Genomic DNA, 56,803 nt, shown 5'->3' with positions numbered 1-56,803 from the left:
TCGCCGTACCCGCTGGCAGCAATCGCCGTTCCTGCTCACCGCCAGCACACCGGTGAAAGAGGATCGCGATGAGGACGACGAGAAGAAAGAGTAACGCTCCGGCTGCGGTAAAGATAAAACGAAAAGGCCCGCTATGCGGACCTTTTTTATGCTGCCAATTTAGATTTGCGAGGCGGCTTCCGTCAGCCGATCAGCAGCGCTTCCAGCTCGTTCAGCGATTTGACCTGCCAGGTCGGATGGATATGTTGCGGCAGCGGTCGGGTGCCGTGATCGAGCCAGCAGGTTTTCAGACCGGCATTGATCCCGCCGAGAATATCTGACTCCGGGGTATCCCCCACCATCAGCACCCGCTGACGATCCGGGTTGCCCATCTGCTTCAGCGCATAATCAAAAATTTCTGCGGCCGGTTTCGGCACGCCCACCTGCTCTGAGATCACCAGCGCGGAAAAATAGTCACGAAAACCGGTACGTTCCAGCCGTATCTGCTGCAACGCGGTAAAACCGTTGGTGATGATGCCCATCTTCACCCGGCCATGCAGCCGGTTCATCAGGCTGACCGCGCCCGGCAGCGGGGTGCAGATCTCGCCCATCGCGCTGAGAAAACCGCTGTTCAGAACCTCCGGCGCTACGCTGAGCTTTTCGCTCCAGTGATTAAAACGCTGAGTCTGCAGCTGTAGCGCTGAAATGGTACCGTTCTGATAATCGACCCACAGCGGCTTGTTAACCGCCTGGTAGTCGGCGTAATCCTGATCGGTAAACTGCACGTCGTAGCCGGCGAACAGACGCTGCAAACCGGCATAGGCGTCGAAGTGAAAAAGGGTATCGTCTGCATCAAACAGGATGCAATCCCAGTTATCTGACATCAAAGCTCCTTAACACCGCTACAGCGTCAGCGCCATGATGATGGCATCTTCACGACCGCTGGCAGTGGGATAATAGTTTGGGCGACGACTGACCTGGTTAAATTCCAGCTGCTGGTAGAGCGCAATGGCGGGCAGATTTGAAGCCCGCACTTCCAGCCACAGCGTCAGCACGTCGCGTTTAATCAGTTCATCAATCAGATGCTGTAACAGCTGGCGGCCAAATCCCCGGCGCTGCCAGGCGGGATCGACCGCAATGTTGAACAGCGAGGCTTCATCCAGCACCACCTGAGTGATGGCGAAGGCGGCCATTTGACCGTCGACGTCGAGCCGCAAATTAAGAAAGCGTTCGCCCTGATTTCTGGCAAAGGTCTGTTCACTCCATGGAAAGGCGTGACTACGACACTCGATGGCGAAGGCCTGCGCCCGATCGTCAGGGGTGAGAAAAGAGATGGCTGTCATGGTTACACATCTGTTGCCAGAGCGCGCGTTTGGCGGCGCCGCTGCTGATCAGTTCATTGAAGGAAGCGCTGGTTAATGCCACGCCGTTAAAGGTTTGTTCACTCTCAACGCCGAGCAGCCATCCTGCGCAATGCAGCGTCTCCGGCAGCATTTGCAGCTGATCCGGCGTCACGGTCATCACCTGAGCCGGTTGCAGATTAAGCGTATGCAGCACGTCGCGCATCAGCGGTTCGTGCAGGCCGGGCGGTGTCTCAGCCACGATAATCAGCTGCGTCTCCGGTGCCAGCGTGACGGCAATTTCGCCCTGAAGCACGCGCGGGCGGCGCAGCTGATACTGCGTAATTCCCATTTGCTGTAAAAGCCAGTCGCGCCTGGACGTCATGGTGTTACCTGTTCTGCTGCCTGAATGCGACGCTATGCTAGCAAACCCATCGAACATGCGCCAACAAACCACTATAATCCCCGCTCAGATCTTACAGGAGCCCCACATGTCTGCTTTTACCCCGGCCAGCGAAGTCATTCTGCGCCACAGTGATGAATTTACCGCCCGCCATGTTTTATTTGCTGGCGATCTGCAGGATGACCTGCCCGCTCAGCTGGAAACCGCCTCTTCGCGGGTGCATACCCAGCAATATCATCACTGGCAAAACCTGAGCCACCGTATGGGCGAACAGGCGCGTTATGGACTGGTTGCGCAGGCGGAAGATGTGCAGGGCTGCGATACGCTGGTCTATTTCTGGACCAAGAACAAACCGGAAGTGCAGTTCCAGCTGCAAAACCTGCTGTCACTGCTGCCGGTGGGCTGCGATGTGTTCGTGGTGGGTGAAAACCGCAGCGGCGTGCGCAGTGCCGAAGGGATGCTGGAACAGTGGGTCACGCTGGAGAAGATCGACAGCGCACGTCGCTGTGGCCTCTATCACGGCCGCCTTGATCGGCAGCCGACCTTCGACGCCAGCGCCTTTGGTCATACCTATCAGCTGAACGATCTGACCGTGCATACCCTGCCGGGCGTGTTCAGCCGCGACGGCCTGGATAGCGGCAGTGCACTGCTGCTCTCGACCTTCACCGCACATACCAAAGGCAAGGTGCTGGATATCGGTTGTGGTGCCGGAGTGCTTGCCGCGTCGTTGCCGGCGCGTTCACCAAAAGTCCGTCTGTGGCTGTGCGACGTGCACGCCGCGGCAATTGAAGCGAGTAAAGCGACGCTGGCCGCCAACGGTCTGGAAGGCGAAGTGTTCGCCAGTAACGTCTTCTCGGACGTGACCGGCCGTTTCGACATGATTATCTCGAATCCGCCGTTCCATGAAGGCACCCAGACCAGTCTGGATGCGGCACAGACGCTGATCCGCGGCGCAGTGAAGCATCTCAATACCGGTGGCGAGCTGCGTATCGTGGCTAACGCCTTCCTGCCCTACCCGCAGGTGCTGGATGAAACCTTTGGCAGTCACGAAGTGCTGGCGCAAACCGGCCGCTTCAAAGTTTATCGTGCCGTTTACGGTCGCGGTGCCAAAGCGCGTTAAGACTTTTTCCGCTGTTTAACCGCGTCGCCGGGCTGAAAACGTTGCTTTTTACAGCGATCGTTTCAGCCCGACAAAATAGTTGTTGACGCATTGAGTAAAATCTCTAGAATGCGCCTCCGTGGTTGTAACATTCTCAAGGTGTTACGGGTATGCGAAGGTGGCGGAATTGGTAGACGCGCTAGCTTCAGGTGTTAGTGTCTTAACGGACGTGAGGGTTCAAGTCCCTCTCTTCGCACCAAAATCACAAGTTTCATATCGCGAGCACTGCGCGAAGGTGGCGGAATTGGTAGACGCGCTAGCTTCAGGTGTTAGTGTCTTAACGGACGTGAGGGTTCAAGTCCCTCTCTTCGCACCATTGCGGTGATATGAACAGACAACTCGATGCGAAGGTGGCGGAATTGGTAGACGCGCTAGCTTCAGGTGTTAGTGTCTTAACGGACGTGAGGGTTCAAGTCCCTCTCTTCGCACCAACGTTGTCATCTCCCTGCTTTAGTTCCCCTTTATGATCGTTTCTGTTACCGCAACCCGGTTACACGCTGTTCACTCCCTGCCTTTAATTCAGATGAAAATTCACTGACACTGCCGCCAGTCCGCCCGCTAATGCCAGACAGGATGGCAGCAGCAGATAATGACGTAAGCGCTGGTTAAACAGCATTACAATGGTCAGCAGCAGCGCCACGATCATCACCACCCGCCACTGGCTGAAGCTCGGTCCCCATAACGCGAACAATGGCATTGCGGCGCACGGCAGCAGAACGCCCCAGGCGCTATCCAGTTTCTTCCCCATCACCCAGCTAAATCCCCACAGGCCGCAGGCGGCAATAATGGCCATCCCCATGATCCGAACCTCAAATGATAAGCATTCCCATTATCATATGACAGTTTTGTGCCTTATGCAGCCTGTTTTTGACTGGCCCGGCCAGGAAGATGACAGACCAGTTGGAAAATGCTAGATTGCGGCCGATAACACTATTAATAACAGCAATAATTTGCTCACTGTCCGGTAAAGCGCTTTACCGGTTTGCGCTTTGATATTTCAGGGCCGTTACGAGTATTTATAATGAAATTACAATCTTATGAAGAACTGAAACACAGCAAATATCGGCTTTCGCTCATGCTTTTGTTGTTTCTTAACGTTGTTATTACACTATTCTGCTGGGCGCCGGTCAGAAAAAGCGAAATGACGTTACCGGTAATTTGCGTCGCTATTTTCAGTAGCGCAATATTATGTCTTTGTTTAATCCGTCCTAAACTAAAATTACCGTTATTAAATCCGGTGTCTTTTATACTGGGTGCTCTCTGGGCCTGGCACATTAACTATCGCTTTCATCAGGCATCTTATTTTGATGATGGCTTTCTGATTATCAGTTTGCTCAGCGTTTTTTTTATCAGCGCCATCGCTCTGAGCGATCATCTGCTGGCGTTTTGCCTGCATATCACCCCGCCGGTGGTCACCGTATTGCTGCTGGATAAGGGGGAACACCTGCCGCTGATCCTGCTGAACATCACCCTGCCGCTGATTGGTTTTTCGTTGCAGCATCTGATGCGTCGTCGCGCCGATAACTTTACCCTGCGCCTGATGCGCCAGCTGTATCAGGAGAAAGAAGCCTTCAGTGACCTCAGCATGCTCGATCCGCTCACCGGACTGTATAATCGCCGCGGGCTGAAAAACCGGCTCGACAATATTCTGGAAAACCATGCAGGCAGTCATTATGTCCTGCTGCTGGATATCGATCATTTCAAAGCCTATAACGACAATTACGGTCATGCGATGGGTGACCAGGCGCTGGCGCGGGTGTCGGTGGCCATTCGCGATGCGGTGCGTTCACGGGATGTGGTTACCCGTTATGGCGGCGAAGAATTTCTGGTGCTGATGACAAACGTCAACAGTTCCATTGCAATGAAACTGGCGGAGCGAATTCGTCAGTATGTGGTCGATTTAGAAATTCCCCACCGCTTTAATGAAAAAGTTTCGACCCATGTAACGATTAGCGCCGGCATTGCGCCTATTTATGATAATGAATTTGATCAGGCGGTAGCGAACGCTGACCGCGCATTATATGTGGCTAAAAATCAGGGAAGAAATACCATTCTCGCCTGGGAAGATTTACCTAAAGCGCATCATCCAACGTCCGGCGAACACGCGTAATACCCTTGCGTATTAAGCGGCTATTATTATGCCGTAACCGCGGTATAGCGGATTTTTATTCTATTAGTTCCTGTTCCTGACTTATTTACTCTCCCCGGCCAGCCGCCCTTTCCTGCTGATGTTTTGTACGGCTTGAAGAGTGAATCAATAACGATTATCATTTGCTTTCTTATCTACTCTTTCGCGAGTCGACATGGCAACCGTAACCGCTCAGGAAAATCGCTTTAGCTCCCAGTCGATGATCTTCCGGCAAAACGACCGTCCGCTGGCGGAAAGTTTGCAGCAACGGCTATTGCAGCAGCCTGACTATCTGCAGCAGTCGATTAAGCTCGATCAGCCTGCCGCGCCCGATTGCCTGACGCTCGCCGACTGGTCACAGCCCGCCGTGTTTACGCCGCTGATTCAGCGTTACAGCGACTATCTCTATCGCGATCATCCTGATGCCGTGCGGGAAGCAAAACCGGTGCTGTCACTGTGGGCGCAGTGGTATTTTGGTCTGCTGCTGCCGCCACTGATGATCGCCCTGCTGCAGGAGTCGCGCGCGCTCGACTGCTCGCCCGAGCATATCCGGGTGGAGTTTCAGCATGGACATCCCGCCGCGTTCTGGATTGCGGTGCAGGAGGATGAGGATGCGCACTACCTGAATGCACAGCAGCGCCTCGATCGGCTGATACAGCAGCATCTGATCCCGGTAGTGAACAGCATTACCCGCCACGGCGATATCAATGCCAGGCTGATCTGGAACAACATGGGCTTTTCGTTTCAGTGGTTCCTCGGCGAGCTAAAAAACACCCTCGGTGAGCTGCCGGTGGCACAACTGGAACAGGCGCTGTTCTTCAACCAGCAGCTGCTGGATGGCAGCGATAATCCGCTCTACCGCACTATGATCCCCCGCAACGGCGAACTGGTCCGTCGCAGCTGCTGCCAGCGTTACCGCATCCCCGATGTGGCGCAATGCGGCAACTGCACCTTAAGCAGCAGCTGATCGCGACGCATTCTGTCACTAAATCTCCGTTTATCTCGTTTACAGGCTGCGAGGCTTGTGGCAATTTTTACGCCTTCGATCAGCCTGGAGAGAAAGATGAGCCTGGAGTCAGTACGCCAGTTCTTTGCCGAACACGCCCCTGAAATTGAGATTATTGAGTTGGCCGAAAGCACCGCAACGGTTGATATGGCCGCCCGCGCCCACGGCGTTACGCCAGGCCAGATCGCCAAAACCCTGTCATTGAAGGTCAAAGATGAAGTGGTGCTGATTGTGACGCGTGGCGACGCCCGGCTGGATAATCGCAAGCTGAAAGCGGCGCTGGGAGCCAAAGCGCGGATGCTTAGCGTGGATGAAGTGATTAACTGGACCGGCCATCCGGTCGGCGGCGTCTGTCCTTTCGGGCTGGAAAATCCGCTGACCGTTTACTGCGACGTTTCGCTGCGCGGTTTTGACGAGGTGTTACCTGCGGCGGGCGCCATCCATAGCGCCGTGCGCATCAGTCCGCAACAGATGGCCGAGCTGACGGCTGCCCGCTGGGTCGACGTCTGCGAAGCGCGTTAATCGGGCTGCCGGGCCACCGCGCCGGAGATTTCGATGCCGCGCGTCTCGCGACCAAACGCCACTAACAGAGAGATCAGCACGGCTACCGTGCCCGCCACTATCGCCATGCCCAGTCCGTAATTGCCGCCGTGGGCTTCTGCAATACGCGATTGCAGCGTGGCGTTGACCGAAGCGATCAGATTCCCCAGCTGGTAGACAAAGCCCGGCAACACGGCGCGTGCGTTGGCCGGAACCAGCTCGGTCAGATAGGTCGGAACGACGCCCCACGCGCCCTGCACCATAAACTGCATCAGGAACGCACCGATGCCAATTGCCCATGAGCCGCTGGAAAAAGCCCACAGCGGCAAAATCGGCAGCGTCAGCAGTGATGCCAGAATAATCGCTTTTTTACGGCCGATACGCTCAGACAGTGACCCAAAGCAGATGCCGCCCAGCATCGCCGCAATGTTGTAACCGATGGCGATCAGGCTGACGGTATGGGCATCAAACTGGTGCTGCACTTTCAGGAAAGTGGGATAGAGATCCTGGGTGCCGTGACTGAAAAAGTTAAAGCAGGCCATCAGCAGCACCATATAGAGACAGATTTTCCAGTGCTGGCGAATGATCGGCATCAGCGCCGAACTGGTTTTATGCTGGCGCGCCGCCAGCCAGACCGGGGATTCAGGTACTTTAAAATAGATAAACGGTAGCAGCAGAATCGGTACTGCGCCAATCAGGAACATGCCCCGCCAGCCAACAGTGGCAAAGAACAGGCCAAAGACAATCGACGCCAGCAGATAACCGCACGGATAGCCCGCCTGGAAAATACCGGACATCAGCCCGCGGGAGCGATCCGGAATGGTTTCCATCGCCAGCGACGAGGCCACGCCCCAGATGCCGCCCATCGCCACGCCGTAGATCACCCGGAACGCCAGAAACGCGCCAAAGGTCGGTGACCAGGCGGAGAGCAGTTCAAACAGCGAAAACAGCACGATATTCAGCATCAGAATCGGCTTGCGGCCGTAGCGCTCCGCCAGGCGACCAAACAGCAGCGCCCCGATCGGCCGCACCGCCAGCGTCAACATAATCGCCAGCGAGACCTCCGAAACCGAGGAGTGAAAGTAGTGCGCCAGATCGCTGAGCACAAAAACCAGAATGAAGAAGTCGAAAGCATCCAGCGTCCAGCTGGCAAAACTGGCAAACGCCACGTTTCGCTGGGTCGGAGTCCAGTTAAGCATGTCACTATCCTGTCTGAGCGGCTTCGGCACAGCGGCCGGAAAGGGGTGGGCGCAACCCACAGCGTGGTTGCAATTTTGTTAACCACTTGTATATATCATGTCAGAAAGGTTAGCGTGCTACGTAATTGTCAGCCGCTGCTTCAGGCTGTAAATAAGCGTGTCAGAATGGCGATTCAGGAAGGGTACGGGGCGGATTGCGCCCCGGTATTCATGATTTCAGGCTTTCAGGCTTTCAGGCTTTCAGGCTTTCAGGCTTTCAGGCTTTCAGGCTTTAGGATTCGGGATTCAGGCGACTGAAAGCCTGGCCGATGATCGCTAACAGCCGGGCATTATCGACACGATGCAGCACGTGCACTAACGCGCCACAGTTCTCCGGGATGCCGGTAGTGACGCGCAGCGGCTGACGATAACGCCAGCTTTTCCCGCGCGTCGGCCCGGCCCGCAGTTCGATATCCACCCGGTAATCGATGCCGGATGCCACCCGCTGATTCATCAGCCAGGCGATCACCAGCGCATCATGGATCCAGCAGCCTGCCAGCTGGCGGGTCTGCATGGAATAGTCGATCCACGGCCGCAGAGTCTCGCGCACAAACTGCGTAAGCGGATGATCAACCGCGGTCAGCCGGGTTAAATCCTGCTGGGTCAGCAAGGTCTGGGTGGTGACATCCATCGGCACCAGCGTCAGCGTGGCACCACTGTGTAACACCTGATGCGCCGCTTCCGGGTCGAGTCCAAAATTGGTGTCTTTGATGTAATCATCCAGCGCGAATACGCCGCCCATGATCACAATCTCCGCCACCGCTTCCGCCATGGCCGGATAACGCTGCATCGCCAGCGCCACATTGGTCAGCGGACCAATCGCTACCAGCGTAATCTCGCCCGGATTGTCGCAAATCAGCTTACCGATGGCGTCGGCCGCCTCGCCCGCATCCGCCGGTAAATCCGCAGGCTGGCGCACATCCTGCCACAGCGTACTGAGTCCTGACTCTATCACCCGATTATCCAGTGCATCACGCCACGGGGCCGGATCTTCCTCAAGTGCCTGCTGAGCGCCCTGCACCACCGGAATGGCTAAGCCCAGCCGGGTTACCAGATCTTTGGCGACGCGCGTACCCAGCTCGCAGGGCGTGTTGCCCGCCACGGTGGTAATTAACTCCAGCGATAGCGCCGGAGACGCCAGGGCCAGCGCTATCGCCAGCCCGTCATCGGTATTAGCACCGGCGATACCGTTGCCCGGATCGCAATCAATAATTATTCGTTTCATGGTGTTATCTGGTTAACTCTGGCTTTGCGGTTTACAGCCGCAGGATTCGCCGATTTCAAGATAGTGGGGAAACTCTTTCAGCTGTGCTTCGTTCTGACCCGCTTTCAGCATCTGAATAGCGCAACGCGCCATCTCACGCAGCGGCTGGCGCACGGTAGTTAACGTCGGAACATGGAAAGCGGCGTGTTCGGTGCCATTGAAACAGACCAGTGCCACATCCTGCGGCACGCGAATCTGCTGTTCGGAGAAGGCGCGGAGCGCGCCAAGTGCCTGACCTTCATTGCTGGCAAACAGGGCGCGCGGCACACGACGCTGTGTAATCATGGTGCGGGCCGCCGCATAACCGCCCTCGCGGCTGTAACTGGCCGGGAAGATCAGCGACTCATCAACCGGCAGGCCACGCTCCTGCATCGCGTCACGCCAGCCCTGGATACGATCCTGGGCGTTAAGCATCTCTGTCGGACCGCTAATCATCCCTACCTGCTGATAACCGTGACTCAGCAGATGCGATGTGACCTGCCAGGCCGCCTGGCGCTCATTGACCCGCAGCATACTGACGCCCGGCTGCGGCTCGACCCGTTCCAGCATCACCAGCGGCGTACCGCTGGCTTTAATCATCTCAATGTAGGGATGGCGATCGACGCTGTTATAAAACAGTCCATCCACCTGCCGGTTCAGCAGCCCCTGAATCAGCTCCAGCTCGCGTTTACGGTCATCGCCGGCATCACCCAGCAACATCACGTGACCGTGGTTCAGCGACTCCTGCAGCAGCACATGCGCCATCGAGGCGACAAACGGATTGCTGATATTCGGCACCACCAGGCCAAAGGTTTTGGTATTGCCGGAGGCCAGGGCGCGCGCCGCAGCGTTTGGCCGGTAACCGGTCGCCTTAATCGCTGCCAGCACCCGCTGACGTGTCGCATCGGCAACCGGACGTGGCCCGTTATTAATCACATAACTGACCACCGCCACCGAGGTGCCTGCCGCTTTCGCGACCTCACTGCGGGTGACTTTTCCTGTTAACGACTTAGCCACATCACTTTCCTCCATAAACAAAGCAGGCCGCATTACACGGCCTGCTGTACTTTTTTGTTGGTCCGGCTATATCGCATCATCCGGCAGGTTGAGATCCCGCCCTCGCGTCTCCGGCGCCACAAAGGTCGTCAGGAACCCGACAGTGGCCATCGCCGAGAAGTAGACCGCAATCGGCCACCAGTGACCGCTGTAAGAGAGCATCGCTGCGGCGATCAGCGGTGCGGTGCCGCCAGAGAGAATGGAACCCAGCTCTTTGGCGACCGCCATTTTGGTGTAGCGGTGGTGGACGCCGAACATCTCCACGCCCCAGGCTGCCTGAACGCCAAAGATACCCAGCGACGCCAGCGCCATTCCCACCACGATTACCGGAATGACCAGCATCGGCTCGCGGCTATCCAGCAGCGTAAAGGCCGGCCAGGCGTAGACCATCAGCAACAGGCAGAACACGCGGTAAACCACCCGGCGGCCAAAGCGGTCCGACAGCCAGCCCGCGCAGGGGATAATGATAAAGCCTAGCAGCGACGCCAGAAAAACGGCGGTGGTCGGCACCGATTTATCCACCATCAGCACCTTCGCGACGTAACCGACAATAAACCCCTGCGCCAGATAAGAGGGGCCATTCTCGCCGATACGCAGACCCACCATGGTCCAGAAGGCGCGGGTACGCTGAAAGAAAGGACGCGAGTCGACCGCTGGCTGCGCCGCCAGCACGCCGGCACGTTCCGCTGCCATCTGCGCTTTTTTACGTTCAAATACCGGCGTTTCACGCAGGTGACGTCGAATCCATAAGGCGACCAGCGCAATCAGCGCACTGCTGAGGAACGGGATGCGCCAGCCCCATTCGAGCAGGCTCTGCTGATCCATCTGCACCACGATCAGCCAGACCAGCGAGGCCAGCAGCGTACCGCTGTTGGAACCAAGCGCGATCACGGAAGAGACCAGGCCGCGACGCTCCACTGGCGCATATTCGCCCAGCATCACCGTACCGCCCGACAGTTCAGCACCCGCGCCAAAACCCTGGGTAAAGCGCAGCAGCACCAGACAGGCCGGTGCCCAGACGCCAATCGAGGCATAGCTGGGGATTAAACCGATAAAGGTGGTGGAGGCGCCCATCAGGATGATGGTGGCGATCATCACCACCTTTCGCCCTTTGCGGTCGCCGAGCCAGCCGAAGAACAGTGCACCAATCGGGCGGGCAACAAAGCCGACCGACCAGGTGGCAAAACTGGAGAGCAGCGCCATCGCCGGGGTCGATTCCGGGAAGAAAACGTCACCAAAAATAATGCCGGCGGCAAGGCCATAGAGCGCGAAATCCGCGTACTCCATGGCGGTACCTAACCAGCATGAGAAAGTGGCGCGCCAGAAATCTTTGCGGCCGGAAGGCGTATTAAACCGCTCGTCGGCGGCTGAGGAGGAAGGCAGTGATGCCTGCTGCTTAACGGTGCTGTGTGCCGTCATAACCCTGTCCCTGAATGAGTATGCAGATCGATAAACGCCCGTCCGTGGGTCGGTTCCCTGGGTGTAAGCGGAACATCCCGGTGGCGACGTTCAGTTGACTAACCATGATGAAAGGTTAAAGGATTCCCTGGTGTTGGAATCTGGCCCCTCGCCCGCTTTCGCCGATCTTTTTTGACCGGTCGCTTTAACGAAGCGAATGTAACTTCACAATCAATGGCGCCTGCTGTGCATCGTGCACCGTGAGCAATCACTGGAGACATAGTGTATCTACGCGCGTAGATAAATCAATAGATCTTCAGCTAATTTGTTAGATAAACTTCATTATCACACTGCGTCATCAAAAGTTTTTATCGCAAATTCAGGCAGTTAACCGAGAGTCGTCGCGCATAAAAAATACATCAGGGCGTGCGAAGTAGAATTTTCTCTTAACATTAAGCTAAATCGGGAGCAGGCCCCTTTCATCGCGCTCCGTTATCGCACCGCGCTGTTACCGTGGCATGACAGCCGGGTTATTCTCCGAAAAAATATCCAGGGATTGGCAAATGCAGACAATGCTTTACCCTGTGGTGAAAGCGGTACAGGAGAGTTATGACGATTATTCTAATGCGGCACGGTAAGCCCAATCACCAGCCCGGCGGACGGCACAACGTGCAGGCGCTGGCGGACTGGTGCGAAGCCTACGATTTGTCACAGGTCAGCGACGGACCGCCGCCGCGTAGCCTGTCTATTGCGCGTCAGGCGACGGTGGTGGTGTGCAGCCCGCTTCCCCGCGCCCGCTCCTCACTGCGCCAGCTCGGGTTGCAGCCGCACGAGGTCGACGCGCTGTTTAGCGAGGTGGCAGTGCCGCTGCTACCGGGCAGTCAGCTCCAGCTACCGACGCTGATCTGGCTGGCGCTGCTGCGGCTGCTGTGGCTGTGCGGTTATGCCGGCCAGAGCGAGTCATTGCAGCACGCCCGCCATCGCGCTTCACTGGCGGCCGACCGGTTAATTGAGCACGCCCGCCACGGCACGGTGCTGCTGCTGGGTCACGGCATCATGAACAAGATGATCGCCCGTGAGCTGCGCAAACGCGGCTGGCAGGCGGAAAAGCACGCCAGCAGCCGCCACTGGAGCTCGGCGATCTATCATCGTCCGTTTATCTGATCGCGCGGATAGTAGCTCAGCACTTCACAGCCGGTGCCGACCCGCGGCGTGGCAATCACTTTGCGCTGAGCCAGATCGATCACGCTCAGGGTGCCATCGCCCTGATTAGCGATCAGCAACAACTGCTTGTCAGGGCTGAAGCAGCCATCCATCGGCATAGTGCCGACCGCGATATCGCCCAGCGGATTGAGCAGATCGTCAAACAGGGTGACAACCGGCTCACCCTCGCCAATCGCCACCAGCTGTTCCCCATCCGCGCTAAAACGCACCACCTGACAAGGCTGCTGATGACCCGGCAGCGCCAGACGCTGGCGAATCCGGTGGCTTTGCCGATCGATAACGTACAGCAGCGGCGCGTCGGCGGCGCTGGCCACCAGGTAAGGGTGTTTGGGTGAGGCGGCGATACCGGCAATCGGCCCCGGCAGCAGGATGGTATCGACGATCCGCCCTTCCGCTTCGCACAGATCGACGACCGTGATGGTGGCGTCCTCTTCGTTATCGGTAAACAGCTTGCGGCCGCTGGGTGACAACGTCAGACGATGCGCATTGTGCGAAGGGATCGGAATGACTTTTTCCAGCCGATCGGTGAGCGGATCGATCACCGCCACAGCGGCACTCTGCTCACAGCAGAGGTAGACTTTGCCGTCGCGCCCCAGCTGACCACTGTGCGGCGCCCGCAGCGGAGACAGATCGATAAAGCCGCTGATCTCCCGATGCTGCAAATCAATTATCGCCACTTTATGGCCCGGATGCGGATTGTTGCCATGAACGCCATCGCCATAAATCGGCACATAGGCTTTGCCCCACGCCGTCAGCATCAGCAGTTCATGCGGTCGCGGTGGAAAGGCGTTCAGCTCCCGCTCGACCGCAAACGTCTCCGGGTTAAGAAACAGGACGCGATTGCCCCGTTTATCTACCGCCAGTAAACCGTGATAATCACTCTGCATGCGCGCTCCTTTCTCAGTAAGATCCTCTTAAGCGTAGACAATCGTTAACGCGCGGCACGCTGGAAGCGATTGATGAGCCGGGCTAACGCGGCAGTTTAAGCGCAATCCGCTGCCGAAAAAGCCACCAGGCCGCAGCAGCGGCGATGACTCCGCCGCGCGATTCAGACTTTCCTTATACCGGCGAAAAAGAGTGATTAAATAAATAATACAGTCCGCTTAATCTATTATTTTCATCGGCTGCCCGGTTTATTTCCGTATTATCCGAAAGTCAAAAAAAGACATAGCTTATAGGTAAATAATGTTTTATTAAAAAGGTGCAGTGCAATTTAAACCGCCGTGAGGAAACTAGCGCGCGCTTTTACACTGCGCCACCATCAGGGAAACCCTTTAATAATTCCCGCACTGATTGAGATTGCCGCCAGGCTGCATCGCCCCGCCATCGCGTTAATTATGGGGCGCGCAGGTGCTGCAATATGACGGGAAAATAAAAACAACAGGTGCACCATGACTTTACATCGCCAACGACCTGCGCATAAGATCTGGCGCAACTGGAAAAGAATATCATTCAGTAGCCAGATGTTATGGAATAAAAAACGACACAGCGTCTTTAGCGCCCCGGAATATGATCCGGGGCAGGAAGAGAACGTCGTGTTGATATCGCAGCAGAAAAGCTTGCCGGAAATTCCGAAGATTGTCTGGATGTACTGGCATAACGATCAGCTGCCTACCTCAATGGCGCTGAATATCAGTAAAATCCGGCGGGATAACCCCGATCACCAGGTTTATCTGATTACTCAGCACACCCTGTCGCAGTGGCTGCCCGATCTTGACTTTATCTCTTCCGATCTGACGCTGGCGCATAAAAGTGAAATCATTCGTCTCGAACTGATTCACCGTTACGGCGGCATCGGCATTGATTGCAGTACCCTGTTATTTGAAGATCTCGCCTGGGTCCATCGCGTGCATCTGGAGCGGTCGATGGATTTAATCGGTTACTACCGCGAACAATCAACCCTGAATTTCCTCGCCCCGGTGATCGAAAGCTGGTTTGTCGCCGCTGCGCCGCAAAATCCGTTTATCCGCGAGTGGCTGAAACAGCTGGCACCGGTGAAAAACGTCGGCATTCAGAACTATTTTCAGGAACTGAAAAAGCGCGATGATTTCCCGATGATTGTGCAGAACATTGATAATCCATCGCGCCAGCTATTGTCACTGGCCCAACAGGTAGCGATGCGCGAATACCGACGGGCCAATCTCTACCTGCGGAAAGGGGAAGCTAACGCTTACTACTATCAGCGCCTGCACGCTGACAGCAGCAGCGCCTTCGCCCATTCCGTGCTGTTTCAGCAACGACCGCAAACGCCGCCGCCAATCATCAAGTTAACCGGAAACGAACGGCTGCATCTCGACTTCAATCTGCGGCTGGGTTTGTACAATCGCCGCAGCCTGATGGGTGAGATGATGCAGCAGACCGCCCCGACGCTGGCGCTGCCGCTAACCGTCAAAGCGCGCGCGTAACCAGTGGGCAAAGGTGGTGACCGCACGTGGCACCTGCGCCGCCCAGGGACGCACAATCCACAGGCGGGCGGCGAACGCCTCGACCGCCTGCCATTCAGGCAGAACCTGTTGCAGTGAACCGGCTGCCAGCGCCGCCCGGGCGCTGAAGTCCGGCAGCATCGCAATGCCTAATCCCTGCAGCGCCGCATCGCGGATCGACTCACTGTTATTGGTGGCAAAACAGCCCTGAATCCGCACCTGGATCCGCTCATTATCGCCGTCGGTCACAAAGCTCCAGCGTGGCGATTCCACCCCGCGTGGATAGTAAAGGCAGTTATGCCGGGCCAGATCCTGCGGCATCAGCGGCGTACCCTGCGCCGCCAGATAGGCCGGTGACGCCACCAGCAGCGTGCGCGTCTCACACAGCGGCAGCGCCACGTGGGTTTCCGGTAGCGTGTCGCTGTGGCGTATCGCCAGATCAAACCCTTCACTGCTGAGCGACACAATGCGGTCCGTTACGTCGAGCTGCAGGCGGACCTGCGGATAGTCACGCAGAAACTCACCAATGATCGGCACCAGCTGCTGACGGGCAAACGCCACCGGCGCGGTGATGCGCACCAGTCCCCGTACCGGACCGGCAGTATCACGCACGCTGAAAAAGCTCTGTTCGATACGGGCAAACGGCTCGCGCAACTCCTCCACCAGCTTTTCACCCGCCGAGGTCAGACGCACGCTGCGGGTAGTACGCTGTACCAGCAGCACGCCCGCCATCTGCTCCAGCTCTTTGATTTTTTGGCTCATCGCCGCTTTGCTGACGTCGAGCCGCTCTGCGGCACGGGTAAAACTGCCCTGCTCGGCCAGCACCGTCAGCCAGTGCAGGTGATCCCACAGCGCATCGGTCTTCATCTCTTTCATCTTGATTGTTCAATATAGTGAATAATAAGTTCAGGCTACGCGCTTTTTCCCGGCGGATAAAGTGGTCACTATAGTCACAACAGACTATCACTCTCACCGCGAGGAAAAGCCGATGCCACTGCTGCAATTTGATGTTATTCAGGGTCGTTCAGAATCCGAACTGCGTACGCTGCTGGATGCAGCACACCGGGCCGTGCTCACCGCGTTTCAGGTTCCTGAGCGCGATCGTTACCAGATTGTTCAGGAAAACAAGCGCCACCAGATGGTGTTTCAGGATACCGGGCTGGGATTCAGCCGCAGCGATAATCTGGTCATGGTGCGGGTCTACACCAGCCCGCGCAGCAGCGAACAGAAACAGCACTTCATGGCGGAGCTGGCGCGCGAGCTGCGCGAAAGTTGTGGCGTGCAGGGTAACGATTTAATGATCAGCTTTATCACCAATGACAAAGGCGACTGGAGCTTTGCTGATGGTGAGGCGCAATACCTGACCGGCAAACTCTGAAATTACAGTCCGCTTTGCTCTGCTGACGGTGCGCGCCAGCCGCCGTCAGGCCTGATAAACTCCCCGCCGATGCTCTCTGTCACCAATATGATCCTCACCGCACAAATCTGGCTGGATGTGTTGCAGCCGGGTTACAGCCAATATAGATTGTCGAAAAACCATCCCCCCGAAGGTGGCCGGCAGTCTGAAGCGCCGCGTACTCATATCAACAGAGGATTTGCCGTTGTCCGAATTAGCGTCACTTGGGCTGTTTCTGGCCGCTATTGCTATCTATTCCTGTAAAGCCGGGCGTAACAAATTTTGGTTCTTTGTGGTGTTAATCCTGCTGGTGTTGTTTGTGGTGCTGAATGCAACGCTTTACGCCAGCAACTACTTCACCGGCGACGGCATCAATGATGCCGTGCTCTATACCCTGACCAACAGCCTGACCGGTGCCGGTATCAGTAAATATGTGGTGCCGGGCATAGGGCTGATCATCGTGCTGTTTCTGCTGTTCTGCCTGCTGTCGTGGATACTGCGGCGGCGTGAGCGGCCACATCATATCGGCTGGTCGCTGCTGGCGGTGGCCTGCGCGCTGGGTTCAGTGCAGACCACACCTGCATTTCGTCAGGTGGCGTCCCTGATTGTGTCGCACACCCAGCTGGCCGATTCCGACTTCGATGCGTTCTACAAAGTGCCACGTAACCGCATTGCGCAGCCGCACCTCAACGTGGTCTATATCTACGGCGAAAGCCTGGAGCGCACCTATTTTGATCAGCACGCTTTTCCCGGCCTGGCACCGGAGCTCAGCCGCCTGAAAGAGCAAAGCATCGACTTCAGCCAGACTGAGCAGCTGCCGGGCACCGATTACACTATCGCTGGCATGGTCGCCTCAATGTGCGGCATTCCGCTGTTTGCGCCGTTTGACGGCAATGCCTCAGCCTCGCTCTCCAGCTTCTATCCGCAAAACGTCTGTCTGGGCGACATCCTGAAAAACTCCGGCTACGACAACTGGTTTATTCAGGGCGCTGATCTGCGCTTCGCCGGCAAAGATGTGTTCCTGAAATCACACGGCTTTGATCCGGCCAACCTTTACGGCGCACAGGAGCTGAAAAGCCGCGTTGCCGATCCGACCTATCGCAACAACTGGGGTTATTACGACGATACGGTGATGGATGAGGTGTTTGAAAAATATCAGGAACTGTCAAAAGCTAACAAACCGTTTGCGCTGTTCACCCTGACGGTCGATACCCATCATCCCGATGGCTTTATCTCCCGCAGCTGTGAGCGCAAGAGCTACAGCTTTGATGGCAAACCAAACCAGTCATTTAGCGCGGTGGCCTGTTCGCAGGAGCACGTCGCACGCCTGATTGACCGGATTAAAGCCTCACCGTGGTTTAAACAGACGGTGATTGTGGTGACCTCCGATCATCTGGCGATGAATAACACCGCCCACCAGTACCTGATTAAGCAGCCACGCCACGATCTTTTTATGGTGATCCGCGGCGATAAACCGCAGGCAGAAGTGATTGATGCGCGCCGCAGCACGCTGGATAACGGCGCGACGCTGCTGGATATTCTCGGCGGTGACAACGCGATTGGTCTGGGCCGCAGCAGCCTGAGCAGCGTTTCGCTATCGACGCAGTTTGAAGATATGAAAAGTAAGGTGATGAGCTGGAAGCCGGATATTATCCAGCTGTGGAATTTCCCGAAGATGATGGACAGCTTTACCGTCGATCAGGTGAAAAATACCTTTAGCTTCTCGGGTACCACCTTCCGGTTACCGATTCTGTTCCGCATCAGTGATAAGCATGTTGAGCCGATGCCGGAAGGGGAATATTCGGCACCGCTGCGCTATCAGCTGGCCGATTTCACCTCGACCGATAAGTTTCTGTGGGTCGATCGCTGTTTCAAAATGGCGCGACTCTGGCAGCCGTCGCTGGCGCTGTCCGGCGATCTCTGTGTGGCAATGGGCCAGCTCGGCGCAACGCCTGCGGTAACGCATATCGATCAGCCACAGTGGAAAGGTAAAGTGAAATTCCCGACCACACCGACCAGCGATGCGGCTTATCAGCGCAATCTGGCGCAGATCCGCATCGAAGATAACGACATTCGCTACAGCGCCGACAGCTTCCGGCTCGACGTGCCTGGCGCACCGCAGAGCATCAAGCGTTTTAGCGGCATTTCCCGACCGGAAAGCTGGGGTCGCTGGTCTAACGCTAATCTCGCGCCGGAAGTGAAGATAGAGTACGTCGATCCGCTACCGCCGAAGTTTGACCTGGTGATTACCGCTCGCGCTTATGGAGCTAACGTCCACCGCCAGATCCCGGTGCGGGTTGGCGATCAGCAGCAACTGCTGTCGCTGGGTGAAACCTTCTCTACCCATACGCTGCATTTTGACAACCCGACCGCCACGCACCAACTGACCATTGCGCCGCCGGAACCGCAGCTGAGTAATATCGGCAATATCACCGGTCAGGACCCACGCAAACTGGGCATTGGCATGGTGGAAATCAAGATCGTGCCTCAGCCGTAACGCCTGCTTTTCTCTTCTCCTCTGCGGATTCACGCAGAGGAGATCTTCCCGCATCAGACGCCGAAGGTTGCGAGACCGCTCGCAATCCACTGCACGTTACTTGTTGAACTAATTGATATTTTTCGGAAAGGCGCGCAAAGTACAACCGGCTTAGTGGTACCCTTTGTGTGATCTGTCATCCTCTCGCTATCGCCGTATTGCCGGGAGAGAGGCAGACATGACAAGCACCATGATGAAGACCCACCAGGCCTTTAAAGCCCTGCAGCGGGCAGGGATCGATGAGCAGCAAGCGGAGGCGATGGTGGAGATCTTTACGGATATGCAGCAGGGAAAACCGGACCAGCCAGACGATAAGCAACTCAGCCGGGTTGAACAAAAAGTCGACCGGGTCGATGAGCGCGTCGGCCACGTTGAGCAAAAAGTCGATCAGGTCGAACAAAAAGTTGAACTGATCGATGAGCACGTTGGCAATGTTGAACGCAAAGTCGATCAGGTCGACCGAAAAGTTGAACAGACAGATGAGCGCGTTAGCAATGTTGAACGCAAAGTTGATCAGGTCGACCGAAAAGTTGAACAGATAGATGAGCGCGTTGGCAATGTTGAACGCAAAGTCGATCAGGTTGACCGAAAAGTCGAACAAATCGATGAGCGGGTTGGCAATGTTGAACGCAAAGTCGATCAGGTTGACCGAAAAGTTGAACAGATAGATGAGCGACTCGGCAATGTTGAACGCAAAGTCGATCAGGTTGAACGAAAAGTCGACCTGATGGATGAGCGACTCGGCAATGTTGAACGAAAAGTCGACCTGATGGATGAGCGACTCGGCAATGTTGAACGAAAAGTCGACCAGATCGATGAGCGTCTGGGGCACGTTGAAAGAAAAGTCGATAAGCTGGGTATCCGGCTTAACCAGGTTGAAATCAAAGTCGATAAGCTGGAGGCTGGCCTGATCAGCTTAACCCGAACGGTCGAGAATCTCAGAGATGAAGTAATGACCGTGAAAAACGACATGCGCTGGATTAAGCGACTGTTAATGGTGATGACCACCACCCTGCTGGTGGCGGCCGTGAAAACCCTGTTTATCTGAATAAGCAGCGACCGGTCAGGGCAGCTTGCGCAATGTTTCCAGCTTTTCGCGCTGCTGGCCATCGGCAGTAAAGTTGTCGCTGGCCAGCCAGCGCTGCAGGCCCTTTTTCACCTGCGGCCATTCGCCATCAATGATCGACAGCCAGCTGGTATCGCGACTGCGGCCTTTGTAAACAATCGCCTGGCGGAAATCGCCTTCGTAGCGGAAACCAAGACGTTCTGCCGCCCGACGTGATGGCGCATTGCAGCTATCACACTTCCACTCATAGCGGCGATAACCCAGCGTCTCAAAGGCGTAACGCATCAGCAGGAAATGGGCTTCCGTCGCCATGCGGGTCCGCTTCAGATGAGGTGAAAACGCCACATGTCCGACTTCGATCACGCCATGTTCCGGCTGAATCCGCATCAACGCCAGGCTGCCTGCCGCCTGCCCGCTGACAAGATCGATTACCGCAAAGTGCAGCGGGTCACGGCTGGCCTCCAGCTGCGCCGCATGCTCCTGCCACACCTGCCGGTTATCAAACGGCCCGACAAACATATAGGTCCAGTCGCGGCCATCTTCCGCCGCGGCGTAGGCATCGAACAGCGCTTCGCCATGGCGCGCCACGCTGAACGGCTCAAGCCGGCAAACTTCGCCAGTGAAAACCTGCGGCTGCGGAAAAGGACGGGGTTGCCAGTCCGGTAAATCGACCCCGACCGGCTGACCATACTGATTAGTGTGTTGTGACATATCGCCTCCAGGCTTCAGATGATGCCTGCAGATTGCCACTATCATGGTGGGTTAAAAAGTACCACAATGTTTGAAAATGATAGATCCACGGGAGCGCGCCATGAAGCCGGAGAGCCATCCTTTACTGCTGGCACCGTTAACGCCAGCCGCCGGAACCACGCTGCAGCAGCAGCTTTACCAGCGGATTAAACAGGGCATTTTGCAGGGCCAGCTGGCTGCCGGGGCGATGTTACCTGCCACCCGGCAACTGGCCGCTGAGCTACAGGTCTCACGTAATACGGTGCTTAACGTCTGGACTCAGCTGCAGGCGGAGGGCTATCTGATGAGCGATCGACAGGGTAGCCGCGTCAGCCTGCTGGCGTTACCGACAGCCCGGCCAGATGACAACGGGTTAGCTCACTGGCCGCTGGCAAAACGGCTTGATGCCCTTCAGCTCAGCCAGCGTTTCGATACCGGAACGCTGCCGCTGCGCCCCGGCATTCCGGCGCTGAATCATTTTCCGTTAGCCGCCTGGCGTCGGGCGCTTAATCATGTGCTGAACCACACGCCACCGCGCCAGTTGGGTTATGGCGACCCGCTGGGTGATCCTGAACTGCGTGCCGCACTGGCGCAGCAGTTGCGTATCACGCGCGGTGTTCGGTGTGATGCCGGACAGATTGTGATTACCGAAGGAGCGCAACAGGCGCTGATGCTGTGCGTCGCTCTGCTGAGCGATCCGGGTGACCACGGCTGGGTTGAAGATCCAGGCTATCGTGGGGCCAAAGCGGCCATGCAAGCCGGCGATCTGCGCGTGGTTCCGATTCCCATCGATCAGCAGGGCCTGGCTCCGCAGCCGCAACACTGGCAACAGTCCCCACCGCGCCTGATCTACACCACGCCAACCCATCAGTATCCGACTGGCGCGGTGATGAGCGCAGCCCGGCGGCTGGCGCTGATTTCGGCGGCGCGGCAGCAGCAGGCGTGGATTATCGAAGATGATTATGATGGCGACTTCCGGCACCACGGCGAGCCGATTGCCGCCATGCAGGGGATGACCGATAACGCGCCGGTGATCTATCTCGGCTCCTTCAGCAAGACGCTGTTCCCTGCCCTGCGTATCGGCTTTATGGTGCTGCCCGCGCCGCTGGTCAGTAATCTGCGACCGGCGCTGCATCAGCTGCTACGTGGCGGTAATCCGCTGGAGCAGCAGGCGCTGGCACGCTTTATTCTCAGCGGCGATTACAGCCGGCATTTGAGTAAAATGCGCCGCCTCTATCGCCAGCGTCAGGCCCTGTTGCGCAGTGAACTGCAGCAGGCCGCGGGCCAGCCGATACCCTTACTGGGTGGCGACAGCGGAATGCATCTGGTCTTGCCAATCGAGGCGCATCAGAATGACGTGGCGATAGCCAACAGGCTGATTCAGGCTGGCTACGCGCCTGCGGCACTCTCGACCTTTTATCTGACTGAACCGGCACAGCGCGGCCTGGTGATTGGCTATGGCAACAGCAGCAGCACGCAGATCACCGCGGCGGTACGACAGTTGCGCCGGGTGCTGGGCTGGCCGGGTTAACGTCTGCCGCGTGGCTCACTGTCGCTGGCCGGAGCAGCAATCGATTCCCGCAGTATCAGCCGGGCATCAAAGCGCGGCATTGGACCGGCCGCTTCGCCACGAATTTCGGCAATCAGCCGGCGTGCCGCTTCACGCCCCATCTCGTATACCGGTTGCGCCACTACCGTCAGCGGCGGCGTCACAATTTCGCTCCATGGAAAGTTGTCATACATCACGAAGGAGAGATCCGCCGGGATGCGCAGCCCGCGCTGCGTCACTTCACGCAGCAGCCACATCGCTACTACGCTGTCAGAGGCCACCAGCGCACTGGGTGGCTGCGGGCGCTGCCACAGCTCAGCCACGATGCGGGCGATCTGCGCTTCATCCAGCGCATTCACTTTTACCAGCGACGGATCAAATTCCACTCCCGCCGCGGCAAACGCCTGCATCATGCCACCGACGCGCTGGGCAACCGGCGTCAGGCCAAAATCAGCTGGCGCACGGTAGTCACCGGTCAGCGCCATGCTGGTGACATAGGCGATATGACGATGGCCGGCCTGCAGTAACCGGCTGGTGGCGTCAGCCGCCACTTTGGTGAATTCACAGCAGATCGCTTCGACATCAAGGCCGGTAACTGCACGATCGAACAGTTTCAGCGCCCGGCCCTCTTCCAGCACCTGCATCAGATGGCTGTTTTGATCGCGCTCTGAACAACTGGGGGCCACGATAATGCCGTCGACCCGCTTCTCCAGCATCACCCGTACCGCATCCTGTTCAGCCTGCAGCTTTTCGTCGCTGTTGCTGAGCAGCAGATGGTAACCGGCGGTACGCGCCACATCCGCCATGCCGCGCAGGGCGAGGCCGAAGTGGGGATTTTCAATATCCCCGACAATCACACCGATGGTGTTAGAGCGCCCGGTATTCATGCTGCGCGCCAGCTCATTCGGACGGTAGCCCAGTGCGGCAGCGGCGCTGTTTACCCGGGCCTGCACCTCATCACTGACCGCGCCATAGCCCCCGAGCGCACGCGCCGCCTGGGCCTTGGAAACCTTTGCCGCGCGCGCCACATCCGCCACGGTGGGTGCTTTAGAACGTAATTTCTGGCTGGTCATAATTATTTTGAATCACAGGTTGATGACAGGAAGATTGACGCCGAAAAAAGGCTGTGCTTAAACTCATTGTAACCCCTTGAGACCGGTCTCACAACGCCCACGTCCACAAGGTGTCACCTGCGTTGAGACCGGTCTCAAAAATAATCACCGGCTCAACAGTCTCTGATGTTTAAACCTGCAAAAACGGATGAGCTATGAAATCGCAAACCAAACCGGGCAAACGGCCTGGCATGCTGTTCGGCACTGTGTTCAGTAAGATGTTCAGCACCCTGCTCGCACTCTGTGCACTTTCGTTCTCTACGCTGGCTGCCAGCGATGACAATCCCTACGGCCTGATCGAACCGGGCCAGCTACGCGTCGCCAGCGTCGGCGATTCCAGACCTTATACCTTCACCGATGCCAGCGGTCAGTTCACCGGCTTTGACGTCGAATTCTTTAAAAATGTCGCCCATCGCATGGGAATCGATAAGGTCGATTTTGTCGGTCAGGACTTCTCCGCCATCATGCCGGCGGTCGCCAACGGTCAGTATGATGCGGCGGTCGCGGCGATCGGCATCACCCCGGCACGTGAAAAAACCGTCGATTTCTCTACTGGCTATCTGGCGGGCTTTCTCACCGTGCTGACCCGCAGCGACAGCGGCGTGAAGAATGTCGCCAGTCTGGCAAAACGGCGGCTTGGCGTCGTTCAGGGCACGCTGCAGGAGAACTACGCGGTGGAACACTTCACCCAGACCGACATCGTGCGCTTCCCGGATAACAACAGCGCGGTCTCGGCGCTCAATAATGGCACGCTCGACGCCATCTTCCTCGACTATGAGGCCGCCAAAAGCTACGCCGAACGCTTCAAGCTGGTCTCTGCTGCCGATATCCCCTCTTTTGATGCCCCGGCCGGTATCGCCATCGCCAAAGGCAAACCCGCCTTTAAGGCCGCACTGGACAGCGCCATTAAAGCGGCGATGCAGGACGGCACCTGGCAGCGGCTCTATCAGAAGTGGTTCCCCGGCTCGCCAATGCCCAAACAGTATCTGCCTGGCGGTCAGTAAAGTGGCGGACGTTCGCGTCCTGAGTTAACCGGGGAATGCCCCGCACTGCATGGAGACGGCGATGGACTTGCTCACGATTCTTTCCCGCACCTTCTTTGATTTTTCCTCAATGAGGGAAGTGCTGCCGCAGATGCTGACCACCGGGCTGGTGAATACGGTGATTATCTCGCTGGCGGCCACCCTGCTTGGCACACTGTTTGGCCTGCTGCTGGCGCTGATGGGCATTTCGCCCTCGCGCTGGCTGCGCCTGCCCGCCCGGCTGTATACCGATCTGTTTCGCGGTCTGCCGTCGATTCTGACCATCCTGCTGATTGGTCAGGGCCTGGCGCGATTCAGCTATCAGCTGTTCGGTCCGACGCCTTACCCGCTGGGGATCTTCGCCCTCAGCCTGATTGCCAGCGCCTACATGGGCGAGATTTTCCGCGCCGGCATTCAGAGCGTCGAACGCGGCCAGATGGAAGCCTGTCGCGCGCTGGGGATGAGCTATGGCCGGGCGATGCGGCTGGTGGTGATCCCGCAGGGGATCCGCCGGGTGCTGCCCGCCATCGTCAATCAGTTCATCGCCATCATTAAAGACTCGTCGCTGGTCTATCTGCTGGGGCTGATGACCCAGCAGCGCGAGCTGTTTCGCGTCGGTCAGGATGCGGCGGTGCTGACCGGCAATCTGTCGCCGCTGATGCTGGCCGGGCTGTTCTATCTGATCATCACCGTGCCGCTGACGCACATGGTCAACTACGTGGATGTGCGTTACCGCACCGGCCGCCGTCGCCTGACCGCGCCGCAAAGTGGTTTAAAAGAGGTGGAGGAAGTCAGACGGCCCAACGGCGCGCTGGCCACTCACCCGCTGACCGGAGGCAACCATGAATAACCGCACAACCAGCGCCAGCTGGCACGGAGCCAGCCTGGAGCTGCGCGATCTGACCCTCGCCTATGGCCCGATTGAGGTGCTGCGTAACGTCTCGCTGCGGGTCGCGCCCGGCAGCACCACCTGCATTATCGGGCCATCCGGCTCGGGCAAATCGACCCTGCTGCGCGGTATTAACCGGCTGCATGAACCGAAATCGGGCGATGTGCTGCTGGCCGACCGATCGGTACTGCGCGACAAACCGGACGCACTGCGGCTGCGGATTGGCATGGTGTTTCAGCACTTCAACCTGTTTCCCGATCACAGCGCGCTGGAGAACGTGGCGCTGGCCCCGTGGCGCGTCAAAGGCTTGCCCAAAGCGCAGGCGATGGCGATTGCCCATCAGCGGCTGGAAGAGGTTGGTCTGGGTCCGCGCGCCGATCACCGGCCACGCGATCTCTCCGGCGGCCAGCAGCAGCGGGTGGCGATTGCCCGCGCGCTGGCGATGGATCCGGAGGTGATGCTGTTTGATGAGGCGACCTCGGCGCTCGATCCCGAACTGGTGAAAGGCGTGCTGACGCTGATGGCCGATCTCTGTCGTCGCGGCATGACGATGGTGGTGGTAACGCATGAAATGGGCTTTGCGCGCAAAGTGGCGGATCAGGTGGTGTTTATGGACGAAGGCGAGATTGTCGAAGCCGGGCCGCCAGCCGCTATTTTCGATGCGCCGCAGTCACCGCGCCTGCAACGTTTTCTCTCTGAAGTGCTGTAACTGAGTAAGGAACCTGATAATGGCGGTAAAAACTGAAATGAAAGTGGTGGTGCTGGGCGGTGGCGTGCTGGGCGTATCGACGGCGCTCGAGCTGGCGAAACGCGGGGCAGCGGTAACCTTAGTGACCGAAGCCGCGCTCTGCTCCGGCGCCTCAGGACGCTCGCTGTCGTGGCTCAACTCAGCGGGCGAGCGGTCGAAACCTTATCATGCGCTACGCATGGCCGGCATCGATCGCTATCGCACCCTGTTTGCCCGGCATCCGACACTCGACTGGCTGCGGTTTGACGGCGGGATCTGCTGGTCGGATAACGATGTTGCCGCGACGGAGGCGCGCCACGACTATGAAAAAGCCCACGGCTACGATTCACAGCTGATCACGGCTGAAAACGTGGCGCAGGCGGATGCCGCAGTCGATCCCGATGCGCTGGCGGCCCAGGCAATATTTAATCCCGGTGAAGGCTGGGTCAGCCTGCCGCATCTGGTGGATTATCTGGTCAATCAGTTCCGCGCGCTGGGCGGCGAAGTGGTAGAACACGCCGGTAAAGCCAGCGTGATCACCGATCGGGGCCGGGCCTGCGGCATTCGTAGCGATAAAGGCGAGCTGCGCGCCGATGCGGTGCTGGTTGCCTGCGGTCCCTGGACGCCGGATGTGGTGGCACCGCTCGGTGTGACTATCCCCAACGGCTCGCCGGTTTCGATGCTGGTGATCACCGAACCGTCCGCCCAGCCGCTGAAAGCGGTGCTGAACACCCCGCGCGCCGCGGTTCGTCCCAATCCTGGCAACCGTTTTGCGCTCGATCACGACTGGTATGAAGCTGATATCCAGCCGCTGGCCGACGGGGAATACCGGATTGATGAGCAGGTGGTGGCGCAGCTGGCGCAGGAAGCCAGCCGGTTATTGCGTGGCGATCGGCCGCTCAAAGCTGAGAGCTGGAAGATTGGCCTCAAGCCGATTCCAGGTGATGGCGATCCGGTGCTGGGTGAACTGCAAAAGGTGCCGGGCTGTTACGTGGCGTTCAGCCACTCCGGTGCCACGCTGGCGCTGATTGTCGGGGAATTACTGGCGGACGAGATGATCAGCGGCGAAAAACATCCGATGCTGGCAAGCTTTGGTGCGGAGCGTTTCAGCTAAAAAAAAGCCGGTCGTGCTGACCGGCTGATTTTTTAACCGCTTATTTTAACCGCGGAAGAAGATATCGCCCGATTTCCCCATGACGATTTTGCCGGTGTCATTGGTAATCAGGATGTAATTGGCGTTGATATAGGCCCAGTGGGTATTCTCCTGCGGCGCAGGCAGATTACGTTTTTGCCACTCGGTAATGGTGTAGGTTTTATCAGTGTACTTCTCTGGCACCGTGTCGCCGACTTTATACTGTTTGTAGTCGATGATGATGGTGTTGAGATCGTAGTTCGGCTGTCCGCCAGTCGACGGCGCTGGCGTGGTCGGCGTAATGCCATCATTCGATTGTGAGCTGGATGGCGCCTCAGTCTGTGCGGCACCGGCATCCGGCTGAGCGTTAACCGCGCCAGGCTGCGACTGGGCATCAGGATTAGCAGGCTGAATCTGTGGCGGCGGCGGAACGGTATCCGTTGCTTCACCGGCGGCCTGCACAGCAGGGATCAGGCTCAGCGAGCCAACCAGTAATCCCATTGAGAAAAGTACACGTTGAGTCCTGCGCATAATGATTTCCACGTTAAATTGATTTTAGTGACGGTAGACAGGCTAAAGACAATCTTTATAGCGATACAGTTCCCCTCGCGTCAAAGCTAAGTGTAAGGAAAGACGACGCTATTCGTTTCACCACGCACCGGTTACTGTCCAACCACTCTATCCTTAGTTGCCAGATCGACCAACAACGCAATGCCTAAATAGTTGCTCCAGTTAAAGGCGTTTTGCAGCACCACAATCGCGTTGCCACGGGCTTTATCGTAGCCGATAAAGCTGGCATAGCCGCCAATGTAACCGACCTGGTAGGTTATTTGCTCTCCCGCGACCCGATCGGTGACCCAGGCGATATTCTGTGCCTGGCTTCCCTGTTGATACCACGCCCGATTCACCGCGGCAAAGGCCTGATCCAGCGACCGATCGCCGGTGGCGCTCAGATGCGCACGCAGATAAGCGATCAAATCGCGTGCATTGCTGTAAAGACTGGCTGCCGCCACCATGTTGCCGTGGAAATGCCAGTCCGGCGTCAGCGCGCCACGGGCGATAAATTTGGGCTGATCGCCGGCGTGACCGAGTGCGCGCAGCGGATACCCGGCCAGCGTTTCGGGCCGGAAGCTGCTGTGCGTCATCTGCAACGGCGTAAAAATCAGCGTTGAGGCCAGCGACTGGATATCCTGATGAAAGCGTTCACGCAGAATATAACCGAGCAGCGCATAGCCGAGATTGGAGTAATGCGGCACGCGCACCGCTGGCGCAGAGAAATCGGCGAGATAATCGAGCAGCGCATCGCTGTCGAGATTGCTATAGAAGTTTTCGCCATTGCCCAGATAGCGGATGAACTGATGCAGCATCGGCAAGTCCATATCCTGACGCGGCAGACCAGCGGTGTGGGTGACCAGTTGCAGCAGCGTAATGCGTTTTGCGTCCTCGCTCAGCCGCACCCCAGGCAGCAGATCGGCCAGCGTGTCGTGCCAGTGCAGCTGGCCCTGATTCACCAGCTGGATAATCACCTCTGCCGTCACCCCTTTACTCAGCGAACCGAGCGCAAACAGCGTGTCGGGCGTAATCGGATAACGGTGCTGCCGATCGGTCACCCCATAAGCGTAAAATTGTGCCGGACCACCACGATGAACGATCGCAATGCTGATGCCGGGAACCTGCTTTTGCTGCATGTAGTGACGCACAATGTCGTCAACATTTTCATGGAAGGTGGCGTGAGTCAGGTAAACGCGGTCGCCGACCGGGGCCGACGTCTGCGACAGAGTGCCACAACCCGCGAGGATCAGGATGATGGCAGGCCACAGCAGGGCTATTATTCTGAATCGGCCTGAGGCAAGGCGGTGGAGATCCCGCCAGGTGCGAAGCGTGCTCGCCCGACCGGAGAAAAAGTCTGTTCTCATTTTTTATTATAATAATCAGTTAATTAAGTTTGATCGTGATGTAACAGACCCGCTGTCGCGCAAAAATGTATCACAAAGCGACAGTCGGCTATAGCGCGCTAAACCGACTAAAAGTGGTGTAACCGGCGGATTGAGGGTCGCCGTGCCGGCAACTGAAACCACCTGCCCGGCCTGAGGTAAGCTGTGTTGCAGCGCGCAAGGGTGTACACTGCTGCGGCTTTATGGCTTGAACGCCGTGCTCACATTTTTGAAATGCCCGGGAGGCAACCGCATGAAAGAAGGCCCACTGTCCGAGAAAGAGCTGCAATGGCTGGAAGATATGCTGGAAAAATATGGCAGCGAAGCGTCGATTCTGGATGTCTCCGAGCTGGACGGTCTGCTGACCGCCGTGCTGTCCGGACCGACCACCGTCGAACCCAGCAAATGGCTGGTGGCGCTGTGGGGCGGCGAGAAGCAGATCCCAAAATGGAGCAACGAACGTGAAATGACGCGTTTTATGGAGCTCTGTTTTCAGCACATGAATGATGTGGCTGACCGGCTGTCTGAATTCCCTGAGCAGTTCGAACCGCTGTTTGGCATCCGTGAGATGGAAGGTCTGGAATTTACCGTGGTTGAAGAGTGGTGCTTCGGCTACATGCGCGGCGTATCGCTGACCGACTGGTCTGCCCTGCCGCAGGATCTGCAACCGGCGCTGGACGCCATCGCCTTACACGGCGTGGAAGAGAATCTCGAAAAACTGGATGCGATGACGCCGGACGAGATGGAAGCCAGCATTGAGGCGATCCGCCCTGCTGCGCTGGCGCTGCACGATCACTGGATCTCCCAGCCTGAAGCGGTGCCGGTGCCGCAGAAGCCGATCTCGGTAGAAAAGCTGCCAGGTCGTAACGATCCCTGCCCGTGCGGCAGCGGTAAAAAATATAAGCAGTGCTGTCTGCATTAATTCGTCACCTGGCCGGAGCGGGATCGCCGCCCGGCCTGCCACGCCAGACGATCCTGCCGCTGCGCTGACGATCGCTCCGATCCCACCGGGATCAACATCCCGCCACCGTCCTCGTGCCAGACTGCTCACGACTTGAACAGCCACGCGCTTATCGCTAAGGTAAGCGCGAATTTACCCGCCAGGAACGCATCATGATTACCATCGCGCTTATTGACGATCACCTGATCGTCCGCTCCGGGTTTGCCCAACTGCTGGGACTGGAACCCGATTTTCAGGTTGTGGCCGAGTTTGGATCGGGCCGTGAGGCGCTGGCGGGTTTACCGGGACGCGGCGTGCAGGTCTGTATCTGCGACATCTCGATGCCCGATCTCTCCGGTCTGGAACTGCTGAGCCAGCTTCCCGCCGGCTTAGCCACCATTATGCTGTCGGTACACGACAGTCCGGCGCTGGTGGAGCAGGCGCTTAACGCCGGCGCGCGCGGTTATCTCTCCAAACGCTGTCGCCCCGATGAGCTGATCGCTGCCGTGCGCACGGTCTCGGCCGGTGACTGTTACCTGACGCCGGAGATCGCCCTTAAGCTGGCCGCCGGACGTCAGGACCCGCTGACCCGACGCGAACGCCAGGTGGCCGAGAAGCTGTCGCAGGGGATGCCGGTGAAAACCATTGCGGCCGAGCTGGGCCTGTCGCCAAAAACCGTTCACGTCCACCGCGCCAACCTGATGGAAAAACTCGGCGTCAGCAACGACGTCGAGCTGGCGCGCCGCATGTTTGACGGCTGGCAATGACGCCGCTTCTGTCGCGGCTGATATCAGTGGCCGCCAGCGTCTGCATCTTTTCGGCGGCGTGGTTCTGCCTGTGGAGCATCAGCCTGCATCTGGTGCAACGGCCCGAGCTGGCGGTGCTGCTGTTTCCGTTTGGCCTGCGGCTGGGCCTGATGCTGCAATGTCCGCGCGGCTACTGGCCGGTGCTGCTGGCCAGCGAGTGGATGCTATTGATCTGGCTGTCGCACCAGGTCGCGCTGGCGCATCTGCCACTGCTGATGGTCGGCGGCGTGCTGACGCTGCTGCCGGTGGCGCTGATCTCCCGTTATCGCCACCAGCGCGACTGGCGCACGCTGCTGCGTCAGGGTGCCGCGCTGATCGCCGCCGCACTGCTGCAATCGCTGCCGTGGGCCGGTCAGCAGGAGATGCTGAACGCCCTGCTGCTGACGCTCACCGGCGGGCTGACGCTGGCCCCTACCTGCCTGGTCATCTGGCACTATCTCACCCGTACCCGCTGGCAGCCGCTGGGACCGGCGCTGATCTCCCAGCCGGTTAACTGGCGCGCCCGACATCTTATCTGGTATCTGCTGCTGTTTATCATCAGCCTGGGATTGCAGCTTGGCCTGCCGGCAGAGCTGGCGCGCTTTACGCCATTTTGTCTGGCGCTGCCGATTATTGCGCTGGCGTGGCACTACGGCTGGCAGGGTGCGCTGATCGCCACCCTGATGAACGCCATTGCCCTGATTGCCAGCCAGACCTGGCACGATCATCCGGTTGATCTGCTGCTATCGCTGCTGGCGCAAAGCCTGACCGGACTGCTGCTCGGTGCCGGTATCCAGCGGCTGCGTGAGCTTAATCAGTCGCTGCAGCATGAGCTGGCGCGCAACCGGCGGCTGGCTGAACGTCTGGTCGAGACCGAAGAGAGCGTGCGCCAGGAGGTAGCGCGTGAGCTGCACGATGACATTGGCCAGACCATCACCGCGATTCGTACCCAGGCGGGCATCGTCCAGCGGCTGGCGCCCGATAATGGCCGGGTGATCCAGAGCGGCGCGCACATCGAGCAGCTGTCGCTGGGAGTGTACGATTCGGTGCGGCGACTGCTGGGACGGTTACGGCCGCGTCAGTTAGACGATCTCTCGCTGGAGCAGGCGGTCCGCTCGCTGATGCGTGAGATGGAACTCGACGATCGCGGTATCGTCAGCCATCTCGACTGGCACATTGATGAGAACCTGCTCAGCGAAGGCCAGCGCGTCACGCTGTTTCGCGTCTGCCAGGAAGGCCTGAACAATATCGTGAAGCACGCCAGCGCCAGTGCGGTGATGCTCAAAGGCTGGCAGCAGGATGAACGAGTGATGCTGGTGATTGAAGATGATGGCTGCGGCCTGCCGTCCGGTTCCGGCCAGCAGGGTTTTGGTCTGGCCGGAATGCGCGAACGGGTGGCCGCGCTGGGCGGCACGCTGGCGATATCCTGTACCCACGGCACCCGCGTCAGCGTTCATTTGCCGCTGCGTACGGTGTGAGGAGTGAATGTGTTTAGCTTTCTGAAAACCCCGGCCAACGCTGCCCCGCTGCAGGATAAAGCGGAGATCGATCGCCGCTATCGCTACTGGCGACGGCATATCATGGTGACCATCTGGCTGGGCTATGCGCTGTTCTATTTCACCCGCAAAAGCTTCAACGCCGCCGCCCCGGAGATCCTCGCCAGCGGCGTGATGACCCGTACCGATATCGGCCTGCTGGCGACGCTGTTTTACATCACCTACGGCCTGTCGAAATTTTTCTCCGGCATCGTCAGCGACCGCTCCAACGCCCGCTACTTTATGGGGCTGGGACTGATTGCCACCGGGGTAGTGAACATCCTGTTCGGCTTCTCCACCTCGCTGTGGGCCTTTGCGTTGCTGTGGGCGGTTAACGCCTTCTTCCAGGGTTGGGGCGCGCCGGTCTGCGCCCGCCTGCTGACCGCCTGGTATTCGCGTAACGAACGTGGCGGCTGGTGGGCGCTGTGGAACACCGCGCACAACGTCGGTGGCGCACTGATTCCGATGATGATCGGGGCGGTGGCGCTGCATTACGGCTGGCGCAGCGGGATGATGGTGGCCGGCGGATTAGCGATTCTGGCCGGTCTGTTTCTCTGCTGGCGACTGCGCGATCGGCCTCAGACCGTTGGCCTGCCCGAGGTCGGCGACTGGCGGCAGGATGAGATGGAGATGGCGCAGCAGCAGGAAGGCGCGGGCCTGAGCCGCAAAGCGATCCTCACCCGCTACGTGCTGCTGAACCCCTACATCTGGCTGCTGGCGCTGTGTTATGTGCTGGTTTACGTGGTACGCGCGGCGATCAACGACTGGGGCAATCTCTACATCTCGGAGACGCTGGGCGTCGATCTGGTAACCGCCAATTCAGCGGTGACGATGTTTGAGCTGGGCGGATTTATCGGCGCGCTGGTGGCCGGCTGGGGATCGGATAAGCTGTTTAACGGCAACCGCGGCCCGATGAACCTGATTTTCGCCGCCGGGATTCTGCTGTCGGTGGGATCGCTGTGGCTGATGCCGTTCACCAGTTACGTGATGCAGACGGCGTGCTTTTTCACTACCGGCTTCTTTATCTCGGGTCCGCAGATGCTGATTGGCATGGCGGCGGCCGAGTGTTCTCACAAGGAGGCGGCGGGTGCGGCGACCGGCTTTGTCGGGCTGTTCGCCTATCTTGGCGCGTCGCTCTCCGGCTGGCCGCTGGCGTGGGTGATCGACAGCTGGCACTGGAGCGGCTTCTTTGCGGTGATTGCGATTGCGGCCGGTATCTCCGCACTGCTGCTGCTGCCATTCCTCAATGCGCAGGCGCCGCGTCCGGTCGACGAAGCGTGATGCGCCTCTCCTTTTTGCCGCATGTGGGGCAAAACTAAGAAATTTTCCTGGTTTCGCCTGGCGGCTGTCTCAGGCCAGGCGGGCGGCTGATTTTTACAATGCCAGCCATTCGCTGCCCGTTGCAGCTTTTCCAACCAGGAGAACCCCCATCCATGCTGGCCTTTCTTAATCAGGTGCGCAAACCGACCCTGGACCTGCCGCTCGACGAGCGGCGCAAGCTGTGGTTCAGACCCTTTATGCAGTCCTATCTGGTGGTGTTTATCGGCTACCTGACCATGTATCTGATCCGCAAGAACTTCAACATTGCGCAGAACGATATGATCACCACCTACGGGCTAAGCATGACGCAGCTGGGGATGATTGGTCTCGGCTTCTCGATCACCTACGGCGTCGGTAAAACGCTGGTCTCCTATTACGCCGACGGCAAAAACACCAAGCAGTTCCTGCCGTTTATGCTGATCCTGTCGGCCATCTGTATGCTCGGCTTCAGCGCCAGCATGGGCACCGGATCGGTCAGTCTGTTCCTGATGATTGCGTTTTATGCCTTGAGCGGTTTCTTCCAGAGTACCGGCGGCTCCTGTAGCTACTCGACCATCACTAAATGGACCCCGCGCCGCAAGCGTGGCACCTATCTGGGGATGTGGAATATTTCGCATAACCTCGGCGGTGCCGGTGCGGCAGGCGTGGCGCTGTTTGGTGCCAATTATCTGTTCGACGGCCACGTGATTGGGATGTTTATCTTCCCGTCGATTATTGCGCTGATTGTTGGCTTTATCGGTCTGCGTTTCGGCAGTGATTCGCCGGAGTCGTATGGGCTGGGCAAAGCCGAAGAGCTGTTTGGTGAAGAGCTGAGCGAAGAAGATAAAGAAGCCGAAGATGAGTCGATGACCAAATGGCAGATCTTCGTTGAGTACGTGCTGAAAAACAAAGTGATCTGGCTGCTGTGCTTCGCCAATATCTTCCTGTATGTGGTGCGCATCGGCATCGATCAGTGGTCAACCGTTTACGCGTTTCAGGAGCTGAAACTCTCTAAAGAGGTGGCGATTCAGGGCTTTACCCTGTTTGAAGTCGGCGCGCTGGTCGGCACGCTGCTGTGGGGCTGGTTATCCGATCTGGCCAACGGTCGTCGCGGGCTGGTGGCCTGTGTGGCGCTGGCGCTGATTATCGCCACGCTGGGGATCTATCAGCATGCCAGCAACCAGTATATTTATCTGGCTTCGCTGTTCGCGCTCGGTTTTCTGGTATTTGGTCCGCAGCTGTTAATCGGCGTCGCCGCGGTCGGCTTTGTGCCGAAAAAAGCCATCGGCGCAGCGGATGGCATCAAAGGTACCTTCGCCTATCTGATTGGCGACAGCTTCGCCAAACTCGGCCTGGGCATGATCGCCGACGGCACGCCGATATTCGGCCTGACCGGCTGGGCCGGCACCTTTGCCGCGCTGGATGCCGCCGCTATCGCCTGTATCACTCTGATGGCGATGGTGGCAGTGATGGAAGAGCGCAAAATCCGCCGCGAGAAACGGCTGCAGCGGCTGAAGATGGCGTGATGTTAGGTAGCTGATAGGTGCCGCTGACGGTAAATCGCAACGGCCAGCGTGGCGGAGAGCAGTGCGCTCTGCTGCGCTGGCCGTTTTTTTAAGGTTATGTGGACGGATTGGTGGTTATCAGCATTTTTACTGCCGGTAGCATTCTGCATCCTCTGTCGACATATAATTATTTATCGTGGTGATGCCAGATAACGTGCCCCTGATTATTTGGCTTTTAAACTGCTTCCCGGCTCAGGAATGACAAGCGCTGGAGCATTTTAAAGCCGGGAGCTTAGTCGCGTCAGAAGACCTTAAGCAGCCCTGCATCGTCAAGCCTGACAGAAAACTCTGATGTCAGTAAATAAGATCCCTGCCTTTTCGAAGTTATATCGTAGGCGAAGGAATACCGATGACCCGGAATGACACGGATGCCAAAAAGCGGCAGGCATTTATTTTCAAGAACATAGACCGGGTTATCATCAAAGGTTTTATGCAGGAGGTAATTTGTTTCGTTATTAACCTGAACTGCAGTAATTTTCTCGTCCGGGTGCAACGTTGATACGATACAAACCTGATCGCCATGAGTAACAACCGTTGTCGACTCACGCGACACCATACGGTCACCCGGGCCAGGACAGCCAGTTATAAAAAACGTTGTCATCAGCAAGAGATATTTTTTCATAGTGCTTACCTTATTTCTCCACTGATCACGCGCTGATAAAGTGAAGGGATCTCCCTAAGATTATCCGTTCCTCTGTATTTTCCTATACGGCCGGGTCTCTGATAATACGACCATTTTTCCAGACCATAAACCAGTAAAAGCCAGTAGTCTGCCAGGATTGAAGCCTGCTGCTCAAGAGCGTAATCCGTTAGCTTAACCTTATCCAGTTTGTATGTGTACCCGGCCGCCCAGCTAAATGCTCCTCTAAACCTGACCCATTGACCATGCTGGTGCTGCCAGACGTGGCCTAATTCATGGATAAAAACATATTTGTCTTCTATCAGCACTGATGTTGAAGAAAAATCATCCTTGTACATTATTTTTCGATACCATAACTCACCGTTTGGCGTCATAGCGTAATTTGACTTCTGTAATCCGAAAGGCAGGTAGCTATCACAGTGAATCCACACCCGATTATACGTTATGCTGTTGCCATAAACCCGGCGCGCCATAGTAATCTCGCCTAATGTCATACGCCGCAGCGTTCCTTCTTTGCTCCCTGCACTCATTTTATTATCCCTGTGCATCACGTTTTAAATTACCCTCTGACAATACAGCCTGTGTCATTCTTACAATCACCTGACAACAGAAATTATTATATGAAAATGAAAGTACAATCAATAAGAAATGATATCAATAACCTAATGCGTAAGGAGAATCACTATCTGTGCAGAGATGAATTCATTTTGAATCACTGCTATTAGTTACCATTTTCAACTCATCATGATTATTACTGCCTGCATCATCATTTAATTAATTAATTTATTAACATCTTCCAGCAATCCATTTTTACTAATTATTATAAGAACAGAAGAAATAACGAGGTGCGATTTTTCAACAGACTACTACACCGGCCACAAGTACACTTAAAGATGTTAATGCACAAGGTAACTACCAGGGAAAATATTGTGGCGATGGTTGCAGTGATGGAAGAGCGCAAAATCCGCCGCGAGAAACGGCTGCAGCGGCTGAAGATGGCGTGATGTTAGGTAGCTGATAAGTGCCGCTGACGGTAAATCGCAACGGCCAGCGTGGCGGAGAGCAGTACGCTCTGCTGCGCTGGCCGTTTTTTTCATTAACCGTTTAATCAGAAGGTTAGTTAACAGGACTGGTGCCGGGCAGATGGCTGCATTTAACCGGCGCGCCGCTGGTTGCTTCACTATGTGAAGCAAAAAAACGATTCAATCTTTGCTCCACCTCACGCAATCCTCGCCCGTTCCGACATGCTGCGACTAAAGCTCATACGCTCATTCCAACAGCCACCCGATGTGGTCATCGTTATTACCTTCAGGAGAGCGTATGGATCATTCAGCCCGCCAGTACGGTATTGAGGTCGCGCCGACGACAGTTAAACGTTCGCCCAGACGCACCGCCAAAATTATGATGTCTGCCGGGATAGGTCACTTTATCGAGTGGTTTGACTTTGGCTTGTACGGCACCCTGGCGGCCATTATCGCCAGCAACTTTTTTGTCAGCGCCGATCCGGCGACCGCGCTGTTAAAGTCTTTCGCCGTGTTCGGTTCCGGCTTTCTTATGCGTCCATTGGGCGGGCTGTTCTTTGGCTCAATGGGCGATCGTCTGGGCCGACGCAAAGTGCTGGTCACGGTGATTGTGATTACCTCACTCTCAACCTTTGTGATGGGGATTTTGCCGACCTGGCACCAGGCAGGCATTATCGCCCCCATCCTGCTGGTAATAACCCGACTGGTGCAGGGCTTTGCGGCGGGCGGTGAAAGTTCCGGGGTTATTACTTATCTGGCCGAAAGCGCCGCACCGAACCGGCGGGCTACGCTCACCTGCTGGAGCGAAAACTTCAGCTTTATGGCCTTCGTTTGTGGCTCGGGGCTGGTACTGCTGCTGACCCATACGTTAGGCGACGCCGCAATGAACGACTGGGGATGGCGCATTCCCTTTCTGCTTGCCGCCCCGCTCGGCCTGGGTGGGCTGTATATGCGCCGCAATATGGAAGACTCGGCTGCGTTTCATAAGCTGCAGGCCAGCGGAAAGATCGAGAAATCGCCGCTGCGCAAAACGCTCAGCTCATCTGGCCGCGCCCTGCTTTTCTGCGTCGGCTTTGTGGTGGTTAAAGCGGTCAGCAGCTGGGTGCTGCAATCCTTTATGCCGGGCTACCTCTCCACCCATCTGCATTACAGCCGGACCGACTCTTATCTCATCACCACGCTGGGCTTGCTCAGTGTCGCTGTCTGTATGCCGCTTACCGGCTATCTTTCCGATCGCTGGGGCCGCCGTCCGTTAATGCTGATGGGATGTGGCGGCTTCATTCTGCTGACCTATCCCGCCATGTTGCTGATGACGCAAGGTTCGGTGATGACGTCGATAGCGGCCATGAGCCTGCTGGGCGTATTTGTCGCCATGTTTAACGGCGGCTGTGGCGCAGCGATGGTGGAGCTGTTTCCCACCGCCATTCGCTACGGCGGCATTGCCGTCGCCTACAACCTGACGGTAGCGGTATTTGGCGGCGTAACGCCTCTGGCCTCAGCCAGCCTGATTGCCTGGACCGGCGATCCGCTCTCTCCCGCCTGGTACGTAATGATCACTGCCCTCGTCTCTTTTATTGCGGTGTGGTTCGCCAAAGAGACCGCCGGCAAAATCCTTGATTAATCTGAACCGGAGTTAATATGCAAATCAGTCAGGTTGAATGCTTTCCGCTGAAAATTGCCGCTGACCAGATCTATCTGGGCGGCAACGCCACTGGCGATGAAGCGGATTATTATTATCGCCCTGAATACCGCTGCGTCTATTCCCGCAAGATGGAAACCTGCCTGGTAAAGATTACCACCCGCGACGGCCACGTCGGCTGGGGCGAGGCGCTGGCACCGGTGGTGCCGCAGGTGATTGCTGAACTGATCAACCAGCTGTTCAGGCCGTTAATTATCGGTCGATCGCCGTTCGATAGCGCCGTGCTGAATTCACGCATGTACGATGCGATGCGCGATCGCGGCCATATCACGGGCTACCATATTGATGCGCTGGCCGCCGTAGATATCGCTCTGTGGGATCTTAAAGGCCAGATCCTCAATTTGCCGGTGTATCAGCTGCTCGGGGGAGCCTACCGCGAGACCATTCCTTGCTATGTCTCCGGCTTGCCGGAACCGGATCTGGAATCCCGCGCTGTGCTGGCCAGACGCTGGCAGGAAAAGGGGTTCAGCGCCTTTAAACTGGCATTGGGTTATGGCGTCAGCGAAGACATCCACAATGTAAAAGTTATCCGTGAAGCGCTCGGCCCGGAAGCACAACTGTTCGTTGATGCCCACTGGAATTACAGCGTTACCGAAGCGAGTGAACTCGCACAGCGCCTGCACGCGCTTGGTGTTGGCTTCCTTGAAGCGCCGCTGCTGCCAGAAGATGTTGCCGGTCATCGTGAACTGCGCGCCAAAAGCCCGATAGCCATTGCGCTGGGTGAAACGGAACGCACCCGCTACCAGTTTAAGCCGCTGATTGAGCAACGCGCCGCAGACATCCTGCAACCTGATGTTGGCCGTACCGGTATCAGTGAACTGATGCATATCGCCGCGCTGGCGGAAACCTGGAACCTGCGTGTAGCCCCTCATCTGAGCGTGGGCCAGGGGCCGTGCATCGCCGCCTCAATCCATGCCGCTGCCGCAATACCTAACCTGTTCATGCTTGAGTACCAGCCTCCGGTTTTCAACGTCGCTAATCAGTTGCTTAAACAGCCGCTGGTATGTGAACAAGGCGCATATCAGTTGCCACGGGGAGCCGGACTGGGGATTGAAATCGATGAAGAGGGTCTACGTAAACATCTGACGGAGGCAACATGTTAAAAGGTAACGTGCCTATTCTGGCCACCGCGTTTACTGAACAAGGCGAGCTGGATCTTGCCTCGGTTGAACGCCTGGTCCACTTTCTGTTGCAGCAGGGCGTTGATGGGCTGGCGCTGTTTGGCAATGCCTCTGAAGGTTATGCCCTGACGCAGGATGAGAAGCAGGCGCTTTTTTACTGCGTCAAAAAACAGGTCGGCGATTTGCCGCTGGTGGCGGCGGCGGGCGGTGCCTCTTCAGCCGTCGCAATTGATGAGATCAACCGGGTACAGCGTTGGGGTGCCGATATCGCTATGGTTAATCCCCCCGCCGTGGTTAAACCCGGCCCGGAAGAACTCTACCGCTTCTGGCGGGATATCAGTCAGGCCTGCAGCATCGATATCATGATTCAGGATGCACCGCTGATGACCGGTGTGACCATGCCGGTAACGACGCTGGTTCGTGTTTGCGAAGATTTCCCGACCATCAAGTACATCAAAGTTGAGCAGCCACCGACGACGCTAAAAATCAGCGCACTGAAACAGGCATTAGGCGATCGGGTCGGCCTGTTTGGCGGCCTGAATGCCGGCTTTCTGTTTGAAGAACTCTGCCGGGGGATAACCGGCACGATGCCGGCCTGCGAATTCCCGGACGTGATTAATACCATTCTTCACTACTGGCATCAGGATCGAAAAGCAGCCCAGAGCCATTTTTACCGTTACCTGCCCTTTCTTCGCTACGGTGTCCAGCCCGGTATCGGCGTGGCTATTCATAAAACCGTGCTGCACCGGGCAGGGATTTTTAGCAGTGATTACGTCCGCGAACCGGCAAAAAGTCTGGATGAGATTACCCGTCTGGAGCTGAAGGAGCTGACCGATGCGCTGCCGCTGGCGGTACTGGAGAGGCAGGCATGAACTATATCGCGGTCGACTGGGGCACCAGTAATTTTCGGGCGCTGAGCGTACGAGATGGCAGGATGATCAAAACGGTCGAGGCGGACTGCGGGGTCGGTAAATGCCAGCGCGATGCTTTGCCGTTAATATTGCAGCAGCAACTGTTACGGCTCGGCGAGGCTTATGATGAACAGCTGCCAGTTATATTGTGCGGCATGATTGGCAGCAATATCGGCCTCGCTGACGCGGGATATCTCAGTTTACCGCTTAGCTTCAGCGCGCTTTTCGGTAAAGGCCAGCCGCTGCCGGGGATCATCCCAAACCCGGTGAGTCTGCGCCCGGGTATCTGTGACCGACGGGTGAATGAAATATGCCGTGGAGAAGAGATGCAACTGGCCGGCGGGTTGATGCTCTCTGCTGCGCAGAACTTTGCCGCTGTCGGCACCCACAGTAAGTGGCTCCGAGTCGATCGTCAGCAGCAGCAGGTGACCCGATTACAGACGCTGATGACCGGTGAGCTGTATGCGCTATTGCTTAACCACTCGGTGCTGGGCAAGGGGTTGCCTGAACAATGCTGGTCACATCAAGCCTTTCTAAGCGGTATTGAAACGGCGCAGAGAATTCAGCATCAGCAAACCGATTTGATTAGCGAGCTTTTCCGCTGTCGGGGGCGTTATATCCTTAAGGCCCTCGCGGCAGAGGCGGCAGCGGCATGGCTATCCGGGTTACTGATTGGCCATGAACTTTTATCCGGGGCGACTGACCCGGAGACGATCTGTTTTATCGGCAGTGAAAGCCTGTTAGCGCATTACCGGCTGGCCTGTGAGGCGCTAAATCAGCAGGCAGAATTTCTGCCTGCGGAAACCGCCCTGATAGCCGGACTGAATGAGGTGTTCCGCCATGGCTATTAACTCACAGGTTATCGCTATATTACGCGGCATTCGTCCGGAAGAGGTTAATCACCATATCCGCTGCCTGCTGGATAATGACATCAGCCAGATAGAAATCACCACTAACTCGCCTGACTGGCAATCCAGTATTCAGGCAGCGGTTAAGCACTTCGGTCCTCACCTGAACATTGGCGCAGGAACGGTGGTTAATCGCCGCCAGGTCGATGAAAGTCTGGCCGCCGGAGCCCGGTTTATTCTCACACCCAATCTTGATCCGCAGCTGATAGCCGAAGCGAAAAAGCAGGGATTAACGGTGTATGCCGGAGTGTTTAGCGCCAGTGAAATTTTCCTTGCTGCCGGACTGGGCGTGGAGGTGATGAAAATATTTCCGGCCTGCGCATTGCCGGTTAATTATCCGCAACTGATCAAAGGCCCGCTTTCTCAGCCGGTACGGTTTTCAGCGGTCGGCGGGATAACGGTCGATAATGCGGCTGACTATCTGGTTCACTATGACAGCGTCGGGATAGGTTCGTCGTTGTACAGGCCCGGGCAGTCGGTTGCCGAAACGGCGAAGCGCTGTAAATTATTGATTTAACATAGTCAGTGGTTCACCACTGATTTTTTTCGCGGCAGATATCAGGTACAAACTTAACATCCCAACGTCCATCTTTTCACTGTTAATATTGGATAAGGCGATGGCCGCTGGCATGCCGGGAATATTACATGCCAGTCGGTAATCATGCTGACCATAGGCTTTAGCGAACACCTGATGGCGGCGTGCCTGTTCAATATCATTTTTCAGCAGCCGATAATCATGAATACCGATTTGACTGATAATTTCCTCATCACTCATCGCTGATAATAATTTGATGCCAATCACCGAGTCATGCACCGGATAGGATTGATAATTCCCGATAGCACGGGCAATACTTTCTCCTCCGCGTGTATGGATGATGTAGACCACATTGGTGCCGCTCAGGACGCCGATAACAATAGAAATAGCCGGGTCGCCGCTCTCTTCCAGAATGCCGATTACCGCGTTATAAAACGCTGAGTTGTGGATAGCGTAGGCCGAGAGACGATGGATACCGATGCCGAGGCTGTATTTGCGCCGCGCATCGCGATGCACCATATCCAGCGCCAGCAGCGTTTTCATCAGGCGCGTTATTTTGGCCGAGTCGAGCGACAGTTCACGTCCCATTTCACGAATGCCCTGCGGCCGGCTCGCTGAAGCGAGCAGCTCCAGGCAGCGGAAAGCGTCATAGACGGTACTGTTCATAATGAGCTCCGGGTCCGGGCGTGATTCATGCCGTTATTCTCCTGCCTTTACTGATGCAAGCAACCCGCAATGGTCAGATCTGGAACCTGTTTCAAATGCTGAGAGGAATGGGTTTTTTAAAGCTGGTTCTGTGAGGAGCAGGTTAGCACCTGAATGACTGGTAAATCTGCCGCGGTTGAGAACATATGCAGCACGCTGAGTGACTGACGTGCGCCCATTGAATCTCCTCGTTTTTAAGAGCATGATCGCAATAATTTTTCACTGCTTACCCTCGATTATGACCTCAGGTAAAACGCTGCAAGCCGCTATTTCCGATGTTGCTGTATGGCGCAAAGGTGACCAATGCGCCCCGCACAAGCCTCTTTTGCTCCTCTACGTCTTATCTCAATACAGGAAAGGCTATTCCCGGCTATTTGATTACGGCAATGAGATTCACGAACCGTTAACCCGATTACTGATCGAGTTTGGCCCTAAAAGACGGGATTACTACCCGAATATGCCTTTCTGGCGCTTAAGGACTGATGGATTCTGGACGCTGGAAAACAGCGAGAGTTGCAAACCACGTAAAGGGAACATCCAGCCGACAAAACGAGAATTAATCGAGAATCAGGTTGCCGGTGGGTTTGATGAAGACAGCTTCCAGACTCTGCAAAAAAATCCAGCCCTAATCGATAAACTGGCACAGCAGATTCTGACCGAGCGATTTCCGGAAAGCCTGCAGATAAAGCTGGCCGAACTGCTGGGCTTCGATTTAATTACGCTGATGAGAGCACGCGACCCTCGCTTTCGTGACATGATTTTACGGGCTTACCATTCGCAATGTGCTATCTGTGGGTATGATTTAAGACTGGACGGAGCTTTGGTTGGGCTGGAGGCTGCGCATATACGCTGGAAGCAATATGGCGGACCTTGTGAAGTTAATAACGGGCTGGCGCTCTGCTCTGTACACCACTCTGCATTCGACAAAGGTGCCATCGGCATTGATGAAGATCTCAGGATTCAGATATCAGGTGGAATCAACCGTAGTCCGATGGTGGAGCAGCTTTTCTGGTCACTTGAGGGGCAAACACTTCATCTGCCTAAAGATAAAGGACTATGGCCTGCTGATCAGTTTATTGAGTGGCATCAGACGCAGGTGTTTAAGGCCTGAGTGTAATAAGGGATTCAGCATTTCGATTTAAAGCTGGATAACTATTTCAGGGTATCCTGTGCCATAAGCCTCACAGATTAAATGTACCCCATTAATCCCGATGATAAATCTGGTCAGACATTAAAGATTCGTTTTGATCAGGGAATGGGCTATTGGCGCATTAAATTTGCATCAAAGTGGTATAACGTTGACTTCAACGATAGCGTTTCTTTCCGGTCAGGCAATATGGCGCTGTCCTGCAAGGAGGGAAATGTGGTCAACAGTGAATAAAGCCGGGCAACTGATGTATTGGTGGAAGTGATCGCGTCCTGATATTTAACCGCTCCCGATGCAATGTCGGGAGCGGTTACTCATTCAGACGATTTTCTGTTTACCGGCAATGACCTGAATAAACTCCTGCACCTGCTTTTGTTTCCGCGCCGACAACTTGCATACCTGGCGCAGAGACTGCATCAATTCGCTCTCCTGCCGGGCGGTGATCACAATACAGCCTTGCATTACCTTTACGTCTACTGCTGTGCCAGTAGCAAAGCCAGCAGCTTCCAGCCATTGTCCTTTCATGGTGATGGCGGGTATCCGGCTGTAATCCGGATAGCGGCTTGCATAGCTAACAGTTAATTGACGGTTATTTGCTGGCGAGACTTCTGATTCAGACGGTTGTGCAATAGAATGGGCGTCAGTCATGATTACTATTCCCTAAAATAGTGATTGTGATTAGCGGTGCGGGTGTGTTGGCGCACATCCGCACCGCGCTAGATACCTGTATATATCATCAGGAAAGAGAAGAAAAGTCCAGCTAAAAACAGCCTTAAATAAGCTCTTTATAAAATCATTTGAATATAATGTGTAAGGTTTACCTGGCATAAATAATAAAAGGCGCACCAGCAAGGTGCACAATAAAATAAGTGACAGCACTTTTTATGCGAGGATTTCTTACCTGTACTGGCTGCACGTAACGCTACTAAATTTTATTATAGTGACCTGCCCCCAGTCTTAGATACAACGATTAGTTAGTAATGTCGGTTTGATTAACTTATAATTTCCTATTTCTCCAGCCCGCTGCAAATTCAGTTGGCGTCTGGTAATTCAGTGACGAATGTGGACGGCACTCGTTATAATACTGCCGCCAGTTATTAATCGTTTTCATGGCGTGAACAATATCGCTGAACCAGTGCTCCTTCAGGCATTCATCGCGAACGCGTCCGTTAAAACTCTCAATAATTCCGTTTTGGGTCGGCTTGCCCGGCTGGATAAGCCGCAGCTCCACGCCATGTTCAAAGGCCCATTGATCAAGTGCGCGGCGGGTAAATTGCGGTCCCTGGTCGGTTCTTATCGTCTCAGGATATCCACGAAACAGCGCAATGCTGTCCAGAATACGCGTGACCTGCGCGCCTGAAATCCCGAAGGCACGGTAATTGTCAGACACTCCTTTGTGAAATCATCCACGTAGGTCAGGCACTTGATCCTACGACCGGTGGCCAGTGCGTCCATGACAAAATCCATCGACCAGGTCAGATTGGGCGCATCCGGGCGGAGCAGCGGAAACCGTTCGGTCGCCTGCGTTTTACGCTTCGTCCGTTAACGTAGAAAAGGCGATATACCTGCTTGTGATTGACGTGAAAGCACTCCCAACGCAGTAACTGCCAGATGCGCCGATAGCCAAAGCGACGGCGTTCAAGCGCCAGCTCAGTAATACGCCCTGACAAATGAGCATCAACAGATGGACGCTGAGCAGTATAACGGCAGGTCGACAGAGACAAACCGGTAAGTCTGCAGGCACGACGTTGCGATAGACCGATCGCATCACACATCAACACCACAACGTCCCCCTTCGGGTCTGTCGTCAGTACTTTCGCCCGAGAGCTACCTGAAGCGCCTCCTTATCAAGCATGGTTTCGACAAGCAGCTTCGTGAGTCGGGCGTTCTCCTCTTCAAGCGACTTAAGCCGCGTCACCTTAGGGACTTCAATGCCGCCAGACTTCTTGCGCCAGGTGTAGAAGGTGGCGTTTGAAATAGCGTGCTTGCGGCAGAGTTCCCGGGCAGAAACCCCGGCTTCAGCCTCGCGGAGAATATTGATGATCTGTTGGTCGGAAAACGCTTCTTCATAGGGTTGTCCTCATATGGCTTATGAAGGGATTACTAACATCGGGGTGTACTAATCAACGGGGAGCAGGTCACTTCTGATGCTCATGCTTACATCTCCGTATGGAGTTTACTGCCAGGGTTATAGCCGATTTTTCAGGCAGTCCATACGTTAAGCGAACGCAGCTATAAGGCCATTAGTGATAAGACCTGAACAGAAACCAGAAAAAGATACATCAGAATGACAACTGACGTTGTTCCAGACTGGAATGTATCATTTTAATTCCAGCCTTTAAGGTTTTCCCACGGCATACTATCGACGCATCATATCTATCATTAATTCCTCCCTTAAAAACTCATTTATTAGCGTTAAGTTTCTTCTCAATGACTCTTACTATAATTTGATAACCTATGAGAGTCACCATTGTACAAATCACTAATAGTGCAATCCCCACAAAACCCTCGATATCGCGTTGATTAAATAGCCTTGCTAACCCTATCCAAAACTGCTGTTGTCCTTCTGTCGATGGATCTGACGGCCTTACCACAAGAAAAGTCATTACGAACAAGGACACTGCGATAAGGATTCTAAATCCCGTTGGGACACGTTTTGCTTCCATTTAAAACCACCTCAATTGTTCCAGACGAGATTAGCCCATTACTTAATTTCACTTGCGATGTAGAGAGCAATGCTTGTCGAATAGCTATGAAATCAGTTCTGTGTTGCAAAGTTATGCAGCCTAAAGACACACCAAGAGGCCCGCGAGGATGAAGTCTGAAATTCCCCCGCTCTACGTTATTAACCCACGTATGGTCATCTATCTTTCCATCATCACGATACAAAGCAAACCATTCATACTTGATAACTGGCGTTGAAGTAGGCCATGAGTAGAAATCGTGTAAGTCAGTTGCGATTATACCTTTCCAGCCGCCGGTTGGGCGTTTAACGATGTGATATAAACCATCAGGTATTGGCCCATTGTCAGGAAGTGCAATGCATCCTGCACGATTGCGATATTCCCTGTTCCCTGAGTACGCCATAAACGTCCCTATCCCATATATTAGTAAAGGTGAGTAATCTGCATCATTAACAGTAAATTTTCCTTTTAATGCCATATCTGGCTCCTTCTACGTTGATCACTCTAAAGATGAGGGTGATTTATCATAATGCCTGCTCATAAAAAGACAATGATCTTCCTCTGATATTCGACATAATCATCAGTTAGTAATATTTCGTTTACAGCCTGACTTTCCATTTCGCCACCGTGCTACAGACCCTGATGGTTCCTGATAATTCAGTGCTGAAGGTAGGTGAAACTCTTTATAATTCTGCTTTCAGTTGTTAATAATGTTCCTTGCGTAAATGATATCGCTAAGCCATTTCGGTCAGGGAAAAGAATACCAACGCATTAACCTTGCATCAAAGTGGTATAACGTTGACTTCAACGATAACGTTTGTTTCCAGTCAGGCAATAAGGCAGCTGGGCTGCAAGGAGGGTTTCGACGTGAAAAAATGGGAGATTAATCAGGCCGCCGGTCGCTATATCCGCTGACCTGCTCCCCGTTTATTACCACCATGAACCTATTTAGGAGCATAGCTGCGCCGCACATCGGGCTTAAATGCATGCGATCAAACTGTTTTGGGATGATTTAGAGACGTGGGCTGCGTCATAGCTTTCAAGTTGAAAACTTTACGTGTTTGAAGCTTGGACTAAACGGCGCTATGAAATAGTATTCCTTGATCTACCACTACTAACTACAGCGGCAATTTCTGGTGAGAATTGAGGTCATTTCTTACATGCAAAAGAGATAGGGGCTTGCACCTAACCGATTGAATAATAATATAATCATCTGATGACATGAAGACCAAATTCAAACAATGCTTCAACCCTATTTTTTATATGAAAATATAATAATAAACAACTCAGAATGCCCCCTTTTGTGCCCCGATTTATTTTAATCAATTTTCTAATGGCAGATGGTCTCCAGGATTGAAGAGTAGCCAACTAGCAGATTTCCCGACCGATGAGTGAGAACCTAACTGCGCTAACTCTTTCTGGACGAGATAGCAGCGCTTGCATGGGTTAGCTGAAAAGCCACCGTCCGGCTTTCGCTGATTCAACGAGCATATAAATCGTCAAGGGCTTCGGTTCAACGTCAGGAAGCTTTTGGGATTTAGGCCTTACGAAATTAGGCAGAAATCCTTTTTCATAAGGCCAGTATGCAAGGAAATCAAATTCACTGTTATCAACGTTAAATCGCTCGAAATAGTCATTCATTATTTCGTCACCAGTTTCTCTGGCCCAGGGAAACTTACCTGTCGATAGACTGGTCTCAAGCGTTAGCTCAGGCTTATTTTTTGAAAAAAGAGGTTTGGAATTATAATTCCTGTCATACCATTCCAACACAGCGCTTTCCATTGTGTCTTTTACCATAACTTGTCACCTCCCTTTGCAATCAGGTTATAGCTGTGGGTCGTTTTCCATGCGATTTGAGCCACGTCATTCATGATAAATACTATACCCAATATAGGTATCCAGCGCCCAGCGAAAGCACCCAGGTTATTGACGTAACTGAATCTCAATCTTTTTATGCTTTCGGTAGTGAGTGTTGGCCAGCGGTGTACTCTAATCTTTAACCAAACACGAAGGTTTGCACTCAAAATTGAAGTTCCCTTGGTTGTTCCGGCTGGTTTTGCACGCGTGGTTTGAGTCGGTTGGCCTAAAATTATCAGTGCTAAAGTGGCTACATCTTCCACACCAAGCTGTTTCTGAGCCTCATCCAGAATCACGAAGAAAAAAAGTTCCCCAGCAGTGAGATTGAACATTCCTTTGTAAAAATACGCCCCTCTCAGCTCTTCGACAGTATCCATTACGCATCTCCTTTATGGCTGCTGCAATACCATATCTACCAGATTGATATACGTCCACAATCAAATTTGAGATTGTGTAGTTACACTGACCTGCCCCGCACCACGTGTTCATTCTTCAGTGCTCTGAAGATGTACAAGCTCACTTTGCCTGCCAAATTAGTGTGATATTCTTTCCAGAAATGCTGTTATATCCACGACATAAGGCGATGATTGATGGAGCAGTCTCTCAATTTTGAAATGTTGCGCAGCCAGTGGCCGGAACTGGCAGAACTCGCGTGTATGGCGGAACGCTATGTTCACTCCGATCCGGAAAGCTGTCTGGTCAAGCTGCGCAACTACACCGAATTGATGGTGCGTTGGTTATACCGTCAGGAACGGCTGCCCGAAGGCATCAAAGCGAATCTGTACGATTTAATGAACGCCGATGTGTTTACCAGCATGATGCCGGAAGCCATCATCATGAAAATGGATGCACTGCGTATACACGGTAACCGCGCCGCGCACGGCGGACGTATCAAAGCTAAAGATACTTACTGGCTGTTAAAGGAAGCGTATTTACTGGGAGTTTGGCTGTATGTTCGTTATGCCCACGGTAATGTTGATAACTGCCCCAAATTTTCTCTTCCTCCATTAACGCAATCTTCAGGTCGTGCAGATGAAAAACGTCTGGAAGATGCAATCAGGGCTCAGGATGAAAGCCGTGAGCGCGAACTGGCGTTACAACGCGCACTACAGCAAGAGCAGGAAAAGGCTGAACACCTCACTCAGCGGCTGAATGAAGCCAGGGCGCGTAACCAGCATGTTGCTGATATCCTCTCTATTGATGAAGCGGAAACCCGCCGCCGCCTGATTGACTCCCGCCTGCTTGCTGCTGACTGGAATGTAGGGGAAGAGCTTAACAATACCGATCAGGTTACACAGGAACATCCAGTTAAAGAGCAGCCTACTGCGACCGGTGACGGTTATGCGGACTATGTCTTGTGGGATGAGTCGCACAAACCGCTGGCGGTGGTGGAAGCCAAAAAAACCAGCGTCAATGCCGAACAAGGACGAATTCAGGCCCGGTTGTATGCAGACTGGCTGGAAAAAGAATATGGTCAGCGCCCGGTCATCTTCTACACCAACGGCTACGATATCTGGCTGTGGGACGACCATAAAACTCATGGTTATCCTCCGCGTCGGGTATTTGGCTTCTACAGCAAGGAAAGCCTGCAATATCTTATTCAGCAGCGTGAAACCCGTCTGCCACTGAACAGTATGCCGCACGTAAAAGACAACGAAGGTAAGGCCGTTGCCGGACGTTTATATCAGCTTGAAACCATTGCACGTGTCAGTGAGCGGTTTACCAATAAGTACCGACAATCGTTAATTGTTCAGGCGACTGGTACAGGCAAAACCCGCGTGGCAATTGCGCTAAGCAAACTGATGATTGATGCCCGCTGGGTAAAACGCGTCCTGTTTCTTTGTGACCGCAAAGAGCTACGTAAACAGGCGGCAAATGCCTTTAATCAATTCACCAATGAGCCACTGTATGTGGTCGGGAAATCGAAGAAAGCAGACAGGCAGAATGCCAGAATCTACATCGCCACCTATCCCGGTATGATGAAAATCATGGACCATTTTGATGTTGGTTATTTCGATCTGATCATCGCCGATGAATCCCACCGCTCTATCTACAACGTCTACGGCGATCTATTTAAGTATTTTGATGCCCTCCAGATTGGCCTGACGGCCACGCCGATCGACATGGTGAGTAAAACCACTTTCGGCCTGTTTGGTTGTGAAGGACGTATCCCTACCGCCAACTACAGCCTGGAAGATGCCATCGCCGATAACAATCTGGTTCCCTATGAGGTTGTCACGCACACCACTGAATTCCTGCGCGAAGGCATCAAACGGGAGAAATTAAGCGACGCACAAATCCGTGAGCTGGAAGAACAGGGTATCGATCCCAATACGCTGGAATTTGATGGCAAGGCGCTGGATGATGCGATCTACAACAAAGACACCAACCGCTATATCCTGCGTAACCTGATGGAAAATGGCCGGAAAGATCGGGACGGCCAGCTGCCAGGTAAAACCATCATTTTCGCCCGTAACCACAAACACGCGCTGCTGTTGAATGAATTGTTCGACGACATGTACCCGCAGTTTGCCGGACGCTTCTGTCAGGTCATCGACAACTACGACCCCCGTGCTGAGCAACTGATTGACGATTTTAAAGGGCTGGATGAAAGTACTAACAAAGAGCTGACCATCGCTATCTCTGTTGACATGCTCGATACCGGTATCGATGTCCCGGAAATTGTGAATCTGGTCTTTGCCAAACCGGTCAAATCAAAAGTGAAGTTCTGGCAGATGATTGGCCGTGGTACACGCCTCTGTTCGGGGCTATACGGCAACGATGAAAATGGCAAACCGCTGGATAAACAGAAATTCCGCATCTTCGATCACTGGGGCAATTTTGAGTATCATGAGCTGCATACTGAAGAGGCCGAAGTCACAGCGACAAAATCGCTGGCGCAAAAACGCTTCGAAGCGTGGGTTATGCTAGGGGCCGCTGCACAACGTAAATTCGACAAACAGGCGGTGAATTTAGTTGCTCACCAGCTTCGCGAGCAAATCAACGCACTGGATGAAAAGTCGATTGCCGTACAGGAAAAATGGCAGCAAAAAGCGCAGTACAGTGATGAAAAGGTGCTGCGCCAGCTTTCTCCGAAAACACAGCAGGATCTACTATCTGTTCTGGCCCCGCTGATGCAGTGGCTGGACGTGCGCGGGCAAAGCGATGCCATACGCTTTGATATGGATATTCTGGCGGCGCAAACTGCCCGTTATACCAACCCGGAAGAGCTGGATGCACTCTGGCCGGTCATCATCGAGAAAGTGGAGCTTCTGCCGCCGCATCTGGCGCAGGTGCAACAGCAGGGGCAGCGAATTAATCAGCTTCGTGATTTAGGCTGGTGGAAGCAGGCCAGTCTGGAAGAACTGGAAGATATCCGCATTCACCTGCGCGGCATCATGCACCTGATGGAGAAAGATGCGACGCCGAAATTTGGCTCAATACAGGTGGATATTACCGAAGATGCAAACCTGATCCAGACGGAAACCCGTAAAACCAATATCCGCTCGATTGATTTCATACTCTATCGCCAGCAGGTTCAGGGAGCGCTGGAGCCGCTATTCCAGCAAAATCAGGTGCTGAAGAAAATCCGCAACGGCGAGCCGGTGACGCAAAGCGAGCTGGATGAGCTGGCGAAGCTAGTGCTGATCCAGAACCCCAACGTTGATATTCGGGCGCTGAAAGAGTTCTATCCGCAGGCAACTGCTAGCCTGGATAAACTTTTGCGTACCATCATCGGGATGGACAGCGACGCGGTGGAAGTGCGCTTTGCCCAGTTTGCCGCTGACAACAGCCTGACCAGCCAACAACTGCGCTTCCTGTCATTGCTGAAAAACCACATTCGCGATTACGGCACCATTGAAATGCGGCAGCTCTTTGAACAGCCTTTTACGCATATCCACAACGAAGGCGTTACCGGCGTGTTCCCTGATATAGAGCAGATCGCCCGCTTGCAAAAGATAGTCGAAGAGCTGGGTGTTGTGACCGACGCAGCGACGGTATAATACACGCATGACAAGCCCCGGCAGCGGGGCTTTTGTATTTAAAACAGGATATAAACGCTAACAATGATTACCGGTGACTTAAAAAGTAAAATCGACGGACTATGGGAAGATTTCTGGGTAGGCGGCATCACTAACCCGCTGACCGTAATCGAACAAATCACTTACCTGATGTACTCCCGGATGCTGGATACCCAGGAACAACGGGACGAGAAGCGTAAACAAATCGCGGGTATTGATTTTAAACCGCGTTTTACGCCAGAACAGCAGGAGTTCCGTTTCAGCCACTACAGCAACCTTGGCTCGGACGAAATGATGGAAGTAGTGCGCGACGGCGTATTCCAGCATTTCCGTCAGCTTGGGCAAGCTGAAGGTACGAAAGTGACACTGCTGGGCAACTTTATGAAAGATGCTCGCCTGGAGATTGTTAAACCGTCACTGCTGACCAAAGCCGTGGAGGTGATCAAAAACCTGCCGCTGGATCGTGGCGACACCAAAGGCGATCTCTACGAATACCTGTTAAGCAAGCTGACCACCGCCGGGATCAACGGTCAGTTCCGCACGCCACGCCACATTATCCGCACAATGGTTGAAATGATGGAGCCAAACCCGGCGCGCGGCGAAACGATCTGCGATCCGGCCTGTGGTACCGGTGGTTTTCTGGCGACCAGCTATGAATATTTGCTGGAGAAGTACAGTTCTCTGGAGTCCATTCATACCGAAATTGGCCCCAATGAACGCGGCGAATTGGAAGAGCAAAAAATCTTTACAGGCGATCTGCTGACGCCGTGGCGTGACCATGTGGATAACAACATGTTCCACGGTTACGACTTTGATACCACTATGCTGCGTATCGCCGCCATGAACCTGATTATGCACGGCGTAGAAGAGCCGGATATTCATTATCAGGACACAATGAGCCAGAGTTTCAGTACCAACTTCCCGCAGGCCAGTAAAAACGCCTTCAACCTGATCCTGGCAAACCCGCCGTTTACCGGTTCACTGGACGAGGAAGATATCGACGCCACGCTGTCGGCAATGGTGAAAACCAAAAAAACTGAGCTGCTGTTCCTGGCGCGTATTCTACAAATGCTGAAAGTGGGTGGACGCAGCGCCACTATCGTGCCGCAGGGCGTACTATTTGGCTCCAGTAAAGCGCACCAGTCACTGCGTCAGACGCTAGTGGAAGATAACCAACTGGAAGCGGTGATCAACCTGCCTTCCGGCGTGTTTAAACCTTACGCTGGCGTGGCGACGGCGATCCTGATCTTCACCAAAGGCGGCCAGACGGATGAGGTCTGGTTCTACGACCTGCGGAATGACGGTTACAGTCTGGATGATAAGCGTAACCCGATAAAAGACAACGATCTGCCGCATCTACTGGCAAGCTGGAAGCATTACCGTACATTGCGTGGGCTGCCGGTTGATAACTTTATGGGCGAGAAGTTCGCCTCGTTGCTGAAACAGCAGCAGCAGCAACCGGAAGGGATTGATGCTGGCGTTGATTTTAAAGACCGCACTCAGTCGGCGTTTGTAGTACCGAAAGCGGATATTGCGGCGCAGAAATACGACCTCTCTATCAATCGTTATAAAGAAGTGGTGTATCAGGCGGAGGAGTATGAAGATCCGAATGTGATACTGAAGCGGTTAAAAGATCTGGAAAAAGAGATTCTGGCGGATCTGGATGAGCTGGAGGGGATGCTGTGAGTTGGCCGATGGTAAAGTTAGGAGATGTTGTATCGATCATTCGAGGAATAACGTTTAAGCCAAATGATCAGGTTGAGCCATTGAGTGAAGGCTCAACCATTGTCATGAGGACAAAAAACGTACAAAGAAGCGGGTTAGATATTTCGAATTTAATTGCCATTCCCGATAGTTTTATCAAGCGGGATGAGCAATATTTACGCTCTGAAGATATGCTTATTTCCAGTGCGAATAGTTGGGATCTTGTTGGGAAAATTAGTTTTATTGAAAAATTACCGGCAAACTCTACTGCTGGTGGTTTTATATCAATAATTAGAGCAAAAAAAGAAAAAGTCATTCCAAAATATTTATACTATTGGCTGACACTTGAACACACTCAAGTAAAAATAAGAAATTGTGGACAAAAAACGACTAACATATCGAATTTAAATCTTGAAAGATTTAAAGAATTGCTTATACCTCTACCATCCTTAAATAATCAGAGACGTATAGTTGCTATCCTTGATAAAGCAGCTGGTATACGCCAAAAACGTGAACAAGCAATCAAACTAGCTGATGATTTTTTACATACTATGTTTCAAAAAACATTTAACAGTCAAAGTTTTTTATTAAATGGTTGGGAACAGAAAGAGTTAAAAGACATAGCACTTATCCAAACGGGACCATTTGGAACTCAGCTTCATAAGGAAGATTATATTGAAAATGGGATACCACTAATTAACCCCACAAATATTAAGAATGGCATTATTATTCCCAATTTTAAACTGTGCGTAGAACGTCATAAATATGACAAACTAAAAGAACATCATTTAAAAAAAGGTGACATTATAATGGGCCGAAGAGGGGAAATGGGGCGTTGCGCACTGATTAATGATAAAGAGGATGGATGGTTCTGTGGCACAGGCAGCCTTTTTATTAGATTAAATACGCCCAATGAAATACTTTCTTTTTATTTGAACGAATATTTATCTAGCGAGGCGATTAAGAATTTTTTAAAGAAAGAGTCTCGTGGAGTTACAATGGCCAATCTGAATAAAGATATAGTTGGAAAGATTAAAATAAACATTCCCTCAGCAAATGCACTAACTTCTTTTATGAAGGTAAAATTAAAAGTCGATAGCATTAAGAAAAAAATAAACCATAGTGATTTGGAGACATTATTGTCATCATTAAGTAAAAAATACTTTTAAAGTAAAAATCTATCATAATCAAGAAGTCGAAGGTTTCACTTATTCAGTGAAACCTTAATCTTTAAAATCTATTGCTATTCTTTATAAAATCATACAGACAGACCAGCCTACAAAAATTACTTGATAGAGTCTGGATGCTCATTGCTTCATCAATATGTTTTTTCAGTATTTTAAGTAGTTCATCCATGTCACGCTTGATTAAACCCGGTTCCATATAGGGCATCATTCTTAAAAAGAAATTGAAGTCGTAAGCGAGGTATAATTCATTGACTCCCACTCTGACTTCAGGAATGCTGTCAGAACGTCGTTTATCCCACCCTTGGGACTGAAAATTCTCAGGAGCAATGTCGAATCTTGACAAAACGCCGCCTGAAAGAGTTGTGTCATCTCTGATACATCCATCAGAATCTATCATTTCAGCCTTTTTTAAAAAATGAAAAACTGGAATACGTGCATTACCTTTACATATGTTTGGTAGCACGGAATTAACAACACGCTCCCAATCATAATACCCATTTTCAAAAACAACTTCTCGAATTAGATCCGCTCGTTCCAAACCAACTAATCCTTTTGCTGCCATCGATTCTGATCTTTTCACCATCGAAATGGCACCATACCCAACAACAAACTCCGTTGTACTGACCCCTTCTTCAATTTTCTCTGAATCTCTCACATATAATTTTCCTTTCGGATCATCAGTTAAGACTAACTCATAAAGTTCATCTTTTATCATTCGGAATAAATGAGCTGGAATTCTTTTTTTAGTTTCACTCAGAACCTCAAATATTTCTTTATAAGATGGTGCCTGAACATATTTTACTGGTATTTTTTTATGAATAACAGAGTCACTAATGTCAGCCTCTCCAAGTTCAGGTTTCCATTCAACAAACAATAATTTATTCTGTAAAAAATCCAAACTGGCATCAGGAAAACAACTCACTATATCTTCCAGGATTTCAGCTATATGTTCATCTGTTAAAGAGTAGCCTAAGAAAATAACAGGCCTCTCTATAAACATAGTTAGTAACTTAGATGATAGGTAAGGGTTTTTCTTTCTATATTTATCATAGTCACTTGATGTTAAAATCAATGAGTTAGGCTCAGTGCAGCAACCATGTATTTTATATATTTCGGCAATACCGTGGCTCCTGCCAGTAATCAATCCATCCTGACCTATAAAGGTTGTAAATTTCGGGAAAAGGCTTTCTAGAAAAATATCCCAGTTTGTGATGGCTTTGTTGAATAAATCAGATTTCGGGTAAGTCTCCCCCGTAGCGGGTTGTGTTTTCAGGCAATACGCACGCTTTCAGGTATACCTGCTTTCGT

52 protein-coding genes, 3 tRNA genes and 1 pseudogene (1 of these 56 cut by a window edge) are annotated in these 56,803 nt (G+C 54.3%); 33 read left to right on the top strand and 23 right to left on the bottom strand.

Annotation, left to right across the window (positions count from 1 at the left end; translation table 11 throughout):
- Positions 1-94, top strand: the 3' portion of a protein-coding gene (locus FHW04_RS07420) for a YtjB family periplasmic protein (RefSeq protein ID WP_046289178.1). 557 nt of this gene lie to the left of the window's left edge; the window shows 94 of its 651 coding nt (coding positions 558-651); the start codon falls outside the window, past its left edge; the stop codon is at positions 92-94.
- A gap of 88 nt (positions 95-182) precedes the next feature.
- On the opposite strand, the gene yjjG is transcribed toward FHW04_RS07420, so the two are convergent.
- From yjjG to FHW04_RS07405, 3 genes are read right to left on the bottom strand one after another with little or no spacing between them, the layout of a single operon-like run.
- Positions 183-863, bottom strand: coding sequence for a pyrimidine 5'-nucleotidase (yjjG, locus tag FHW04_RS07415; protein ID WP_069728463.1), 681 nt, complete (start codon positions 861-863; stop codon positions 183-185).
- Positions 864-881: 18 nt separating this feature from the next.
- Positions 882-1,322 (bottom strand): ribosomal protein S18-alanine N-acetyltransferase, encoded by a 441-nt coding sequence (rimI, locus tag FHW04_RS07410; RefSeq protein WP_031376049.1) that lies wholly within the window; start codon positions 1,320-1,322, stop codon positions 882-884.
- Positions 1,294-1,704, bottom strand: a complete 411-nt coding sequence (locus tag FHW04_RS07405) for a DNA polymerase III subunit psi (protein WP_069728464.1) — start codon at positions 1,702-1,704, stop codon at positions 1,294-1,296. Before FHW04_RS07405 ends, rimI begins: the two co-directional genes overlap by 29 nt.
- Positions 1,705-1,810: 106 nt before the next feature.
- Between FHW04_RS07405 and rsmC the strand changes: the two genes are divergently transcribed.
- From rsmC to FHW04_RS07385, 4 genes are all read left to right on the top strand, one after another.
- The gene (gene rsmC / locus FHW04_RS07400; protein WP_069728465.1) at positions 1,811-2,842 is read left to right on the top strand and encodes a 16S rRNA (guanine(1207)-N(2))-methyltransferase RsmC; all 1,032 of its coding nucleotides are present in this window, start codon (positions 1,811-1,813) and stop codon (positions 2,840-2,842) included.
- Between the two features lie 151 nt (positions 2,843-2,993).
- Positions 2,994-3,080: transfer RNA gene (locus FHW04_RS07395), tRNA-Leu, on the top strand.
- Between the two features lie 30 nt (positions 3,081-3,110).
- Positions 3,111-3,197 (top strand) — tRNA-Leu (locus FHW04_RS07390).
- Positions 3,198-3,225: 28 nt separating this feature from the next.
- Positions 3,226-3,312 (top strand) — tRNA-Leu (locus tag FHW04_RS07385).
- An 83-nt stretch (positions 3,313-3,395) separates the two neighbouring features.
- Here FHW04_RS07385 and FHW04_RS07380 read toward each other — a convergent pair.
- The gene (locus FHW04_RS07380) at positions 3,396-3,680 is read right to left on the bottom strand and encodes a DUF1435 domain-containing protein (protein WP_031376351.1); all 285 of its coding nucleotides are present in this window, start codon (positions 3,678-3,680) and stop codon (positions 3,396-3,398) included.
- Positions 3,681-3,902: 222 nt separating this feature from the next.
- Between FHW04_RS07380 and FHW04_RS07375 the strand changes: the two genes are divergently transcribed.
- From FHW04_RS07375 to FHW04_RS07365, 3 genes are all read left to right on the top strand, one after another.
- Entirely contained in the window at positions 3,903-4,991 is a 1,089-nt protein-coding gene (locus FHW04_RS07375; RefSeq protein WP_094106334.1) for a GGDEF domain-containing protein, read from the top strand.
- A 193-nt stretch (positions 4,992-5,184) separates the two neighbouring features.
- Positions 5,185-5,976, top strand: a complete 792-nt coding sequence (gene fhuF, locus FHW04_RS07370) for a siderophore-iron reductase FhuF (protein ID WP_031376349.1) — start codon at positions 5,185-5,187, stop codon at positions 5,974-5,976.
- A 96-nt stretch (positions 5,977-6,072) separates the two neighbouring features.
- Positions 6,073-6,537 (top strand): YbaK/EbsC family protein, encoded by a 465-nt coding sequence (locus FHW04_RS07365; RefSeq protein WP_031376348.1) that lies wholly within the window; start codon positions 6,073-6,075, stop codon positions 6,535-6,537.
- On the opposite strand, the gene FHW04_RS07360 is transcribed toward FHW04_RS07365, so the two are convergent.
- The 4 genes from FHW04_RS07360 to FHW04_RS07345 form a co-directional block, all read right to left on the bottom strand.
- Entirely contained in the window at positions 6,534-7,754 is a 1,221-nt protein-coding gene (locus FHW04_RS07360; protein WP_031376347.1) for an MFS transporter, read from the bottom strand. The two genes, FHW04_RS07365 and FHW04_RS07360, sit on opposite strands and share 4 nt — an antisense overlap.
- Before the next feature lie 271 nt (positions 7,755-8,025).
- Positions 8,026-9,018, bottom strand: a complete 993-nt coding sequence (locus tag FHW04_RS07355) for a nucleoside hydrolase (protein WP_089561352.1) — start codon at positions 9,016-9,018, stop codon at positions 8,026-8,028.
- Between the two features lie 12 nt (positions 9,019-9,030).
- Positions 9,031-10,053, bottom strand: coding sequence for a LacI family DNA-binding transcriptional regulator (locus FHW04_RS07350; RefSeq protein WP_046289218.1), 1,023 nt, complete (start codon positions 10,051-10,053; stop codon positions 9,031-9,033).
- Between the two features lie 66 nt (positions 10,054-10,119).
- Positions 10,120-11,511, bottom strand: coding sequence for an MFS transporter (locus FHW04_RS07345; RefSeq protein WP_031376345.1), 1,392 nt, complete (start codon positions 11,509-11,511; stop codon positions 10,120-10,122).
- A gap of 588 nt (positions 11,512-12,099) precedes the next feature.
- Here FHW04_RS07345 and FHW04_RS07340 point away from each other — a divergent pair.
- On the top strand, positions 12,100-12,654 hold the full coding sequence (locus tag FHW04_RS07340; RefSeq protein WP_031376344.1) for a histidine phosphatase family protein: 555 nt from the start codon (positions 12,100-12,102) through the stop codon (positions 12,652-12,654).
- Here the strand turns inward: FHW04_RS07340 and FHW04_RS07335 are convergent.
- The gene (locus FHW04_RS07335) at positions 12,636-13,601 is read right to left on the bottom strand and encodes a hypothetical protein (protein ID WP_089561351.1); all 966 of its coding nucleotides are present in this window, start codon (positions 13,599-13,601) and stop codon (positions 12,636-12,638) included. The two genes, FHW04_RS07340 and FHW04_RS07335, sit on opposite strands and share 19 nt — an antisense overlap.
- Positions 13,602-14,105: 504 nt before the next feature.
- On the opposite strand from FHW04_RS07335, the gene FHW04_RS07330 reads away from it, so the two are divergent.
- Complete coding sequence (locus tag FHW04_RS07330; protein WP_089561350.1) at positions 14,106-15,119, top strand: glycosyltransferase family 32 protein; 1,014 nt, start codon at positions 14,106-14,108, stop codon at positions 15,117-15,119.
- On the opposite strand, the gene FHW04_RS07325 is transcribed toward FHW04_RS07330, so the two are convergent.
- A complete protein-coding gene (locus FHW04_RS07325) occupies positions 15,096-16,013 on the bottom strand; it encodes a LysR family transcriptional regulator (protein WP_046289177.1) in 918 nt (305 codons plus the stop codon). The genes FHW04_RS07330 and FHW04_RS07325 overlap by 24 nt on opposite strands.
- Positions 16,014-16,125: 112 nt before the next feature.
- On the opposite strand from FHW04_RS07325, the gene FHW04_RS07320 reads away from it, so the two are divergent.
- From FHW04_RS07320 to FHW04_RS07310, 3 genes are all read left to right on the top strand, one after another.
- Positions 16,126-16,515 (top strand): tautomerase family protein, encoded by a 390-nt coding sequence (locus tag FHW04_RS07320; RefSeq protein ID WP_031376341.1) that lies wholly within the window; start codon positions 16,126-16,128, stop codon positions 16,513-16,515.
- Positions 16,516-16,738: 223 nt separating this feature from the next.
- Positions 16,739-19,030, top strand: coding sequence for a phosphatidylglycerol--membrane-oligosaccharide glycerophosphotransferase (gene opgB / locus FHW04_RS07315; protein WP_046289176.1), 2,292 nt, complete (start codon positions 16,739-16,741; stop codon positions 19,028-19,030).
- 229 nt (positions 19,031-19,259) lie between these two features.
- On the top strand, positions 19,260-20,117 hold the full coding sequence (locus FHW04_RS07310; RefSeq protein ID WP_179420078.1) for a tropomyosin: 858 nt from the start codon (positions 19,260-19,262) through the stop codon (positions 20,115-20,117).
- Between the two features lie 15 nt (positions 20,118-20,132).
- Here the strand turns inward: FHW04_RS07310 and FHW04_RS07305 are convergent, their stop codons facing one another.
- The gene (locus FHW04_RS07305) at positions 20,133-20,846 is read right to left on the bottom strand and encodes a GNAT family N-acetyltransferase (protein WP_031376339.1); all 714 of its coding nucleotides are present in this window, start codon (positions 20,844-20,846) and stop codon (positions 20,133-20,135) included.
- Between the two features lie 100 nt (positions 20,847-20,946).
- Here FHW04_RS07305 and FHW04_RS07300 point away from each other — a divergent pair, with 100 nt between their 5' ends.
- Positions 20,947-22,395, top strand: a complete 1,449-nt coding sequence (locus FHW04_RS07300) for a PLP-dependent aminotransferase family protein (protein WP_089561348.1) — start codon at positions 20,947-20,949, stop codon at positions 22,393-22,395.
- On the opposite strand, the gene FHW04_RS07295 is transcribed toward FHW04_RS07300, so the two are convergent.
- Positions 22,392-23,486 carry a LacI family DNA-binding transcriptional regulator gene (locus tag FHW04_RS07295; RefSeq protein WP_069728475.1) on the bottom strand — a complete coding sequence of 365 codons (1,095 nt, stop codon included), beginning with the start codon at positions 23,484-23,486 and terminating at the stop codon, positions 22,392-22,394. The two genes, FHW04_RS07300 and FHW04_RS07295, sit on opposite strands and share 4 nt — an antisense overlap.
- Positions 23,487-23,716: 230 nt before the next feature.
- On the opposite strand from FHW04_RS07295, the gene FHW04_RS07290 reads away from it, so the two are divergent.
- The 4 genes from FHW04_RS07290 (at position 23,717) to FHW04_RS07275 (ending at position 27,277) form a co-directional block, all read left to right on the top strand.
- The gene (locus FHW04_RS07290) at positions 23,717-24,529 is read left to right on the top strand and encodes an ABC transporter substrate-binding protein (protein WP_089561409.1); all 813 of its coding nucleotides are present in this window, start codon (positions 23,717-23,719) and stop codon (positions 24,527-24,529) included.
- A 61-nt stretch (positions 24,530-24,590) separates the two neighbouring features.
- A complete protein-coding gene (locus FHW04_RS07285) occupies positions 24,591-25,397 on the top strand; it encodes an amino acid ABC transporter permease (RefSeq protein ID WP_069728476.1) in 807 nt (268 codons plus the stop codon).
- On the top strand, positions 25,390-26,145 hold the full coding sequence (locus tag FHW04_RS07280; protein ID WP_089561347.1) for an amino acid ABC transporter ATP-binding protein: 756 nt from the start codon (positions 25,390-25,392) through the stop codon (positions 26,143-26,145). Before FHW04_RS07285 ends, FHW04_RS07280 begins: the two co-directional genes overlap by 8 nt.
- Before the next feature lie 19 nt (positions 26,146-26,164).
- Complete coding sequence (locus FHW04_RS07275; RefSeq protein ID WP_031376334.1) at positions 26,165-27,277, top strand: NAD(P)/FAD-dependent oxidoreductase; 1,113 nt, start codon at positions 26,165-26,167, stop codon at positions 27,275-27,277.
- A 45-nt stretch (positions 27,278-27,322) separates the two neighbouring features.
- On the opposite strand, the gene FHW04_RS07270 is transcribed toward FHW04_RS07275, so the two are convergent.
- Together FHW04_RS07270 and FHW04_RS07265 are read right to left on the bottom strand one after the other, a co-directional pair.
- A complete protein-coding gene (locus FHW04_RS07270) occupies positions 27,323-27,826 on the bottom strand; it encodes an RcnB family protein (RefSeq protein ID WP_031376333.1) in 504 nt (167 codons plus the stop codon).
- 131 nt (positions 27,827-27,957) lie between these two features.
- A complete protein-coding gene (locus FHW04_RS07265) occupies positions 27,958-29,211 on the bottom strand; it encodes a serine hydrolase domain-containing protein (RefSeq protein ID WP_089561346.1) in 1,254 nt (417 codons plus the stop codon).
- 271 nt (positions 29,212-29,482) lie between these two features.
- Here FHW04_RS07265 and FHW04_RS07260 point away from each other — a divergent pair, with 271 nt between their 5' ends.
- From FHW04_RS07260 to uhpT, 5 genes are all read left to right on the top strand, one after another.
- The gene (locus FHW04_RS07260) at positions 29,483-30,151 is read left to right on the top strand and encodes a YecA family protein (protein WP_031376331.1); all 669 of its coding nucleotides are present in this window, start codon (positions 29,483-29,485) and stop codon (positions 30,149-30,151) included.
- 191 nt (positions 30,152-30,342) lie between these two features.
- Entirely contained in the window at positions 30,343-30,936 is a 594-nt protein-coding gene (uhpA, locus tag FHW04_RS07255) for a transcriptional regulator UhpA (RefSeq protein ID WP_089561345.1), read from the top strand.
- A complete protein-coding gene (gene uhpB / locus FHW04_RS07250; RefSeq protein ID WP_046289174.1) occupies positions 30,933-32,432 on the top strand; it encodes a signal transduction histidine-protein kinase/phosphatase UhpB in 1,500 nt (499 codons plus the stop codon). The genes uhpA and uhpB overlap by 4 nt, the downstream gene beginning before the upstream one ends.
- Before the next feature lie 9 nt (positions 32,433-32,441).
- Positions 32,442-33,770 (top strand): MFS transporter, encoded by a 1,329-nt coding sequence (locus FHW04_RS07245; protein ID WP_031375790.1) that lies wholly within the window; start codon positions 32,442-32,444, stop codon positions 33,768-33,770.
- A gap of 152 nt (positions 33,771-33,922) precedes the next feature.
- Positions 33,923-35,314 carry a hexose-6-phosphate:phosphate antiporter gene (gene uhpT, locus FHW04_RS07240; protein WP_069728479.1) on the top strand — a complete coding sequence of 464 codons (1,392 nt, stop codon included), beginning with the start codon at positions 33,923-33,925 and terminating at the stop codon, positions 35,312-35,314.
- Between the two features lie 280 nt (positions 35,315-35,594).
- On the opposite strand, the gene FHW04_RS07235 is transcribed toward uhpT, so the two are convergent.
- Complete coding sequence (locus FHW04_RS07235) at positions 35,595-35,975, bottom strand: putative T6SS immunity periplasmic lipoprotein (RefSeq protein WP_089561344.1); 381 nt, start codon at positions 35,973-35,975, stop codon at positions 35,595-35,597.
- A gap of 5 nt (positions 35,976-35,980) precedes the next feature.
- Entirely contained in the window at positions 35,981-36,523 is a 543-nt protein-coding gene (locus FHW04_RS07230) for a type IV secretion protein Rhs (RefSeq protein ID WP_159223074.1), read from the bottom strand.
- An 871-nt stretch (positions 36,524-37,394) separates the two neighbouring features.
- On the opposite strand from FHW04_RS07230, the gene FHW04_RS07225 reads away from it, so the two are divergent.
- The 5 genes from FHW04_RS07225 to FHW04_RS07205 are packed head-to-tail and all read left to right on the top strand — an operon-like array spanning position 37,395 to position 42,171.
- The gene (locus tag FHW04_RS07225) at positions 37,395-38,636 is read left to right on the top strand and encodes an MFS transporter (protein WP_046289215.1); all 1,242 of its coding nucleotides are present in this window, start codon (positions 37,395-37,397) and stop codon (positions 38,634-38,636) included.
- Between the two features lie 17 nt (positions 38,637-38,653).
- Positions 38,654-39,817 carry a mandelate racemase/muconate lactonizing enzyme family protein gene (locus FHW04_RS07220; RefSeq protein WP_089561343.1) on the top strand — a complete coding sequence of 388 codons (1,164 nt, stop codon included), beginning with the start codon at positions 38,654-38,656 and terminating at the stop codon, positions 39,815-39,817.
- Positions 39,811-40,707 (top strand): dihydrodipicolinate synthase family protein, encoded by an 897-nt coding sequence (locus FHW04_RS07215; RefSeq protein ID WP_089561342.1) that lies wholly within the window; start codon positions 39,811-39,813, stop codon positions 40,705-40,707. Before FHW04_RS07220 ends, FHW04_RS07215 begins: the two co-directional genes overlap by 7 nt.
- Positions 40,704-41,597, top strand: a complete 894-nt coding sequence (locus FHW04_RS07210) for a 2-dehydro-3-deoxygalactonokinase (RefSeq protein ID WP_089561341.1) — start codon at positions 40,704-40,706, stop codon at positions 41,595-41,597. Before FHW04_RS07215 ends, FHW04_RS07210 begins: the two co-directional genes overlap by 4 nt.
- A complete protein-coding gene (locus FHW04_RS07205; protein ID WP_089561340.1) occupies positions 41,587-42,171 on the top strand; it encodes a 2-dehydro-3-deoxyphosphogluconate aldolase in 585 nt (194 codons plus the stop codon). Before FHW04_RS07210 ends, FHW04_RS07205 begins: the two co-directional genes overlap by 11 nt.
- Here the strand turns inward: FHW04_RS07205 and FHW04_RS07200 are convergent.
- Complete coding sequence (locus tag FHW04_RS07200; protein ID WP_089561339.1) at positions 42,160-42,855, bottom strand: helix-turn-helix domain-containing protein; 696 nt, start codon at positions 42,853-42,855, stop codon at positions 42,160-42,162. The two genes, FHW04_RS07205 and FHW04_RS07200, sit on opposite strands and share 12 nt — an antisense overlap.
- A 277-nt stretch (positions 42,856-43,132) precedes the next feature.
- On the opposite strand from FHW04_RS07200, the gene FHW04_RS07195 reads away from it, so the two are divergent.
- A complete protein-coding gene (locus FHW04_RS07195; protein WP_089561408.1) occupies positions 43,133-44,005 on the top strand; it encodes a phosphorothioated DNA-binding restriction endonuclease in 873 nt (290 codons plus the stop codon).
- Positions 44,006-44,359: 354 nt separating this feature from the next.
- On the opposite strand, the gene symE is transcribed toward FHW04_RS07195, so the two are convergent.
- From symE to FHW04_RS07180, 3 genes and pseudogenes are all read right to left on the bottom strand, one after another.
- The gene (gene symE, locus FHW04_RS07190) at positions 44,360-44,689 is read right to left on the bottom strand and encodes an endoribonuclease SymE (RefSeq protein WP_089561337.1); all 330 of its coding nucleotides are present in this window, start codon (positions 44,687-44,689) and stop codon (positions 44,360-44,362) included.
- 349 nt (positions 44,690-45,038) lie between these two features.
- A pseudogene (locus FHW04_RS07185) lies at positions 45,039-46,085 on the bottom strand (IS3 family transposase).
- 590 nt (positions 46,086-46,675) lie between these two features.
- Positions 46,676-47,203, bottom strand: a complete 528-nt coding sequence (locus FHW04_RS07180) for a DUF2778 domain-containing protein (protein ID WP_089561336.1) — start codon at positions 47,201-47,203, stop codon at positions 46,676-46,678.
- 299 nt (positions 47,204-47,502) lie between these two features.
- On the opposite strand from FHW04_RS07180, the gene FHW04_RS07175 reads away from it, so the two are divergent.
- Positions 47,503-47,640 (top strand): phage polarity suppression protein, encoded by a 138-nt coding sequence (locus FHW04_RS07175; RefSeq protein ID WP_371600598.1) that lies wholly within the window; start codon positions 47,503-47,505, stop codon positions 47,638-47,640.
- 531 nt (positions 47,641-48,171) lie between these two features.
- Here the strand turns inward: FHW04_RS07175 and FHW04_RS07170 are convergent.
- Entirely contained in the window at positions 48,172-48,522 is a 351-nt protein-coding gene (locus FHW04_RS07170) for a DUF1493 family protein (RefSeq protein ID WP_089561335.1), read from the bottom strand.
- Entirely contained in the window at positions 48,516-48,959 is a 444-nt protein-coding gene (locus tag FHW04_RS07165; RefSeq protein WP_089561334.1) for an STM2901 family protein, read from the bottom strand. Before FHW04_RS07165 ends, FHW04_RS07170 begins: the two co-directional genes overlap by 7 nt.
- 213 nt (positions 48,960-49,172) lie before the next feature.
- Between FHW04_RS07165 and FHW04_RS07160 the strand changes: the two genes are divergently transcribed.
- The 3 genes from FHW04_RS07160 to FHW04_RS07150 all read left to right on the top strand — a co-directional run bounded on the left by FHW04_RS07160 (position 49,173) and on the right by FHW04_RS07150 (position 55,477).
- Entirely contained in the window at positions 49,173-52,586 is a 3,414-nt protein-coding gene (locus FHW04_RS07160) for a DEAD/DEAH box helicase family protein (RefSeq protein WP_089561333.1), read from the top strand.
- Positions 52,587-52,649: 63 nt separating this feature from the next.
- Entirely contained in the window at positions 52,650-54,290 is a 1,641-nt protein-coding gene (locus FHW04_RS07155) for a type I restriction-modification system subunit M (protein WP_089561332.1), read from the top strand.
- Positions 54,287-55,477, top strand: a complete 1,191-nt coding sequence (locus FHW04_RS07150; RefSeq protein WP_179420079.1) for a restriction endonuclease subunit S — start codon at positions 54,287-54,289, stop codon at positions 55,475-55,477. Before FHW04_RS07155 ends, FHW04_RS07150 begins: the two co-directional genes overlap by 4 nt.
- Before the next feature lie 61 nt (positions 55,478-55,538).
- Here FHW04_RS07150 and FHW04_RS07145 read toward each other — a convergent pair whose 3' ends face one another.
- Positions 55,539-56,693 carry an SIR2 family NAD-dependent protein deacylase gene (locus FHW04_RS07145; RefSeq protein WP_256387700.1) on the bottom strand — a complete coding sequence of 385 codons (1,155 nt, stop codon included), beginning with the start codon at positions 56,691-56,693 and terminating at the stop codon, positions 55,539-55,541.
- Positions 56,694-56,803: the final 110 nt, after the last annotated feature.

The sequence above is a fragment of the Pantoea sp. AN62 genome (assembly GCF_050432985.1).
Classification (GTDB): Bacteria; Pseudomonadota; Gammaproteobacteria; order Enterobacterales; family Enterobacteriaceae; genus Pantoea; species Pantoea brenneri.
The sequence above is the reverse complement of the archived record's forward strand: the minus strand, read 5'-3'. Positions and strand labels throughout refer to the sequence as shown.

What these genes read in the sequence shown, in the direction of transcription:
- yjjG (WP_069728463.1), bottom strand. Translation starts at nt 863, where the DNA reads ATGTCAGATAACTGGGATTGCATCCTGTTTGATGCAGACGATACCCTT.
- rimI (WP_031376049.1), bottom strand. Translation starts at nt 1,322, where the DNA reads ATGACAGCCATCTCTTTTCTCACCCCTGACGATCGGGCGCAGGCCTTC.
- FHW04_RS07405 (WP_069728464.1), bottom strand. Translation starts at nt 1,704, where the DNA reads ATGACGTCCAGGCGCGACTGGCTTTTACAGCAAATGGGAATTACGCAG.
- rsmC (WP_069728465.1), top strand. Translation starts at nt 1,811, where the DNA reads ATGTCTGCTTTTACCCCGGCCAGCGAAGTCATTCTGCGCCACAGTGAT.
- FHW04_RS07380 (WP_031376351.1), bottom strand. Translation starts at nt 3,680, where the DNA reads ATGGGGATGGCCATTATTGCCGCCTGCGGCCTGTGGGGATTTAGCTGG.
- FHW04_RS07375 (WP_094106334.1), top strand. Translation starts at nt 3,903, where the DNA reads ATGAAATTACAATCTTATGAAGAACTGAAACACAGCAAATATCGGCTT.
- fhuF (WP_031376349.1), top strand. Translation starts at nt 5,185, where the DNA reads ATGGCAACCGTAACCGCTCAGGAAAATCGCTTTAGCTCCCAGTCGATG.
- FHW04_RS07365 (WP_031376348.1), top strand. Translation starts at nt 6,073, where the DNA reads ATGAGCCTGGAGTCAGTACGCCAGTTCTTTGCCGAACACGCCCCTGAA.
- FHW04_RS07360 (WP_031376347.1), bottom strand. Translation starts at nt 7,754, where the DNA reads ATGCTTAACTGGACTCCGACCCAGCGAAACGTGGCGTTTGCCAGTTTT.
- FHW04_RS07355 (WP_089561352.1), bottom strand. Translation starts at nt 9,018, where the DNA reads ATGAAACGAATAATTATTGATTGCGATCCGGGCAACGGTATCGCCGGT.
- FHW04_RS07345 (WP_031376345.1), bottom strand. Translation starts at nt 11,511, where the DNA reads ATGACGGCACACAGCACCGTTAAGCAGCAGGCATCACTGCCTTCCTCC.
- FHW04_RS07340 (WP_031376344.1), top strand. Translation starts at nt 12,100, where the DNA reads ATGACGATTATTCTAATGCGGCACGGTAAGCCCAATCACCAGCCCGGC.
- FHW04_RS07335 (WP_089561351.1), bottom strand. Translation starts at nt 13,601, where the DNA reads ATGCAGAGTGATTATCACGGTTTACTGGCGGTAGATAAACGGGGCAAT.
- FHW04_RS07330 (WP_089561350.1), top strand. Translation starts at nt 14,106, where the DNA reads ATGACTTTACATCGCCAACGACCTGCGCATAAGATCTGGCGCAACTGG.
- FHW04_RS07325 (WP_046289177.1), bottom strand. Translation starts at nt 16,013, where the DNA reads ATGAAAGAGATGAAGACCGATGCGCTGTGGGATCACCTGCACTGGCTG.
- FHW04_RS07320 (WP_031376341.1), top strand. Translation starts at nt 16,126, where the DNA reads ATGCCACTGCTGCAATTTGATGTTATTCAGGGTCGTTCAGAATCCGAA.
- FHW04_RS07310 (WP_179420078.1), top strand. Translation starts at nt 19,260, where the DNA reads ATGATGAAGACCCACCAGGCCTTTAAAGCCCTGCAGCGGGCAGGGATC.
- FHW04_RS07305 (WP_031376339.1), bottom strand. Translation starts at nt 20,846, where the DNA reads ATGTCACAACACACTAATCAGTATGGTCAGCCGGTCGGGGTCGATTTA.
- FHW04_RS07300 (WP_089561348.1), top strand. Translation starts at nt 20,947, where the DNA reads ATGAAGCCGGAGAGCCATCCTTTACTGCTGGCACCGTTAACGCCAGCC.
- FHW04_RS07295 (WP_069728475.1), bottom strand. Translation starts at nt 23,486, where the DNA reads ATGACCAGCCAGAAATTACGTTCTAAAGCACCCACCGTGGCGGATGTG.
- FHW04_RS07290 (WP_089561409.1), top strand. Translation starts at nt 23,717, where the DNA reads ATGCTGTTCGGCACTGTGTTCAGTAAGATGTTCAGCACCCTGCTCGCA.
- FHW04_RS07285 (WP_069728476.1), top strand. Translation starts at nt 24,591, where the DNA reads ATGGACTTGCTCACGATTCTTTCCCGCACCTTCTTTGATTTTTCCTCA.
- FHW04_RS07280 (WP_089561347.1), top strand. Translation starts at nt 25,390, where the DNA reads ATGAATAACCGCACAACCAGCGCCAGCTGGCACGGAGCCAGCCTGGAG.
- FHW04_RS07275 (WP_031376334.1), top strand. Translation starts at nt 26,165, where the DNA reads ATGGCGGTAAAAACTGAAATGAAAGTGGTGGTGCTGGGCGGTGGCGTG.
- FHW04_RS07270 (WP_031376333.1), bottom strand. Translation starts at nt 27,826, where the DNA reads ATGCGCAGGACTCAACGTGTACTTTTCTCAATGGGATTACTGGTTGGC.
- FHW04_RS07265 (WP_089561346.1), bottom strand. Translation starts at nt 29,211, where the DNA reads ATGAGAACAGACTTTTTCTCCGGTCGGGCGAGCACGCTTCGCACCTGG.
- FHW04_RS07260 (WP_031376331.1), top strand. Translation starts at nt 29,483, where the DNA reads ATGAAAGAAGGCCCACTGTCCGAGAAAGAGCTGCAATGGCTGGAAGAT.
- uhpA (WP_089561345.1), top strand. Translation starts at nt 30,343, where the DNA reads ATGATTACCATCGCGCTTATTGACGATCACCTGATCGTCCGCTCCGGG.
- uhpB (WP_046289174.1), top strand. Translation starts at nt 30,933, where the DNA reads ATGACGCCGCTTCTGTCGCGGCTGATATCAGTGGCCGCCAGCGTCTGC.
- uhpT (WP_069728479.1), top strand. Translation starts at nt 33,923, where the DNA reads ATGCTGGCCTTTCTTAATCAGGTGCGCAAACCGACCCTGGACCTGCCG.
- FHW04_RS07235 (WP_089561344.1), bottom strand. Translation starts at nt 35,975, where the DNA reads ATGAAAAAATATCTCTTGCTGATGACAACGTTTTTTATAACTGGCTGT.
- FHW04_RS07230 (WP_159223074.1), bottom strand. Translation starts at nt 36,523, where the DNA reads ATGAGTGCAGGGAGCAAAGAAGGAACGCTGCGGCGTATGACATTAGGC.
- FHW04_RS07225 (WP_046289215.1), top strand. Translation starts at nt 37,395, where the DNA reads ATGATGTCTGCCGGGATAGGTCACTTTATCGAGTGGTTTGACTTTGGC.
- FHW04_RS07220 (WP_089561343.1), top strand. Translation starts at nt 38,654, where the DNA reads ATGCAAATCAGTCAGGTTGAATGCTTTCCGCTGAAAATTGCCGCTGAC.
- FHW04_RS07215 (WP_089561342.1), top strand. Translation starts at nt 39,811, where the DNA reads ATGTTAAAAGGTAACGTGCCTATTCTGGCCACCGCGTTTACTGAACAA.
- FHW04_RS07210 (WP_089561341.1), top strand. Translation starts at nt 40,704, where the DNA reads ATGAACTATATCGCGGTCGACTGGGGCACCAGTAATTTTCGGGCGCTG.
- FHW04_RS07205 (WP_089561340.1), top strand. Translation starts at nt 41,587, where the DNA reads ATGGCTATTAACTCACAGGTTATCGCTATATTACGCGGCATTCGTCCG.
- FHW04_RS07200 (WP_089561339.1), bottom strand. Translation starts at nt 42,855, where the DNA reads ATGAACAGTACCGTCTATGACGCTTTCCGCTGCCTGGAGCTGCTCGCT.
- FHW04_RS07195 (WP_089561408.1), top strand. Translation starts at nt 43,133, where the DNA reads ATGACCTCAGGTAAAACGCTGCAAGCCGCTATTTCCGATGTTGCTGTA.
- symE (WP_089561337.1), bottom strand. Translation starts at nt 44,689, where the DNA reads ATGACTGACGCCCATTCTATTGCACAACCGTCTGAATCAGAAGTCTCG.
- FHW04_RS07180 (WP_089561336.1), bottom strand. Translation starts at nt 47,203, where the DNA reads ATGGCATTAAAAGGAAAATTTACTGTTAATGATGCAGATTACTCACCT.
- FHW04_RS07170 (WP_089561335.1), bottom strand. Translation starts at nt 48,522, where the DNA reads ATGGTAAAAGACACAATGGAAAGCGCTGTGTTGGAATGGTATGACAGG.
- FHW04_RS07165 (WP_089561334.1), bottom strand. Translation starts at nt 48,959, where the DNA reads ATGGATACTGTCGAAGAGCTGAGAGGGGCGTATTTTTACAAAGGAATG.
- FHW04_RS07160 (WP_089561333.1), top strand. Translation starts at nt 49,173, where the DNA reads ATGGAGCAGTCTCTCAATTTTGAAATGTTGCGCAGCCAGTGGCCGGAA.
- FHW04_RS07155 (WP_089561332.1), top strand. Translation starts at nt 52,650, where the DNA reads ATGATTACCGGTGACTTAAAAAGTAAAATCGACGGACTATGGGAAGAT.